Origin of the sequence: Xanthomonas sp. NCPPB 1067 (assembly GCF_020783795.1) — a bacterium.
Taxonomy (GTDB): Bacteria; Pseudomonadota; Gammaproteobacteria; order Xanthomonadales; family Xanthomonadaceae; genus Xanthomonas; species Xanthomonas melonis.
The window spans coordinates 1-51,220 of record NZ_JAJGQG010000031.1; the positions used below are offsets into that span (position 1 = coordinate 1).

General features: G+C 66.9%; 40 protein-coding genes. 11 read left to right on the plus strand and 29 right to left on the minus strand.

The window, feature by feature from the left end; genetic code table 11:
- Positions 1-51: 51 nt before the first annotated feature.
- From LL962_RS17865 to ubiE, 6 genes are all read right to left on the minus strand, one after another.
- A complete protein-coding gene (locus tag LL962_RS17865; RefSeq protein WP_329957097.1) occupies positions 52-2,070 on the minus strand; it encodes a methanol/ethanol family PQQ-dependent dehydrogenase in 2,019 nt (672 codons plus the stop codon).
- Between the two features lie 649 nt (positions 2,071-2,719).
- Positions 2,720-3,346: an HAD family hydrolase gene (locus tag LL962_RS17870; RefSeq protein ID WP_228317883.1), complete on the minus strand. Its 627-nt coding sequence runs from the start codon at positions 3,344-3,346 to the stop codon at positions 2,720-2,722.
- A 4-nt stretch (positions 3,347-3,350) separates the two neighbouring features.
- Entirely contained in the window at positions 3,351-4,070 is a 720-nt protein-coding gene (locus LL962_RS17875) for a hypothetical protein (RefSeq protein ID WP_228317884.1), read from the minus strand.
- Positions 4,071-4,319: 249 nt separating this feature from the next.
- On the minus strand, positions 4,320-6,269 hold the full coding sequence (locus LL962_RS17880) for a M1 family metallopeptidase (protein WP_228317885.1): 1,950 nt from the start codon (positions 6,267-6,269) through the stop codon (positions 4,320-4,322).
- Between the two features lie 338 nt (positions 6,270-6,607).
- Entirely contained in the window at positions 6,608-7,498 is an 891-nt protein-coding gene (locus tag LL962_RS17885; protein ID WP_167395211.1) for a GGDEF domain-containing protein, read from the minus strand.
- Between the two features lie 184 nt (positions 7,499-7,682).
- The gene (gene ubiE / locus LL962_RS17890) at positions 7,683-8,444 is read right to left on the minus strand and encodes a bifunctional demethylmenaquinone methyltransferase/2-methoxy-6-polyprenyl-1,4-benzoquinol methylase UbiE (RefSeq protein WP_228317886.1); all 762 of its coding nucleotides are present in this window, start codon (positions 8,442-8,444) and stop codon (positions 7,683-7,685) included.
- Between the two features lie 88 nt (positions 8,445-8,532).
- Here ubiE and LL962_RS17895 point away from each other — a divergent pair, with 88 nt between their 5' ends.
- The 5 genes from LL962_RS17895 (at position 8,533) to LL962_RS17915 (ending at position 13,036) form a co-directional block, all read left to right on the plus strand.
- A complete protein-coding gene (locus LL962_RS17895) occupies positions 8,533-10,182 on the plus strand; it encodes an MFS transporter (RefSeq protein ID WP_228317887.1) in 1,650 nt (549 codons plus the stop codon).
- A complete protein-coding gene (locus LL962_RS17900) occupies positions 10,179-11,267 on the plus strand; it encodes an HlyD family secretion protein (protein ID WP_228317888.1) in 1,089 nt (362 codons plus the stop codon). Before LL962_RS17895 ends, LL962_RS17900 begins: the two co-directional genes overlap by 4 nt.
- A 63-nt stretch (positions 11,268-11,330) precedes the next feature.
- A complete protein-coding gene (locus LL962_RS17905) occupies positions 11,331-11,831 on the plus strand; it encodes a GNAT family N-acetyltransferase (protein ID WP_228317889.1) in 501 nt (166 codons plus the stop codon).
- Positions 11,828-12,283 (plus strand): nucleoside deaminase, encoded by a 456-nt coding sequence (locus tag LL962_RS17910; protein ID WP_228317890.1) that lies wholly within the window; start codon positions 11,828-11,830, stop codon positions 12,281-12,283. The genes LL962_RS17905 and LL962_RS17910 overlap by 4 nt, the downstream gene beginning before the upstream one ends.
- A gap of 147 nt (positions 12,284-12,430) precedes the next feature.
- Positions 12,431-13,036 carry a hypothetical protein gene (locus LL962_RS17915; RefSeq protein ID WP_228317891.1) on the plus strand — a complete coding sequence of 202 codons (606 nt, stop codon included), beginning with the start codon at positions 12,431-12,433 and terminating at the stop codon, positions 13,034-13,036.
- A gap of 95 nt (positions 13,037-13,131) precedes the next feature.
- Here the strand turns inward: LL962_RS17915 and hslU are convergent, their stop codons facing one another.
- The 8 genes from hslU to LL962_RS17955 form a co-directional block, all read right to left on the minus strand.
- Complete coding sequence (hslU, locus tag LL962_RS17920) at positions 13,132-14,499, minus strand: ATP-dependent protease ATPase subunit HslU (RefSeq protein ID WP_228317892.1); 1,368 nt, start codon at positions 14,497-14,499, stop codon at positions 13,132-13,134.
- Between the two features lie 107 nt (positions 14,500-14,606).
- Positions 14,607-15,158 carry an ATP-dependent protease subunit HslV gene (gene hslV / locus LL962_RS17925; protein ID WP_026112384.1) on the minus strand — a complete coding sequence of 184 codons (552 nt, stop codon included), beginning with the start codon at positions 15,156-15,158 and terminating at the stop codon, positions 14,607-14,609.
- A gap of 457 nt (positions 15,159-15,615) precedes the next feature.
- Entirely contained in the window at positions 15,616-16,518 is a 903-nt protein-coding gene (gene xerC, locus LL962_RS17930; RefSeq protein ID WP_104585830.1) for a tyrosine recombinase XerC, read from the minus strand.
- Positions 16,519-16,598: 80 nt separating this feature from the next.
- Positions 16,599-17,270: a DUF484 family protein gene (locus LL962_RS17935; RefSeq protein ID WP_228317893.1), complete on the minus strand. Its 672-nt coding sequence runs from the start codon at positions 17,268-17,270 to the stop codon at positions 16,599-16,601.
- Positions 17,270-18,121, minus strand: coding sequence for a diaminopimelate epimerase (gene dapF / locus LL962_RS17940; RefSeq protein ID WP_228317894.1), 852 nt, complete (start codon positions 18,119-18,121; stop codon positions 17,270-17,272). The genes LL962_RS17935 and dapF overlap by 1 nt, the downstream gene beginning before the upstream one ends.
- Positions 18,111-18,350, minus strand: coding sequence for an LPS translocon maturation chaperone LptM (gene lptM, locus LL962_RS17945; protein ID WP_104585836.1), 240 nt, complete (start codon positions 18,348-18,350; stop codon positions 18,111-18,113). The genes dapF and lptM overlap by 11 nt, the downstream gene beginning before the upstream one ends.
- 38 nt (positions 18,351-18,388) lie before the next feature.
- Entirely contained in the window at positions 18,389-18,787 is a 399-nt protein-coding gene (locus LL962_RS17950; protein ID WP_228317895.1) for a YbaN family protein, read from the minus strand.
- A 153-nt stretch (positions 18,788-18,940) separates the two neighbouring features.
- Positions 18,941-21,049 carry a S9 family peptidase gene (locus tag LL962_RS17955; protein ID WP_228317896.1) on the minus strand — a complete coding sequence of 703 codons (2,109 nt, stop codon included), beginning with the start codon at positions 21,047-21,049 and terminating at the stop codon, positions 18,941-18,943.
- 109 nt (positions 21,050-21,158) lie between these two features.
- Between LL962_RS17955 and LL962_RS17960 the strand changes: the two genes are divergently transcribed.
- Complete coding sequence (locus tag LL962_RS17960) at positions 21,159-22,379, plus strand: pyridoxal phosphate-dependent aminotransferase (protein ID WP_228317897.1); 1,221 nt, start codon at positions 21,159-21,161, stop codon at positions 22,377-22,379.
- Between the two features lie 17 nt (positions 22,380-22,396).
- Here LL962_RS17960 and LL962_RS17965 read toward each other — a convergent pair whose 3' ends face one another.
- From LL962_RS17965 to LL962_RS17980, 4 genes are all read right to left on the minus strand, one after another.
- Positions 22,397-23,437: a hypothetical protein gene (locus tag LL962_RS17965; protein ID WP_228317898.1), complete on the minus strand. Its 1,041-nt coding sequence runs from the start codon at positions 23,435-23,437 to the stop codon at positions 22,397-22,399.
- A 41-nt stretch (positions 23,438-23,478) separates the two neighbouring features.
- The gene (locus tag LL962_RS17970; protein ID WP_228317899.1) at positions 23,479-24,006 is read right to left on the minus strand and encodes a hypothetical protein; all 528 of its coding nucleotides are present in this window, start codon (positions 24,004-24,006) and stop codon (positions 23,479-23,481) included.
- Between the two features lie 327 nt (positions 24,007-24,333).
- Positions 24,334-26,427, minus strand: coding sequence for a prolyl oligopeptidase family serine peptidase (locus LL962_RS17975; RefSeq protein ID WP_228317900.1), 2,094 nt, complete (start codon positions 26,425-26,427; stop codon positions 24,334-24,336).
- A 68-nt stretch (positions 26,428-26,495) separates the two neighbouring features.
- Positions 26,496-26,813 (minus strand): hypothetical protein, encoded by a 318-nt coding sequence (locus LL962_RS17980; protein ID WP_228317901.1) that lies wholly within the window; start codon positions 26,811-26,813, stop codon positions 26,496-26,498.
- Positions 26,814-27,184: 371 nt separating this feature from the next.
- On the opposite strand from LL962_RS17980, the gene LL962_RS17985 reads away from it, so the two are divergent.
- Complete coding sequence (locus LL962_RS17985; RefSeq protein ID WP_228317902.1) at positions 27,185-27,754, plus strand: lipocalin family protein; 570 nt, start codon at positions 27,185-27,187, stop codon at positions 27,752-27,754.
- Between the two features lie 311 nt (positions 27,755-28,065).
- Here the strand turns inward: LL962_RS17985 and LL962_RS17990 are convergent, their stop codons facing one another.
- Positions 28,066-29,031, minus strand: a complete 966-nt coding sequence (locus LL962_RS17990; protein WP_228317903.1) for a helix-turn-helix transcriptional regulator — start codon at positions 29,029-29,031, stop codon at positions 28,066-28,068.
- Positions 29,032-29,327: 296 nt separating this feature from the next.
- On the opposite strand from LL962_RS17990, the gene LL962_RS17995 reads away from it, so the two are divergent.
- Complete coding sequence (locus LL962_RS17995) at positions 29,328-30,134, plus strand: DUF481 domain-containing protein (RefSeq protein WP_104585854.1); 807 nt, start codon at positions 29,328-29,330, stop codon at positions 30,132-30,134.
- 244 nt (positions 30,135-30,378) lie between these two features.
- Here LL962_RS17995 and hemC read toward each other — a convergent pair whose 3' ends face one another.
- The 8 genes from hemC to LL962_RS18035 all read right to left on the minus strand — a co-directional run bounded on the left by hemC (position 30,379) and on the right by LL962_RS18035 (position 41,385).
- Positions 30,379-31,293: a hydroxymethylbilane synthase gene (gene hemC / locus LL962_RS18000; RefSeq protein WP_228317904.1), complete on the minus strand. Its 915-nt coding sequence runs from the start codon at positions 31,291-31,293 to the stop codon at positions 30,379-30,381.
- Positions 31,294-31,323: 30 nt separating this feature from the next.
- Entirely contained in the window at positions 31,324-32,061 is a 738-nt protein-coding gene (locus tag LL962_RS18005) for a LytR/AlgR family response regulator transcription factor (protein ID WP_167395213.1), read from the minus strand.
- 30 nt (positions 32,062-32,091) lie between these two features.
- Positions 32,092-33,144: a sensor histidine kinase gene (locus LL962_RS18010; RefSeq protein ID WP_104585860.1), complete on the minus strand. Its 1,053-nt coding sequence runs from the start codon at positions 33,142-33,144 to the stop codon at positions 32,092-32,094.
- Between the two features lie 4 nt (positions 33,145-33,148).
- Entirely contained in the window at positions 33,149-33,817 is a 669-nt protein-coding gene (locus LL962_RS18015) for an alpha/beta hydrolase (protein WP_228317905.1), read from the minus strand.
- A 149-nt stretch (positions 33,818-33,966) separates the two neighbouring features.
- A complete protein-coding gene (gene mdoH, locus LL962_RS18020) occupies positions 33,967-35,904 on the minus strand; it encodes a glucans biosynthesis glucosyltransferase MdoH (protein ID WP_228317906.1) in 1,938 nt (645 codons plus the stop codon).
- 865 nt (positions 35,905-36,769) lie between these two features.
- Positions 36,770-38,419: a M28 family metallopeptidase gene (locus LL962_RS18025; RefSeq protein ID WP_228317912.1), complete on the minus strand. Its 1,650-nt coding sequence runs from the start codon at positions 38,417-38,419 to the stop codon at positions 36,770-36,772.
- Between the two features lie 271 nt (positions 38,420-38,690).
- Positions 38,691-39,671 carry a GGDEF domain-containing protein gene (locus LL962_RS18030; protein WP_167395214.1) on the minus strand — a complete coding sequence of 327 codons (981 nt, stop codon included), beginning with the start codon at positions 39,669-39,671 and terminating at the stop codon, positions 38,691-38,693.
- A 226-nt stretch (positions 39,672-39,897) separates the two neighbouring features.
- Positions 39,898-41,385 (minus strand): SulP family inorganic anion transporter, encoded by a 1,488-nt coding sequence (locus LL962_RS18035; protein WP_228317907.1) that lies wholly within the window; start codon positions 41,383-41,385, stop codon positions 39,898-39,900.
- A gap of 201 nt (positions 41,386-41,586) precedes the next feature.
- Here LL962_RS18035 and LL962_RS18040 point away from each other — a divergent pair, with 201 nt between their 5' ends.
- Entirely contained in the window at positions 41,587-43,062 is a 1,476-nt protein-coding gene (locus LL962_RS18040) for a cellulase family glycosylhydrolase (RefSeq protein WP_228317908.1), read from the plus strand.
- A 98-nt stretch (positions 43,063-43,160) separates the two neighbouring features.
- Here LL962_RS18040 and LL962_RS18045 read toward each other — a convergent pair whose 3' ends face one another.
- Positions 43,161-45,770, minus strand: coding sequence for a PAS domain S-box protein (locus LL962_RS18045; RefSeq protein ID WP_228317909.1), 2,610 nt, complete (start codon positions 45,768-45,770; stop codon positions 43,161-43,163).
- Positions 45,771-46,224: 454 nt separating this feature from the next.
- On the opposite strand from LL962_RS18045, the gene LL962_RS18050 reads away from it, so the two are divergent.
- Both LL962_RS18050 and LL962_RS18055 read left to right on the plus strand, forming a co-directional pair.
- Positions 46,225-49,104 (plus strand): M16 family metallopeptidase, encoded by a 2,880-nt coding sequence (locus LL962_RS18050; RefSeq protein WP_104585868.1) that lies wholly within the window; start codon positions 46,225-46,227, stop codon positions 49,102-49,104.
- Between the two features lie 272 nt (positions 49,105-49,376).
- The gene (locus LL962_RS18055; RefSeq protein ID WP_228317910.1) at positions 49,377-50,315 is read left to right on the plus strand and encodes a GAF domain-containing protein; all 939 of its coding nucleotides are present in this window, start codon (positions 49,377-49,379) and stop codon (positions 50,313-50,315) included.
- 135 nt (positions 50,316-50,450) lie between these two features.
- Here the strand turns inward: LL962_RS18055 and LL962_RS18060 are convergent.
- On the minus strand, positions 50,451-51,220 hold a 770-nt coding region (locus LL962_RS18060), incomplete at its 5' end, for a hypothetical protein (protein WP_228317911.1).

Here is a 51,220-nt window from a genome sequence, read left to right on the forward strand (position 1 = left end):
GCGCGCCGGCAGCCCGCTGCCGCCGCGCACGCCCCACGCCTTGCATCGACATCATCGCGCCGTTTTCGCTGCGGCATTGGCGGTACCGCCACCCGCGACGGACGCCGTAGCGGTCGCCGTGGTGGATATGGTCTTACCGGCGCCGTCGATGCGGAAGGTATGCACCATGCCGCCCAGCGGGATCTTGTCGAAACCGGCACCGAAGGCCAGTCCGGCCGCACCCAGCGCACCGTACGGATCGCTCGGGTCCAGGCCGCCGGTGACCGGCAGGCCGATCCAGCCGCCGATGCCGGAGAACACCGCGATGTACTGGTGACCATTGGCCTTGTAGGCGATCGGGTTGCCGATGATGCCGGAGGGCAACTTCATCTCCCACAATTTCTTGCCGGTGTCCTTGTCCACCGCGCGGAACCAGCCATCCAGCGTGCCGTAGAACACCAGCCCGCCGTCGGTGACCAGGGTGCCGCTCCATACCGGGAACTTCTCCTTGATCTCCCATTTGGACTTGCCTTCCACCACGTCGAAGGCCTTGACGATGCCCAGCGCGCCTGGCTCGTTGGGCTTCATCATCACGTTGGCGAACACATATGGCAGACCCATCATGGTGTTGCCGCGTTCCTGCGGTTCCAGCTCCATGTGCCAGTTGTTGGTGCCGCAGAAGAACACCGCCGCATTGGCCGGATCCACCGAGCAGGGCTGCTGGTCCTTGCCACCCATCGCCGAAGGGAACGCCTGCACCTTCTTGCCACGTTCCAGCGGCGAATGCGCGGCCACCTTCACCGGCCGGCCGGTCTTCATGTCGATGCGTTCGGCCCAGTTGGCCGGCACGAACTTGTGCGCGCGCAGCAGCGTTCCGTCACGGCGATCCAGCACGTAGGCAAAGCCGTTGCGATCGAATTGCACCACCGAGGGCACCTGCTTGCCGTCGATGCTCAGATCCACCAGGATCGGTTCGTTGATGCCGTCGTAATCCCACTGATCGAACGGGGTCTTCTGATAGCCCCACACCGCTTCGCCAGTATCGATCTTGCGCGCGAACAGCGTCATCGACCACTTGTTGTCGTGCTCCCCGTTGTTGCACTCCTCCTGCGTGGTCTTGCCGCAGCGATACGAGGGACTCCACAGACCGGGATTGCCGGTGCCGTAGTACACCAGCTTCAACTTGGGATCGTAGCTGTACCAACCCCAGGCCGCGCCGCCGCCGCGCTTCCATTCGTCGTTGGGGAAGGTCTTCACGCCCAGATCGCCGAGCTGGCCGTATTGCGGATTGGCCTTGTTGAAGTCCGGGCCCAGACAGATCGCCTTGTCGGTGCCGGCCGCATCGCAGGACCAGGCCTGCTTGCCATCGGACAGGTTGTAGGCCGCCACGCGACCGAGCACGCCGAACTCGTTTCCGCTGATGCCGGCCACCACCTTGCCGTCGGCGATGATCGGCGCCATGGTGATCGTCTCGCCCTTGTCCGGGTGTGCGAGCTTCTGCTTCCACACTTCCTTGCCGGTCTTGGCATCGAGCGCGATCACATCGCCGCTGAGGCTGCCGAACACCAGCTTGCCATCGGCATAGGATGCGCCGCGGTTGACGGTGTCGCAGCAGGCCACCGCCACCGAACGCTCGTCCTGTTGCGGGGTGTACTTCCACAGCACCTTGCCGCCATCGTCCTGCGCGGCCAGGTCGATCGCGAACACGTTGTTCGGGTATGCGCTGACCATGTACATGATGTTGCCGATCACCAGCGGCTGCCCTTCGTGACCGCGGGTGGCATCGGTCTTCATTTCCCACGACATCTTCAGATTCTTGACGTTGTCGCGGTTGATCTCGGCCAGCGGGCTGTGGCGGGTCAAGGCGAAGTCGCGGCCGATCCCGCCCCAGTTGTCCGGGTTGCCTGCATTGCTGGCGAATTCGCCATCGGTATCGACCACGGCGGCGGCCGGTGCAGCGGCGGGAGCCGCGCCAGGCGTGGGTGCTGCGGTCTGCGCCGGCGTGTCCTTCTTGCAACCGGACAACACGGCGCTCAGCGCAAGCATCAGCAGCGCGCCGCGGCGAAGGCTGCGGCAGGAAGATTGGTGCATATGCGTCTACCCCTCTCGGTGAAGAATCCAATCGAACGAAGCCACTGGCGTTTGATGCACGCGACGACGGCGCAAACGGGTGGGTACCGCCGGAAGACTCAGCACAGCGCGTGCCAGCGGGCTGTTGCGGCGCAGCACCTTGTCGTGCAAAGGCCTTGTCTTGGCTGCGTCTACATGGCGCGAAAGGTGTAACGGTTCTGGCACACTTTGCGCCGCACGCGCTGTCGCAGCGCCGGTACAGCGCTACCTGGCGGGGCTGCACGCTGCCGGACAGTGTTTTGATGGATACATGGCTCCACCCGGCGTGTCGGGCAGGCTTGCCGCAGGCACTGGCATGCTCAATCGTTGAGGAACCTGCGCGGCGCGACAGCTGCAGGGATCAGGGCACGCGATGCTTTCGTTGCGGCGGCATTGCGACGCCGCCGACCCGCTCGACGCTTACCGACCGAGGCGCTCGCACTGGCTGCGCGGACGCGGACGACACACGGCTGCGCGGGCGTGCACTGACCACGTGCGAGCCGGTGTCAGAGACCCGGCTGCCGGATCGCAGTCTTCCCGACCGGGCGCAAGTGGTAGTGGTGGATCCATCGATGGCTGCATCGGATGGCGCGCTGGAGCATGGCGTTCTCTTCGATGCGGATACGGCGCGCTAATCAGCCGGCGCGCGCCAGTGCTGCAGGAGCCCGGCGCAATCCTGCAGGCGCCAGTCGGCCAGGCCGGACCAGCGGTCGCCCACGACGTTGACCAGCACGGTGGCGGTGCCGGCGGCGCGGCCGCATGCCAGATCGTTGCGATGGTCGCCCACCATCACCAGTGCCGCCGCGGGCACGTTCCAGCGCCGCTGGAAGTAGTGCAGCCCATCCGGTGCCGGCTTGGGCGCGGCCTCGTCGCGACCGACGATATCGTCCCAGGCGAAGGCATCGCCGACGCCGATCGCGCGTAATGTCACCTGCGCCAGCTCGCGCGCGTTGCGCGTCAACAGCCCCAGGCGACAGCCATCGCCCTGCAGTGCACGGACCAGCTCCAGCGCACCCGCAGCGGGTTGCGCAGCCTCGGCCAGCGCACGTTCGTGTTCCAGCAGCCAGGCGTGTTTCGCACGCGACTGCGCAGCCGGCAGCGCGGCCAGGTGATGCAGGATGTCGTGTTCGGGCGGAATGTCCAGCTCGCGCCGGATCAGCGCGAAGTCGTGTACCGGCCGGGTCAGCGTGCCGTCCATGTCGAACACCCAATGCCGGTACGCCGACAACGGCAGGCGTGCGGCGATCGCGCCCTCCATGCGCTTACTTCCAGCCCGGCATCTGGGTGGTATCCAGGCCGCCGACCTCGAACTCCGCAGTGCGCGTACCGCCGGCCTTGACCGGAAACGCGATGCTGATGCGTTTGGCAGTGCGCACCAACTTCCACAAGGCCTTGTCGTCGTCGATGAACATCGCGATCGCCTCGTCGGTATCCGGGCGATGCGCCGCCATCGCGCGCGGTGCGCCGCCATCGACCGCCACCTGCACCTTGCAGCCGCGATAGCAATCGAAATCGCCGGCCTTGAGAACGAGATAGCTATGCCGCTTCCATTGCGGGTGGTCGCGAAACACCAGGCTGACCGGTTTCGGCCCGCTGCCATCCACGTCCACGCGCGATCTGGCCTCGATCATCGCCGAGCGCTGCGTACCGCCCTTGGCCGGCACCTGCGAGTACGCCCAGAGCGCCTGCATGCGCCGCAGTTCGCGGGCCTGCTCGCCCTTGGCCTTGATGTCGGCATAACCGGGTTCGATGCGTGTCGCGGCGGCGGTACCGGCATAGCCTTCGAGCAGGGCGGCCCCATGCGCACGCGCCATGTCCCAGTTCTGTGCCGCGACAGCCTCGTCGTATTGCTTGGCCAGCGCATCGGCCTCGCGTTGCTTGACCTGCGCCTGTGCAGCTTCCTGCGCCTGGCGCTGCGCCTGGCGATCGGTACAGGCGGTCAGGACGGCGACGCACAGGGCGGCGCTCAACAGATACTTCATCGTCGACTCCAGGGCAGATTCAACGACAACCATACCAGCCCACCGATGCGCGGTTGATCAACGGAAGGAGCTGTCTCGTCGCGACGCGGCATTCCCGCCGAAGCCGGCTGAGACACGACACGCATCATTATCAAACACCGTAGAACGCACCCGGGCGCGATGGGGGCGTGACCGATAAAGCCCCACCGCGCCCGGGTGCGTTCCTGCGCGGCGCGATGCGCGACGCAGGATACACGCCCTCCCAGGCTGTTACGGCTGCGCCGGCGGCGCTGCCTTGGCCTTGGCGATCATCTCGGCCACCGACGCGGTGGTGATCGGGTGATAGCTCGGCTTGGCCTTTTCGAAGGCCTGCTCGGCGAACGCGATGCCGTCGGGCGTCTTCAACAGTTCTGCATAGATCGGCAGCACCAGCTTGCGCCGCCCCACCCGCTCGATGAACTCGCCCGCGGCCGCGCGTGCCTCGGTATAGCCGCTGCGGATCGCCAGCGGATACCAGCGCATGGCGATCTCGCCATTCGGCGTGCCGGTGAAGTGGTAGGCCTCGTCCAGCTGCTTGAGCTGCTCCGGCTTGAGCGTGGCACCCATGCCGCTGAGGAAATGCACCCACTCCTGCGTGCCCCACTCGCCGGTGACCTGCTTGCTGGGCAGTGTGCCGCTGCCGCTCCAGGCGATGCGCGCGGTGTCGACGATGGAGAAGCTGCGCGAGCGCGCCTTGGCGGCGAAGGCCGGGATGCCCGGCTGCTTCAACCACGCATCCACTTCGGCCGCGGTGACCGTGGTGGGATGCTTGGCGAGCAGATTTTTCTGCAGGTAATCGACGAACTGGTCGGTGGTCGCGCTCTGGAAGGCGTGATCGTCGAACCAGCCACGCAGGAACGGGTCGAACACCTCACGGCCGAAGCGCTGCTCCAGGAACTGCAGGAACCAGGCGCCCTTGACGTAGGCCACCTGGCTCAGTGCCTCGTCCGGGTCACGTTGCGCCAGCGGCGGCAGTGCCAGGGTCTGGTCGGCCGGCGTCATGTCCTTCACTTCGGCCAGCAGATCGCCCTGGTCGATCTCGCGCTCCATCTCGGCCATCTCCGCGCCATACAGCGCCTCGGTGATGCGGCCCTGCACGTAGGTGGTAAAGCCCTCGTTGAGCCAGATGTCCTTCCAGCTGGCGTTGGTCACCAGGTTGCCGGACCAGCTATGTGCCAGCTCGTGCGCGACCAGCGACACCAGCGACTTGTCGCCGACGATGACGGTGGGCGTGGCGAACGTCAGGCGCGGGTTCTCCATGCCGCCGAACGGGAACGACGGCGGCAGCACCAGCATGTCGTAGCGACCCCAGCGATACGGGCCATACAGCTTTTCGGCCGCACCGATCATCTTCTCGGTGTCTTCGAACTCCTTGGCAGCCTTGTCCGCCATCGCCGGCTCGGCCCACACGCCGGAGCGCGCGGAGATCGGCTTGAACACCACATCGCCAGCCGCGATCGCCAGCAGGTACGACGGAATCGGCTCGGGCATCTTGAAGCTGTAATCGCCATCGCGCGCGGCCTGGGGGTCGTTGTCGGCGCTCATCAGCACCATCACGTCCGGGCGCGAGGTCACATGCGCGCTGTAGGTGAAGCGCACGCTCGGGGTGTCCTGCAACGGCACCCAGCTACGCGCGTGGATCGCCTGCGACTGGCTGAACATGAAGGGCAACTGCTTGCCTTCGGTCATCGACGGCTCCAGCCACTGCAGGCCCGAGGCGGTGGGTGCGGTGTGATAGGTGATGACCACCTTGGCGGGCTGGTTCGGCGCCTCGATGGTGAGCTTGCTGCCGAAGGTCTTGTCGGCCGGTGCCAGTGCGAATTGCAGCGGCGACAGGCCGCCCTTGCCATCGTCGGCCTGCACCTGGGCGATGCTCAGTTCGCGGGTGTCCAGCACCAGCTGCTTGGCGGCCTTGTCCTTCCACTCCAGGGTGTAGGTGGCGGTGCCGCCGATCTGCTTGCTGTCGAAATCCAGCTTCAGATCCAGCGCCAGATCCTTGATCACCACCAGCTGCGGCTGGGCATAGGAACTCTCGTCGTGGTTGCGGGCGTCTGCTTTCACGGGGGCCTTGGCAGTGGTGGCTGGCGCGGCGGTGGTGGACGCCGGCGGCGTGGAGTCATTGGAACAACCGGCCAGCGCGATGGACACGGCCAGGGACAGCGACAGGAGCGGAAAGCGCATCGACGGCACCACAACGAGGAAATCGGGCATTTTAGCGCTACGCGGCAGGGCCTGCCCGCGCCGTTGCCGGCTGAGCGCAGCCAGGCAAACACGGCAGCAGGAACGAAGGTCGCGCTCGCTTGCCGCAGGGCGATCGCTGCCGCTCGCCTGCAGCCCTGGCGGGAACTGGCGGATCCGCGGGACCGCGGTGCCGTATACGGTAGCGGCTCAGCCGCACTCGCCGAGCGGACCAACCCGCGGACGCACGCCAGGACCGTGTGCCACGCGATGCAGCCCACGCCCGGCGCATGCATCGGCCGCGTCTGCACCGACAGCGCGCCTGCCGGCGCAGCCGACCGTCAGGCCACCGGATGATCGCGCGGCATGTCGTGCCCGTCGCGGACCAGACGCCGGCCACCGGAGAACTTGGCGCGATACATCGCCGCATCCGCACGCCGATACAGCTCGGTGGCATCCAGACCCTGCGCACACACCGCGCTGCCGGCGCTCAGGTGCAGTGGCGCTTCCTCGCCATCTTCGCGTTCAAGCATGGACAGCCATTGATTGAGCTTGAGCGTGGCCTCGTCCTCGCTGGCATGCACGCCGATCAGGAATTCGTCGCCGCCCCAGCGGCCGATCCAGTCCTGCGCGCCCAGCCAGCCGTAGGCCGATTCCACCAACCGTACCAGCACGCGGTCGCCGGCCAGATGCCCGAAGCGGTCGTTGATCGGCTTGAGGTTGTCCATATCCAGCACGAACAGCACGAACGGCCAGCCTTCGCGCTGCGCGGCAGCCACCGAATCGCGCATCGCCTGTTCGCAGCCGCGCCGGTTCAGCGCTTCGGTGAGCGGGTCGAACAGGGCGTGCTTCTTCAGGTCGCGCATGCCCGCGTCGATACCGCGCAGGCTGCGGTTGATTCCGCGCAACAGGCGGCCAAGCTCGTCGTCGCCGTGCTCGGGCAGGCTGGGCAGGCGCTGATCGGCGTAATAGGTATCCAGTGCGTCGGCGGCAATGCGCAGCGGCGCCAGGAGTCGATACAGGGCCGACAGCGTCAGCGCGGTGCCCGCCAAGGTGGCCAGCAGCGCCACGATGACCACCGACCACAGCAAGCGCCCGCCCAACTCGCTCTGCGCGGCCAACCACGCGATCAACAGCAGCAACGGCAGATGGATGCCGACAAATGTCACCGCCAGCAGCTTGGCGCTGAAGGAACGGGGAAACACGCGCGAGAGCCCGGCGTACAAGCGCATCCAACTCTCCGACAGAAGTAGCGCCTAGTGTGGCCGACCGCCCGTGGAGCCAACGCGACGGAGTTCGCAGAACTCCGTCAGTGCGCACGCTCTTGCAAGGAAGCGATGGTGCGCCAAGCGAACGCAGCCGACCCGCGGTGGACGGCGCGCGTGGGCGCAGCGCATCGGCCCCGTCGGCGCCGCGTCAGATCTTGTAGCCGGAGTGGATGGCCACGATGCCGCCGGTGAGATTCTTGTAATGGCAACGCGCAAATCCGGCCTCGCCCATCATGCCCTTCAGCGACTCCTGCGGCGGATGCTTGCGGATGCTCTCGGCCAGGTACTGATAGCTGTCGGCATCGCGTGCGAACAGCTGGCCCAGCTTTGGCAGGATCTTGAAGGAATGGAAGTCGTAGATCGGCTTGAACCAGTCGGCGGTGACCTCGGAGAACTCCAGCACCCGCGCCTGGCCGCCGACCTTCAGCACGCGATACATCTCGCGCAGCGCGGCGTCCTTGTCGGTGACATTGCGCAAACCGAAGGAAATGGTCACCAGATCGAAACTCTGGTCGGGAAACGGCAGCGCTTCGGCATTGCACTGCACATAGTCGAATCCTGCCACCAGGCCGCGATTGGTCAGGCGGTCGCGGCCTACCGACAGCATGCCGGCATTGATGTCGCCCAGCACCACCGCGCCTTCCTCGCCCACGCGCTCCTTGAGCAGCACGGCGATGTCGCCGGTGCCGCCGGCCAGATCCAGGACCCGGTCGCCCGGCTTCACCTGCGCGGTGGCCACGAAGTAGCGTTTCCACGCGCGATGGATGCCCAGGCTCATCAGATCGTTCATCAGGTCGTAGTTGCGCGCGACCGAGGTGAAGACTTCGCCGACCAGCTTCTGCTTGTCCTTGGCAGCGACGTCGCGAAAGCCGAAATGGGTGGTACCGGAGGTATAGGGGGATTCGCTCATGGGGCGGATTATCGCACTGCTGACGCCACCATGACTGCAACCGGACCACAATCGCGAACTCTTCCACTACCGGCCCTGCGAGCATCGCGTGCGCGACAAGTACGCCCAACGCGACTGGCAGCCTCACGAGCGGCCCACCCTGCCGGGCTCGGCCTCCACGCCGTTGCACCCGACCAGGCGCCGTATTCAGTACGGGCTGGTGGGCGTGGTGGTGGCGCTGACCGGGGGGCTGAGCAATGCGCTGGTCACCGCCAACCTGCCATACCTGCAAGGCGTATTGGGCGCCTACAGCACCGAAATGGCCTGGCTGCCAGCCGCCTATGTGATGACCAACATCTCGGCCAACCTGCTGCTGGTGAAATTTCGCCAGCAGTTCGGGCTGCGCCGTTTCACCGAGATTTTCCTGGCGCTGTATGCGGCCATCGCCTTCGCGCACCTGTTCGTGCACAGCCTGAGTTCGGCGATCACCGTGCGTGCGGCGCATGGGCTGGTGGGCGCAGCGCTCAGCTCGCTGGGGCTGTACTACGTGATCCAGGCCTTCCCCAATGCATACCGTCTCAAGGCGGTGGTACTGGGGCTGGGCATCACCCAGCTGGCCTTGCCGCTGGCGCGGGTGTTTTCCACCGACCTGCTCGAATTCGGGCAATGGCAGGGGCTGTACCTGTTCGAGTTCGGCTTGGCGGTGTTTGCGCTGGCCTGCGTGCTCGCACTCAAACTGCCGCCCGGCGACCGCTACCGGGTGTTCGAACCCCTGGATTTCCTCACCTTCGGCCTGTTCGCCACCGGGGCGGCGGGCCTGGCCGCGGTACTGTCGCTGGGCCGGCTGCTGTGGTGGACCAGCACCCCGTGGCTGGGCGTGGTGCTGGCGTCCTCGATCGTGCTGCTGTGCGCGGCCACCTGGATCGAGCACAACCGCCGCAACCCGATGATCAACACGCGCTGGCTGGCCAGCGGCGACATGCTGCGGCTGGGCCTGGCGATCCTGCTGATCCGGCTGGTGCTGTCGGAGCAGAGCACCGGAGCGATCGGCTTCTTCCAGACCCTGGGCCTGGCCAACACCCAGCTGCAGACCCTGTTTGCGCTGATGCTGCTGGGCGCGGTGCTGGGCGTCGCCGCCAGTGCCTGGCTGATCAATCCGGCGCGCATCGCCGAACACCTGATCATCGCGGTGGCCGCCATCTGCATCGGCTGCTTCATGGACGCCGATGCCACCAGCCTCACCCGTCCCGAACAGATGTACGTCAGCCAGTTCCTGCTCGCCTTCGGCAGCACCTTCTTCATCGGCCCGGCGATGGTGGCCGGCATCGGCCGGGTGATTGCGCAACCCGGCAACCTGATCAGTTTCATCGTGCTGTTCGGCATGGCGCAGAACATGGGCGGACTGCTCGGCAGCGCGCTGCTGGGTACCGTGCAGGTAGTGCGCGAGAAATACCACTCCAGCCAGTTGGTGGAGCACCTGGTGCTGACCGACCCGCAGGTGGCCGCACGCGTGCAGGCCTATGCGAGCGCATACGGCCACACCATTGGCGATCCCGCTCTGCGCCAGGCGCAGGGAGTGCGTGCGCTGGGCAGCGTAGCCACCCGCGAAGCCAATGTACTGGCCTATAACGATGTGTTTCTGCTGATCGGCTGCATTGCCATCGCCACCGGGTTGTGGATCCTGTCCGTTCTGGTGTGGCGGCGCTACCTGCGTCCTGCCGTCTCGCCTCCCTCCCCTGCTTCCAGCGCACGCCCATGAATACACCCGCAGAGCCCTCTCCCGTCGCCGAGCGGCAACGCCGTCGTCGCCGTCGCATCACCGGCGCCATTGGATTCGGTGGCCTGGCACTGCTCGGCGTGGCGCTGGTGCTGTACGCATGGCGGCTGCCACCCTTCGTCAGCGCCATCGAACGTACCGAGAACGCCCTGGTGCATGGGCAGATCACCGTGATCGCACCGCAGGTCAGCGGCTATGTCACGCAGGTACTGGTGCAGGATTTCGCACATGTCAGACGCGGCCAGTTGCTGGCCACCATCGACGACCGCATCTACGCCCAACAGTTGGAACAGGCCAAGGCGCAGGTGCAGACCGCGCAGGCCAATCTCGCCAACTGGGAGCAGCAGCGGCATGGCGCACAGGCCACCATTGCCGAACAGCGCGCGGCATTGCGCAGTACGCAGGCCCAGCGCGAACGCACCCGTTCGGCCTATGCCCGCGCGCAGCAGCTGGCCAACCAGAAGCTGGTGTCCGAGCAGGACCGCGATACGGCCTTCGCTGCGCGTGCGCAGGCCGAGGCGGGCGTGACGCAGGCCCGCGCTGCAGTGCAGGCAGCTGAAGAAGACGCCCGCAGCGTCACCGTCAATCGCGCCGCGCTGGAGGCTGCGGTCGCCAATGCGCACGCCGCGCAGCAACTTGCGCAGATCAACCTGGACAACACCCGCATCCTGGCCCCGCGCGATGGCCAGCTTGGCCAGCTCGGCGTGCGCCAGGGCGCTTACGTCACCAACGGTACGCAGCTGATGTCGCTGGTGCCGGACACGCTATGGGTGGTGGCCAACTTCAAGGAAACCCAGATGGCGAAGATCCGTATCGGGCAGCGCGCCAGCTTCACCGTGGATGCGTTGAACGACGCGACCCTGCGCGGCCGCGTGCAGGAGATCTCGCCGGCCGCCGGCTCGGAATTCAGCGTCCTGCCGGCCGACAATGCCACCGGCAACTTCGTCAAGATCGCCCAGCGCATCCCGCTGCGGATCGATGTCGATCCCAACCAGCCTCTGGCGGCACGGCTGCGCCCGGGCATGTCGGTGGTGGTGGCCGTGGATACCGCCAGCGCCGCGGACTGAGCCCAGCATCGGCACGCCGCACCTCGCGTACTCGCGCGCCGATGCAGCCGCTATCATGCGGCAATGCCCTCTACCGCTCGCGTCCACCTGCAGTGGCACTCACTGCGCTTTTCCCAACTCGACAGCGCCCAGCTGTATGCGTTGCTCAAACTGCGCACCGACGTGTTCGTGGTGGAGCAGCAGTGCCCCTATCCCGAGCTGGATGGCAAGGACACCGAGCCGGATGTGCTGCATCTGCTTGGAACAACCGACACCGCCGAGCTGGCCGCCTATCTGCGCGTGTTGCCACCCGGACTGAGTTATCCCGAGCCCAGCATCGGGCGGGTGGTGATCGGCCCGCCATTTCGCGGCAGCGGGCTGGCGCACGCGCTGCTGCGCGAAGGCATACGCCTGGCCCACGCGCACTGGCCGGCCTGCGCCATTCAACTCGGCGCGCAGGCGCATCTGCAATCGTTTTACGCCACGCACGGATTCGCACCGGCGTCCGCGCCCTATCTGGAAGACGGCATTCCCCACCTCGACATGCTGCGCCCTGCCGGCGCAGCGCCCATGGAGCCTGCATGATCACGACCCCCGACTATCGCGCCCTGCTCGACACCGCCATCGCCGAAGCCCGCCAGGGGCTTGTCGAAGGCGGCATCCCGATCGGTGCGGCGCTGTATCACAACGATGGGCGCCTGCTGGGTTGCGGCCACAATCGCCGCGTGCAGGAAAACGACCCGTCCGTGCACGGCGAAACCGACGCCTTTCGCAAGGCCGGCCGCCAGCGGCGTTACAAGGACACCATCATGGTCACTACGCTGGCGCCGTGCTGGTACTGCAGCGGGCTGGTGCGCCAGTTCAACATCGGGACCGTGGTGGTGGGCGAGTCGGTGACCTTCCAGGGTGGTATCGCCTGGTTGCGCGAGCACGGCGTCAATGTGATCGACCTGCAAAGCCAGGAGTGCATCGACCTGCTCGGCGGCTACATCGCCGCCAATCCGGATGTATGGAACGAAGACATCGGCGAGGACTGAGACATCGGGCGGGCGCCAGCAGCTCCGACAGCAATTGCGAGGGCTGCTCGCGTCATGCCGCAGGCTGTCGATGCCGCCCACCGGGTGTCAACGCGCGTTGACGCGTACGGCGCTAGTCTCGCGCTTTGCCCAGGGGGGATCGCTTCAATGGCAGTGGTGGACATCGTGATACCCGGCCGCGCCACCGCGCCGCCGGTGATGGAAGCGGCAGGCGATGTACAGGACGCGGGTTCGCTGGCGCTGGAAGGAGCGCATTGCCCTCATCCGCCCTTCGGGCACCTTCTCCCGCTGGCGGGAGAAGGAGACATGCCGGTGGAATCGACTCCGCCCTTCGGACACCGTCTTGCGCTGGCCGGAGAAGGAGACATGCCGGTGGAATCGACTCCGCCCTTCGGACACCGTCTTGCGCTGGCCGGAGAAGGAGACCTGCCGGTGGAATCGACTCCGCCCTTCGGGCACCTTCTTGCGCTGGCCGGAGAAGGAGACCTGCCGGTGGAATCGACTCCGCCCTTCGGACACCGTCTTGCGCTGGCCGGAGAAGGAGACCTGCCGGTGGAATCGCCGGGGGCCACGAGCGTCGCTGGCCCGGAGACCGCATTGCCGACGCAGGCTCCTCGTTCGAACATGACCCCGAGCCGGCTGACACGGCCGCGGTGGCCGACACTCGCCGATACGGCCGCCAATGCGAACGCGCAACTGGGCGCGCTCCTGCTCCAACGCTATGGCGCCAGCCTTCGCGGTAGCCAGCGCTGATCCCGAGGCCTTCGTATCGGCGTGCGCGTGAGCTCGATGCAAGCGCTGCGCCCGCCCGGTGACGCAGCCCTTGCCTGGCCTTCCAACCTACGGCGTCAGAGAATGTAGCGGCTCAGGTCCGGATCCTGCACCAGCTCGCCGAGCTGCGCATCCACATAGGCCGCGTCCACCGTCACGCTCTGGCCATCGCGGTCGGGTGCCTCGTAGCTCAAACCGTCCAGCAGGCGCTCGAGTACCGTGTGCAGGCGGCGGGCGCCAATGTTTTCCTGGCGTTCGTTGACCTGTGCGGCGATCTCGGCCAGGCGTTCCACTGCATCGGCACCAAAGCTCAGCGACACACCTTCGGTCTGCAACAGCGCTTCGTACTGCTTGATCAATGCAGCCTTCGGCTCGGTGAGGATGCGCACGAAATCGGCCTTGGTCAGTGCGGTCAGCTCCACCCGGATCGGGAACCGGCCCTGCAGCTCGGGAATCAGGTCACTGGGCTTGGCGAGGTGGAAGGCGCCAGAGGCGATGAACAGGATGTGGTCGGTCTTGACCGTGCCGTACTTGGTCGACACGTTGGAGCCTTCCACCAGCGGCAGCAGATCGCGCTGCACGCCTTCGCGGCTGACATCGCCTCCGCTGGAGCCGGCCTCGCCGCGCTTGGCCACCTTGTCGATCTCGTCGATGAACACGATGCCGTGCTGCTCGCAGGCATCGATCGCTGCCGCGCGCACATCGTCCTCGTTGACCAGCTTGCCAGCTTCTTCCTCGATCAACAGCGGGCGCGCCGCCTTGATGGTGAGCTTGCGCTTCTGCGACTTGCCTCCACCGATGTTGGCGAACATCTGCCGCAATTGCTGGCCCATTTCTTCCATGCCCGGCGGGGTCATGATGTCCATGCTGGCATTGACCGCGACCTCCAGTTCGATCTCGCGTTCGTCCAGCTCGCCATTGCGCAACATGCGGCGGAACTTGATGCGGGTCTCGTTGTCCTGCGACGACGGCTCGTTGCGCGCGGCTTCGGGGTCAAAACCGATCCCGGCGGTACGGCGCGGCAGCAGTGCATCCAGGATGCGGTCTTCGGCGCGCTCTTCGGCCTGGTTGCGCACTCGTACCTTGGCCTGTTCGCGGTACAGCTTGACCGAGGTGTCGGCCAGGTCGCGGATGATCTGCTCCACGTCCTTGCCGACATAACCCACCTCGGTGAAGCGCGTGGCTTCCACCTTGACGAACGGCGCATTGGCCAGGGTGGCCAGGCGCCGCGCGATCTCGGTCTTGCCGACGCCGGTGGGACCGATCATCAGGATGTTCTTGGGCATCACCTCGTTGCGCAGCTCTTCGGGCAGCTGCATGCGTCGCCAGCGGTTGCGCAACGCGATCGCCACTGCACGCTTGGCATCGTGCTGGCCAACGATATGACGGTCGAGTTCCTGCACGATTTCGCGCGGAGTCATGGTTGAAGTATCGGGATTTGGCATTGGGGATTGGGGATTGGGGATTCGTAAAAGCGGAGTAGGAACGATCGATGCATGTCCGGGCGCAGGGAAAGGAGTGCGGTTGCCAATCTCCAATCCCACATCCCGAATCACAGTTCTTCGACCACCACGTTGCGATTGGTGTAGATGCAGATGTCGCCGGCGATGTTGATCGCTTCGGTGGCGATGGTCCTGGCGTCCAGCTCGGTGTGCGCCAGCAGTGCGCGTGCGGCAGACAGGGCGTACGAACCACCCGAACCGATGGCGATGATGCCGTCTTCGGGTTCGATCACATCGCCGGTGCCGCTGATGATCAGCGAGGTTTCCTTGTCGGCCACCGCCAGCAAGGCTTCGAGCTTGCCCAGACGACGCTCGGTGCGCCAATCCTTGGCCAGTTCCACCGCCGCACGCGTCAGCTGACCGTGCTTGTCGAGCTTGGCTTCGAACAGCTCGAACAGAGTGAATGCATCGGCCGCAGCACCTGCGAATCCGGCCAGCACCTGACCCTCGCGACCGAGCCGGCGCACCTTGCGCGCATTGCCCTTCATGACCGTATGGCCCAGGGTGACCTGGCCATCGCCGGCGACGGCGACGTGTCCACCACGCCGCACCGAAATGATGGTGGTGGCGTGAACGATGTTGGGGTTCTGGCTGGGGTCCATGGATCCTCCGGGGGTTTCCAAGGAGGTGGGGACGGCCCCGCCGGGTTCAAGCGCGCTGCGATGAAGCGACGCGGGGACGCGACGCAAGGCCCCGCTGACGCGCCAGCCATCTGGCGCCTCTCTCCCACCGGGAGAGGGGTTGGGGTGAGGGTCCCTGTGCCGACATTGAATCCAACGCCCGTAGACACTCTCTAGACTGCAATTTTTTTTTGGAAATGTAAGGGCAGGAGACGCTGTGCTGATCACAGTCTTTGACCATGACATTGGCGCATGCGCGTTTCAGCCTCACAGCGTTCGAAACAAATTAGCCGTAGAAATCGAGGCTACTAGCGCACGTACCCTCGCCCCAATCCCTCTCCCGAGGGGAGAGGGGGCTTTGAGCACCTCCACAGAACGCGCCCATCGCTGCATCAGTTGCATCATGCGGCGATATCGCTGACATCACGCACACGCGAGCTCACTCGGTCGATTTCTTGCGCCTGGCGCGTGGATGCGCGGCGTCGTAGACCTTGGCCAGATGCTGGAAGTCCAGATGCGTGTAGATCTGGGTGGTGGCGATATCGGAATGACCGAGCAACTCCTGTACGCCGCGCAGATCGCCGGACGACTCGAGGATATGGCTGGCAAAACTGTGTCGCAGCATATGCGGATGTACGTCCTTGAACATGCCCTGCCGCACGCCGAGCTGCTTGATGCGGATCTGCACGGCGCGCTGCGAGATCGCGCCGCCGTCGCGGCCCGGGAATACATGCGCCTCGGCATGTCCGCCACTGTCGCGCTGCCACGCACGCAAGGCCGCGATCGCATGCGAACCCACCGGCACCAACCGCTGCTTGCCGCCCTTGCCCAGCACCGTCACCAGGCCGCTGGCCAGATCAAGGTCGCGCCAGCGCAGGGCGCACAACTCGCTCAGGCGCAGGCCGGATGAATACACCAGTTCCAGCAAGGCGCGGTCACGCAGGCCCAGCGGGGCATCGGTGGGCACTTCGACCAGGCGCACGGCCTCATCGGCATCGAGCACCTGCGGCAGCTTGCGCGGCGCCTTGGGCGCACGCAACGCCGCCGCGGGGCTGACCGCGATATGACCGTGCTTGAGCAACCAGGCGTAGTAGCTGCGGCACGCAGACAGGCGCCGCTGCAGGCTCTTGGCCGACAGCCCGCGCCGGTGTTCGTCAGCGACGAACTGGCGCAGCCGTGCACTCTCCAGTTGCGCCACCTGCAGCGGCGCGCCGTCGCGCGTCGCCTGTGCGCCCACCCAGCTCGACAGCGCGGCAAGATCGCGCCGATACGCATCCAGGGTGTGCGCCGACACCTGACGTTCGACCTGCAGATAGGCCAGGAAGTCATCGACCGACGACATCGACATCGCGCGCGCCTACGCTTGCGCCGCTGCCGGACGCAGGCATCGCAACCGGGCCGGCAGCGGTTGCGTTGTTTGCATCACGTGTCGAAGCGCTGCAGCGCCACGCTCAGCGATTCGCCCATCATGCGCAGAAACAAGGTGCCCATGCCCGGATAGAAACGGTTGGCGTCACCGCTGCCCACCGCGATCAGGCCGATGCCGGGCAGCGGCAGCAGTGCGGTGGATTGCACCTCACCCGCGCGCTCGGCGTACAGCAGTGCATGCTTGTCGGCCTGCAGGCGGCCGCAGATCGGCTCGCCATCGCTCAGGCAATCGCGAAACGGCGCCAGCCGCGCATCGTCGGCAGGCAGGGTCTGCAGCCAGTCCGCGTCCAGACCGGGCACGGGCGCCAGCAGCACCAGGCGCACCAGATCGCCATTGAAATCTTCCGCCAGCGAAGCCGCCATGGCCTTGAGCGTGTCGGCTGCGGTGCGTTGGCGCATCAACGCCAGCGTCAGCTGATGCGTACGCACCGCCAGGCGCTCGTTGACCTGGGCGTTGCTGCCCAGGTCGTGCAGTCGCCGCGACAGCTCGCGATTCTTGTCGCGCAACACTTCCAGTTGGTAGGTCGCCAGCGACGCGGTGGGGCCGTCGTCGCGCGGCACCAGCAGGCTGACCGCCAGATCCGGGAACTGCTTGAGGAAGGTGGGATGGCGGCGCAACCATGTCGCCACATCGTGCGCGCCCAGTTTGTCGGCGGTGTCGCTCATCAGATCCATTCTCCATCGAAGACGAACACGGCCGGGCCGGACATCACCACGTCCTGCCCGTCGCCGGGCCAGCGAATACGCAACTCGCCACCCGGCAGCGACACGCGCACGTCGCGCTCGACGCGGCCACGCTGCATCAACACCACCGCCGCCGCGCAGGCGCCGCTGCCGCACGCCAGGGTCTCGCCGACACCGCGCTCGAACACGCGCAACTGCACATGCGCAGCATCCACCACCTGGGCAAAGCCGACGTTGACCGAATCGGGAAATGCGGCGTTCTGCTGCAACAGGCTGCCGACACGTTCCACCGGCGCGGCGTCCACACGCCCCACCTCGACCACTGCGTGCGGGTTGCCCATCGACACCGCGCCGAAACGCACCGTCTCGCCGTGCACGGGCAAGGCGTATTCCTCGCGTGCATGCGCAAAGCCGGCCAGCGGGATCTGCGCCGGCTCGAAGCGCGGCACGCCCATGGCGACCGCATAGGTTCCGGCATCCACCTGCTCCACCGCATGCGCGCCAACCGGGCTGTCGATGACGAAGCGCTCGGCGTGCGCGACACCCTCGCGCACCAGCCAGGCCGCCACACAACGCGCGCCATTGCCGCACTGGCGCGCGGCCGAACCGTCGGAATTCCAGATGCCGTAAGCGGCCACCGCAGCATCGCTGCGTGGGGCTTCGATGGTCAGGATCTGATCGCAGCCCACCCCGAAATGCCGGTCGGCCAGCCGGGCCGCCAGGGCGGCGTCCGGCGGCGGCGCGCCGTTGCGCAGGTCCAGCACCACGAAATCGTTGCCGGCACCGTGCATCTTGGTGAAACGCAGGCGCTCGGCGCGGCCGTCAGCGCTCATTGCCGCTGCTGGCGGGCTGGTCGTCGGTGGTGGAGGCAGGCGGGCCATCGGTCTGCTCCGGCTCGGTCTGCGGTTGCGCCGCATCCGGCGCCGGCGGCACCGGCTGGGCTTCCACCGGCACCGGCTTCTGCGGCATCACCAGCGGGCCTTTGTTGCCGCAGGCGGCAAGCAGGACAAGGGTCGCACCAACCAGTGCGAGACGAACGGAAGGTCGGGACATGAGGCTCATGACCCGAGTATAGCCAGAACGTCCTGACTGCCGTGCGCTCAGTGCGGCATGGGCAACGAGCGCGGTGGCGGCTCGGGACGCAGCCACAGCCAGATCGCCACCACCGCCATGCTGCCGATCGACAGACACTTCACCCACAGGATCGGCACGCACCACAGCATGATGCCGGCGCACACGCTCATGGTGAGCGTGGCCATCCACTTGGCCTTGCGGCTGACCGCCCGGTAGGTCTGCCATTCCACGATGGCCGGGCCAAAGCGCGGATGCGACAGCAGCCAGCGATGCAGGCGCTCGGACCCGCGCGAGGCGGCCCAGGCCGAGATCAGGATGAACACGGTGGTCGGCAAGCCGGGGACGAAGATTCCGACAATGCCGGTCGCCAGGCTGGCATAGGCCAGCAACCACCAGGCCCAGCGGAATCGGTTCGGTCGCGTCATGGACGAATGATACGGCCAGCGGGCGTCGAGATGATCCGGGCATCCCCTTCTCGCACCGCGACAAGGGGCCCGAAGGGCGGAGGGAGACGTCTGCACGCAGGGAAGGGAGATCTTGCCTTTCCCAATCCCGACTCCCCAATCCCCGCCCCTCAGCTACTTGATCCCAAGCTGATCCAGCACAAACGCATACGACTCGGCCAGTTCGCGGTAGCGACGGAACCGGCCGGATTTGCCGCCATGGCCGGCTTCCATGTTGGTGCGGAACACGATCGGCAATTCACCCGTATTGTCGTCGCGCAACTTGGCCACCCACTTGGCCGGCTCCCAGTACTGCACCTGCGAATCCCACAGGCCGGTACCGACGAACATCGCCGGATACGCCTGCTTGCGCACGTTGTCGTACGGCGAGTACGACAGCATGTAGTCGTAATATTCCTTGTTTTCCGGGTTACCCCACTCGTCGTATTCGTTGGTGGTCAGCGGAATACTGGCATCGAGCATGGTGGTGACCACATCCACGAACGGCACCTGCGCCACCAGCACGCGGTAGTCCTGCGGCGCCATGTTGGCTACCGCGCCCATCAACAGCCCCCCGGCGCTGCCGCCGGATCCTGCCACGCGCTCCCTGGATGCATAGCCCTGCGCCACCAGCCCGCGGGTGACATCGACAAAATCGTTGAAGGTGTTCTTCTTGTGCAGCAGCTTGCCGTCGTCATACCACTGGCGTCCCATCTCCTGGCCGCCGCGGATGTGTGCGATGGCATACACCACGCCACGATCGAGCAGGCTGATGGCGGGCAGGTTGAACGCCGGATCCATCGACATGCCGTAGCTGCCGTAGGCGTACTGGAACAGCGCTGCCGCGCCATCTTTCTTGAAGCCCCGCTTGTACACCAGCGACACCGGCACCTTGACCCCATCGCGCGCGGTCACCCAGACCCGCTCGGTCACGTACTTGGTGGGGTCGTAGCCGATCACCGGCTGCTGCTTGAGCGTTTTGCGTTCGCCGGTCTGGGTATTGAGTTCGTACGTGGTGGCCGGCGTGGTCAGCGAGGTGTAGCCATAGCGCAGCCACGCGGTGTCCGGCTCCGAGTTGACCGACAGGCCCATCGAATAGGCGGGTTCATCGGCCTTGACGTACTCATGGCTGCCATCGCGCTTGAGCAGACGCACGCGGTCCAGCCCGCCGGAGCGTTCTTCGATGGCGGTGAATCCATCGAACAGCTCGAAATTCTCGATGTATACGCCTTCGTCGTGCGCCACCCAATCGGTCCACTGCTTGCGGGTGGTCGCATCCGTCGGGGCGGTCACCAGCTTGAAATTCCTGGCGCCATCGGCATTGGTGCGAATCACCCAGCGGCCATCGAAATGCTCGGCGTGGTATTCCAGGTCGCGTTCCCGCGTGGCCAGCACCGTGAATTTCTCCGGTTTGGCGGCGGAGGCATAGCGCGTTTCCGACGAGACCGTGCTTTCCACGTCGATGGTGATGTACTTGTCGTCGCGGGTACGCCCCACGCCCATGTAGAAGCTGTCGTCCTTCTCTTCGTAGACCAGCACGTCGTCCTTGGAAGGGGTGCCGAGCACGTGCTTTTTCACGCGCACGGTGAGCAGCGTTTCCGGATCGTTTTCGACATAGAACAGCGTCTTGTTGTCGTCGGCCCAGACCATGTTCGGAGACACGCCTTCGACGGTGTCTGGATAGATTTCGCCGGTCTCCAGATTCTTGAACCGAATCGTGTACTGGCGGCGGCCGATCGCATCGTCGGCCCAGGCCAGAATGCGGTTGTCCTGACTGACCTCGGCCTCGCCCACGCTGAAATAGCCCTTGCCCTGCGCCATCTGGTTGACGTCCAGCAGGATCTCTTCCGGCGCCTCCATGCTGCCCTTACGGCGCGCCTGGATCGGGTAGTCCTTGCCGGCTTCGAAGCGCGTGTAATACCAGTAGCCGCGCTCGCGGTACGGCACGCTGGCGTCGTCCTGCTTGATGCGCCCCACGATCTCGGAGTAGAGCGTGTCCTCCAACGGCTTGAGGGGCGCCATCACCGCGTCGGTGTAGGCATTCTCGGCGTTGAGATAGGCCAGCATCGCCTTGTCTTCGCGTTTGTCGTCGCGCAGCCAGTAATAGGCGTCGTTGCGGTTGGCACCGAAGGGCGCCTTGACCACGTGCGGGCGCTTGGCGACCTCTGGCGGCTTGGGAGATGCGGCGAAGGCGGGGGATGTGGTCATCAGGCTGGCGATCAATAAGGTCAGGGCGGACTTCATCAGATTGGGATCCGTTGGATGAACGCAATGCCATCGCGGCGCCCGAGTGTGGAAGAGCCCGTCGTGCAGCGTCATGTGTCCTAGGTCATGCTGGTCTATCATCTTCGCAATGGACTCATCGATTTCGCCCGCGTCCGGCTATAGCCGCCGCAGCCAGGACATCGCCCCATTCCATGTGATGTCGCTGCTGGCCCGTGCCAATGCGCTCGAGCAGGCCGGTCACGACGTGATCCACCTGGAGATCGGCGAGCCCGATTTCACCACCGCCGCGCCGATCGTGGCGGCCGGGCAAGCCGCCCTGGCCGCCGGCCACACCCGCTATACCGCTGCGCGCGGGCTGCCCGCGCTACGCGAGGCGATCGCCGGCTTCTATGCGCAGCGTTACCGCTGCACCGTGGATCCGGAGCGGATCCTGATCACGCCGGGCGGCTCGGGCGCGCTGCTCTTGGCCAGCAGTTTGCTGGTGGACCCCGGCAGGCACTGGCTGCTGGCCGACCCCGGCTATCCGTGCAACCGCCACTTCCTGCGCCTGGTCGAGGGCGCCGCGCAATTGGTGCCGGTCGGGCCCGACAGCGATTACCAACTCACCCCAACGCTGGTGGAAACGCACTGGAATGCCGACAGCGTTGGCGCGCTGGTCGCCTCGCCCGCCAATCCCACCGGCAGCGTGCTATCGCGCGATCAGCTGGCCGGGCTGTCCCACGCGCTGCATGCCCACGGCGGGCATCTGGTGGTGGACGAGATCTATCACGGCCTGACCTATGGCCTGGACGCGCACAGCGTGCTGGAAGTGGACGACAGCGCCTTCGTGCTGAACAGTTTCTCCAAGTACTTCGGCATGACCGGCTGGCGTCTTGGCTGGCTGATCGCCCCGCCCGCGGCGGTGCCGGAGCTGGAAAAGCTGGCGCAGAATCTCTATATCAGCGCCTCGAGCATTGCGCAGCATGCCGCACTGGCTTGCTTCACGTCCGAGAGCATGGCCATCTTCGAAGCCCGTCGCGGCGAGTTCCAGCAACGCCGCGACTATCTGCTGCCGGCACTGCGCCAGCTCGGTTTCACTATCGCCGTCGAACCGCAGGGCGCGTTCTACCTCTACGCCGACATCAGCGCGTTCTCCAACGATGCCCAGGCGTTCTGCGCGCATTTCCTGGAAACCGAACATGTCGCATTCACCCCCGGCATCGACTTCGGCCACCACCGCGCCAACCAGCACGTGCGTATCGCGTACACGCAAAGTCTGCCGCGCCTGGAGCAGGCGGTGGAGCGGATTGCGCGAGGGCTGAAGACCATCGGAGCGGCGGCAAGACGCCCGCCCCCGCCATCCCTCTGACACCACCACGTGCCGGCCTAGTCGGTCGACCCGCCTTCGCCTGCGCCGCGGCGCTCCCCCGCCGCAGGCCCGATGTGGCCAACGGCACGCTTTGCGAGCAGCGCCCGCAACTGCGCCCAGTTTCCCTCCTGCGGCCAGCCGGAGAATCGGTCAACCACGTTGCCATCGTGCATCAGATAGAAGGTCGGTGTACTCCAGCCATCGATCATCGGCCAGTCTGCCGCATGACGTGCCAGCACGATGGATTGGTCCGCATGCGCCTTGTTCCATGTTCGAAGGACCTCGTCATCCAGATGCAATCCGACAGGCGCCAGCCAGACGAGGGTGATGCCGCGCAGCAGCGGATGATGCCTCAGATCGCCCATGGCGCTCGCCGAAAATCTGCAGTGCGGGTGCACGATCGCCACCAGCGTGTCTGCGCGCAGAGGCACCTGGATTTCGCGCAGCCGCCGCTTGCCCTGATCGATGGCATAGGCATTGGGCCGCACAGTGGGCTCGGCGCTGACCACATCGGGGACCGATTCGAATGCGATGCCGGGATGGTGCCGCGCCAAGTGACGTGCGTCGGCGAAACGGCGAAACTGCAGCAGCGTCTGATGATAACGCTGCAGCGCATCAGGCCCTGCGGAGGAACCCAGTGCATCCATGACCTTGATCAGTTGCTGCAGATAGCGCGCATCGTCGGTGTAATAGGCAAGGCGCTGACTCGCCCGCAACAAGGTTTCCAGGCCTGCCGGCGGGACATCGGCAAGGCGAGGCGAATCGACCACCGGCGCAAACTCGGCATCGTAGGCATCCGCCAGGCGCTGCAGCCGCTGCTCGCGGGGCAGGCTCAGGGTCGCATCGTCCAGCGCCACCAGACGATCGTAAGCGGCGTTCAGCGACTCGACCTGGGGATGCGCCCCTGCCCCACAAGCAGCGACGAACACCAACACGGCGAGAACCCAGCGCCATCGTTCAAGGCCAATCGACATGGCATCGCCCTCCAGAGCGATGGAGCGGGACCGCAAGCTACTTTCCCGTTGATTTCTTTTACAAAAGAGACCAGGCCTCGGCATACAACTTCGACGAAGCCTGGCAAGCACTCACCTTTAAATCACTAACAATTTGCGCCAATACAAATCTTACCCATCGACTGGCCGCAAGTCGCCTTGGCAACACAAGCATAATCGGGATAGTCAGGTTCTTTACTAGCAGTCGGGCCGTACCCTCTACTAATTAGATGTGTTGAGTCGGCGGGCGCCATAATAGCCTGACTGAACCCATCGGTTTGCCTCAGCCCGGGGATGAGCTTGACCGTCGCCTGTTGACCGAATAACGAAAGAACCTTGTACGCATCTAACGCATTCAATTGTGCAACCAGATCTTCATATGAATAACTGGCCAGACCATTTTCCGAGAAAACCAAACTATTCAAGAATCGCTCTCTACTCGAATAAGACAACAGCAGCAGGGGTGATTGGGCAGGCATGACCCGCAGGTATTCCCGTAATTCCGCTCGCGAGCGTATGGGAGCAACTTCTTGATCCAATAGCCGCTGGTCAATAGAAGCATCCACATTATTACCAGAAACACCTGCATCTCGAGCAATGACGACCGAAGTTGCGAAAAATAAGCAGGTACTCACTACGGCTCTCAGGATTATCATAATATGACCTATGATGATATCTGCATTGTTTCGTTGTGAGATCAGGTTCGGGACACCACTTATCGGCCCCCTTGTTTTGTACTCGCATTTACTCGATCAAGCAATTCCCGTTCAATTTCCGCACGTGTCCAATGACTTCGTGTTTGCCGAGGCCAAACCGCTGAGCGCAAACACCACCGTCAAGGCCGACATCGCCCGCGCCCCGTTGCGTCAGTTCCGAATTTTCGACCCCAAACGACACGAGGCCGCTGCATCGTGCCGGCGGCCTCGCGTGGGTGGTGCCTCATGCCGCATGCGGCCTGCGCATCAGTCGGCCAACCGCTCCCACAGGAAGCTGTAGGCCAGGGCCGCCATATGCGCGGCCTGTGCGTTGTTGGCCGCGCCGCCGTGGCCGCCTTCGATGTTTTCGTAGTAGGTCACGTCCTTGCCGGCGTCGATCATCCTGGCGGCCATCTTGCGGGCGTGGCCCGGATGCACGCGGTCGTCGCGCGTGGAGGTGAGGAAGATCGTCGGCGGGTAGGTCTTGTTCGGATCGAACAGGTGGTACGGCGAGAAGGTCTGGATGAAGTTCCAGTCGTCGGTGTCCGGGTTGCCATACTCGGCCATCCACGAGGCGCCGGCCAGCAAATGGCTGTAGCGCTTCATGTCCAGCAGCGGCACCTGCACCACCACCGCACCGAACAGCTCCGGGTACTGGGTGAGCATGTTGCCCGTCATCAGGCCGCCATTACTGCCACCCTGCACGCCCAGATGTCTGGCCGAGGTGATCTTGCGCGCGACCAGATCCTTGGCTACGGAGGCCATGTCTTCGTAGGCCTTGTGGCGATTCTGCTTGAGCGCGGCCTGATGCCAGCGCGGACCATACTCGCCGCCGCCGCGGATGTTGGCCACGGCATAGACACCGCCCTTCTGCAGCCAGGCACGCCCCAGGCCACCGGAATAGTTCGGCGTCATCGAGATCTCGAACCCGCCATAGCCGTACAGCAGCGTCGGCGCGCTGCCATCGAGCTTCAGGTCCTTCGGACGCACCAGGAAGTACGGCACGCGGGTACCGTCCTTGCTGGTGGCGAAGTGCTGCTCGATGCTGTCCTGGCCGGCATCGAAGAACGCTGGCATCGTCTTGAGCGGCTGCGGCGCGCTGCCGACATCCACCCACGACAGCGTGGTCGGGGTCAGGTAATCGGTGACGGTCAGCCACAGCGCGTCGCTATCGTTGCTGTCCACCGCCTCCACGCCCACGGTACCGAAGGCCGGCGCCCCAACGAAGGCGCTCTTCTTCCAGCCAGCCTGCGACGGCGTCAGCACGCTCAGCCGGTTCTTGACGTCGTCCAGCACGTTCAGCACCAGATGCGACTTGGTCCACGCCATTCCTGCCAGCGAGGTGGTTGCGGTGGGTTCGAACAACACCTCGAAACTGCGCTTGCCGGCCGTGAAGTCGTCCAGGCGCGTGGCCAGCAGCGAGCCGGCCTTGTAGCTCTTGCCGCCCACCGTCCACGGCTCGCGCAGCTCCAGCGTCAGCCACTGGCGCTTGACCGACTTGCTGGCCGAGTTGGGCACATCCACCTTGGCCAGCGTGCCGTCGGCGCCCTTCAGGTACAGCTCGTCGTTGTAGAAGGCCAGCGTGCGGCTGACGTAATCGCGTTCGAAGCCGGGCGTGTCGTCGTGCACCGCGGCGATGTACATGTCGGTCGGCTTGCCTTCGTAGACCACCGTGGCGGCACTGAGCGGCGTACCCCGCTTCCATTGCTTGGCGATGCGCGGATAACCGGAAGTGGTCATCGTTCCGGGGCCGAAATCGCTGAACACATACACCGTGTCCTCATCGATCCAGCCCAGCCCACCCTTGGCTTCCGGGCGGAAGAAGCCGTCCTTGACCCACTGCTTGCTGGTCAAGTCGAACTCGCGCGTGACATCGGCATCGGCACCGCCGCGCGACAATGCGATCAGGCAGCGCTTGTAGTCCGGACGCAGGCAGTCGGCGCCGTGCCAGACCCAGTTCTCGCCTTCCGCCTTGTTGAGCGCATCCAGGTCCAGCACCGTTTCCCACTTGGGCGCCGGCTTGCGGTACTCGTCCAGGGTGGTGCGCCGCCACAGGCCGCGCTCGTGCTGCTTGTCCTTCCAGAAGTTGTAGTAGAACGCGCCGATCTTCTGCACGGCGGGAATCTTGGCATCCGAATCCAGCACTTCGCGGATGCTGGTTTCCATCTGCTTGAACGCCGGGGTGGACGCCAGGCGGGCTTCGGTCCGGGCGTTCTGGGTCTTGACCCAGTCCAGCGACTTGGCGCCGGTGACTTCCTCCAGCCAGGCGTACGGATCGTTGGACACGGCAGTTTCCTCTGCGCAGACGGCGCCAGCGGTGATCAAGCCTGCAGCCAGGCAGACGGAGGCGAACTTGGACATGGAGTTTCCGGGAGTAAACCAACCCCGGAAACTACCACGACGCTTCGCCGGCCCCACCCTGCCAAAGGTCAGGCCGCACTGGCCCGCGCTGGTGCCGTCAGTCGTGCGCTGGCGCGGCGACGCTGCGCCTGCGGCCGGCGCCGACGCGCCACGGCGCGCCGCGTGCCTGGCCATCGCAACACAGGCAAGGCAAACCGGTACAGGCTCCACCAGGCCAGCATCGGCATGCCGACCAGCCACAGCGGCAGCCAGCCGATCCATTCGCTGTCCCCGCGTGCGGCCGGCCATACCAGCACCAGCGCAAGTCCAGCCAGGGCGATCTGTCGAACCGGGCGCAGCACGCGGGGATCGGGACGTTCGGAACGACGGTTGGGGCGATGCGACATGACGGCACTCCGTGGCGGGAAGATCGGGACAGGCCGCCAGGATTGCCTGCGCGCATCTCACCGACTGCGACCCATGCGACACAGACCGATACCTGCGCTTCGGCGACTGCCAGCGCGGGCCGCACGGCGGGCCCTGCCCGGTTCGCGCCGTCCCCGCCAGGTGTGCCGACCGGGCGCATGCGGCTATCGACAGGCCTTCAGCGCGGCGACTGCACGCGCGCAGCAGGTCGATCAGCGCTGCTGCGCCCAAGGCCCACACCGCGGCCGCGACGTCGCGTACCCGGCAACGCCCTCCCAAACCCGACCGTTGACGCAAACTTGCCCCCCGCATGCGGTAGTGTGCTGAACCTCTTGCCCTTTGTGATGTTGCGATGCGCCTGACCGTTACGATCGCCCTCGCCGTCCTGCTCGTGCTCGGCCTGCCCGCCGCGCATGCCAAGGATCCGCCCAGCACCGCGCCGGCGATCGATCTGTCCAAGATCATGGGCACCTGGTACGTGATCGCACGCATGCCCAACCCGGTCGAGCGCGGGCATGTGACCAGCCGTGACGAATACACCCTGGTCGAAGACGGCAAGGTGGCCGTGCGCTATCTGTATCGCGATGGCTTCGACGCGCCGGAAAAGGAAGTCAAGGCGCGCGCCTCGGTGGATGCGGACAGCGGCAATCGCGACTGGCGGGTATGGTTCTACAAGGTGATCCCGACCAAACAGCGCATCCTGGAGATCGCCCCGGATGGCTCGTGGATGCTGATCTCCTATCCGGGCCGGGATCTGGCGTGGATCTTTTCGCGCAAGCAGGACATGAGCCGCGACCAGTACCGCACCCTGGTCAACAAGATGCGCGACGATTACGGCATCTACACCGACAAGCTCAAGCGCGTGCCGCAGCTGCGCGAGCAGGTGGACCGGCTGGGGTTCGAAGTACCGAACGAGCGTTGATCCCCGCACCGCGATGACCCCAAGGTCGCCGCCTGGCGGCCCGAAAGGCAGATGCCGGTGCCGATCACGAGCACGCGTTGGGCCGCGAAGCACAGGCCGACCCGCTGCGCAGGCGGCTGACACCACCGCTGCAATACGCCCCACGCAGTGGCGATGACCTCGCCCGCTGGCGATGGACGTGGGCGGCTCCAGGCGAGCCTACGGACGTCGGGCCCGCCTCATGGCGCTCACGGGGGCGCGAGCATCCGCGGCGCCCGCACGGCCGGCAAGATCCCGCCAGAGGCGGCCGCCCGAGACTGCGGCAACCTGGCTCAGTCGTAATTGCTCAACGCCAGCGAGAGCAGGGCCTTGGCCTGCTCGCGCAACGACATCGGCTCGACGATCTCCGCATCCGAACCGTAATGCAGTACGTCCATCAGCAGCTCGCGCGAATTGCTGTAGGGCAGTTTGAGCTCGTAGCGGCCGTCGGCGAGAAAACGGCCCTGCTGCTTGGAATGCCAATGTTCGTCGGCCACCCAGCGCGCGGCCTTGGCGCTGAAGACGATGGTCGCCCAGCCCTTGGGCGCACCGGAAAAAATGCCGTAGCTGGCGGCGAGCTGTTCGTCCAGCTCGCTGTCGGGCACATCACGTGGTGCTGCCTCGAGCAGGCGTGCGTGGTTGATGCGGTCCACCGCGAAACTGCGCACGCCATCGCGGCCGTGGTCCCAGGCGTCCAGGTACCAGTTGTCGCGGTAGTGGGTGATGCGCTGCGGCGAGACGGTGCGCTTGGTCGATTCGTCGGTGGAGCGGGCGCGGTAATCGAAGCTCAGCTGCTTGCGCTCCAGCACGCCGGAGGCCACGGTGCGGAAACTGGCTTCGTCCAGCTTGCGGCCGCGATGTGGAATCACCCGCACCCGGTCCACCGGCCACTGCGAGACGCCGGCCTGGGCGGCCAGCAGGCCTTCGATGCGCTGCTGCAGCGGCGCCAGCATCGACGACAACACCCCGCCGCCGGTGCGTGCCAGCAACTGTTGGGAGGCCAGCAACGCATGCAGCTCTTCCGAACTCAGCCACAACCCGGGGAGCTCGAAACGGTCGCTTTCGCCGGACAGATAGCGAAAGCCGGATTCGCCATCGCCTTCCACCGGCGCCATCAGCGCATCGCGCAGAAACGCCAGGTCGCGGTACACGGTGGCGCGGGAACAGCTCAGCTCATCCTGCAGCCGCGCCACCGTGACCGGGTAGCGTGCCGACTTGAGCAAGCGATGCAGTGCATTGATGCGTTCATAGCGGTCCATGCGCCGATTATGTCCGGTTATTCGTGCCGCGGGGTGAGCGTGGCGTGCGCCGTTCCTTTGCGAGGGTACCGCCTGTCCGGCCGCGCTGCCGGCACTGCGGCAGCGATGGGGTGGAGGGTTTGGCGGCTGGCGGATTCAGCCTGCCTTTCCGGCTCGTCGGCGGCCGTCTTCGGGCACCGCAGCCGAACCGCCACTAAAGCAGGGCGTTCACCTGGTCATGACGGAGCGCACAGTCCGTTATCATGAAACCGCTTTCACCTCTCCCACTCCCGTTACGTCCTTCAAGCGAGCCGCCCATGTCCCGCCGTGCCCCGTTGTCTGCCCTGTTGCCACTGCTGTTGATCGCACCTGCCGCATGGGCTCAGTCGATCGCGGTTGCACCGACACCGGTCGACCCCGCGGCAGCGTTGGTGCCCTCGCCCTGGAGCGGCAGCAGCGGCGAGCTGGGTTACGCCTCGGCACACGGCAACAGCACCACCGACAGCCTCAACGGCCGCGTCCGCCTGCGTTACACCGACGGCGACTGGATCCACAGCCTGGACGCCACCGCGCTGCGCTCGAGCTCGGAATACACCAATACCAACGACGACGGCACCACCACGCGCGAGCGCCAGACCACCGCCGAGCGTTACACCGGCAGCGCCGGCAGCGCGCTGCAGTTGGGCGAGCATCGCCAGCTCACTGCCACGGGTCGTTACGAACACGACGATTTCGCTACCTACGATCGCCTGGCGACCTTCGGTATCGGTTATGGCACGCGCTTGATCGATGCGGATCGGTTCTATCTGGACGCGCAGGTGGGTCCGGGTATCCGCCGTGCGCACAACAGCGAGGACGACCGCAACGAGACCGGGCTGATCGGGCGCGGCCTGTTCGATCTGAAGTACACCGTGACCGACAACACCGATCTGATCAACACGCTGCTGGTGGAGTCGGGCGAATACAACACCTATGCGCAGAACGATTTCGGCGTGCAGGTCAGCATGAACTCGCACTTCGCGCTCAAGGCCGCCTGGCAGATGCGCCGCAATAGCGACGTCAGCGAAGGCGACAAGAAGACCGACACGCTGACCACGGTGAATCTGGTCTACACCTTCAAGTAAGCGCGCGCACTCGACCGCAGGCTTGGGAGACAGGCGATCCGATGCGCCGACCGGCGCTGCGCTGGTCGACAGGTCGCTCGCGTAGAAGCGCATCCGGGCGCGGCGGGTTCCGGGTAAGGCCCATCGCGGCCGGTTCCGTTCCTACGGGACGCGGGCATCGGGCGATTGTCCGGCAAGGCGCCGCCACCGGGTCGTTGCTGCCGCTGCAGCAGGATTTCTCGGGCCGGCGGGCCCGTGCGCAGCGCTACAGCTCGGCCAGCAGTTGCGCGGCGCCCTTGTCGAACAGCCCCTGCGCGACGCGGCGGCCGAGCGCTTCGGTATCGTCGGCACTGCCGTGCGCGTCGGCGTGGATCAGCCGGCCATCGCTGGCGCTGCCGACCATGCCTTGCAGGTACAGGCCCTGCCCCTCCCAACGCGCGAAGGCGGCCACCGGCACATGGCAGCTGCCGTGCAGCGCACGATTCATGGCGCGCTCGGCTTCCACGCAGGCGCGGGTGCTGGACGCATCCAGCACCGCCAGCAGCGCATGGATGCGCGCATCGTCGCCGCGGCACTCCACCGCCACCGCGCCCTGCGCCGGCGCCGGCAGCCATTCCGGCGCGTCCAATCGCGCGCTGATGCGTGCGTCCAGGCCCAGCCGCTGCAGGCCGGCGCAGGCCAGCACGATGGCGTCGTAGCCGCCGTTGTCGAGTTTGGCCAGGCGGGTGTTGACGTTGCCGCGCAGATCGATCAGTTCCAGATCCGGGCGCGCGGCACGCAGCTGCGCCTGACGTCGCAACGAAGAGGTGCCCACGCGCGCGCCCAGCGGCAGCGCCTGCAGGCTGGCATAGAGGTTGGAGACCAGCGCGTCGGCGGGATCGCCACGGGGCAGGATCGCCGGCAGCACGAACGGCGCATCCAGTTCCATCGGCACGTCCTTGAGCGAATGCACTGCGCAATCGGCCTCCCCGCGCAGCATCGCCAGCTCCAGTTCCTTCAGGAACAGGCCCTTGCCACCGATCGCCGCCAGCGAACGGTCCAGCACTTCGTCGCCACGCGTGCTCATCGGCACCAGCACGACTTCCAGGCCGGGGTGCTGCTGGCGCAACGCTGCGGCGACGTGTTCGCTCTGCCAGAGGGCAAGCGGGCTTTTACGGGTAGCGATGCGGAGCGTGGTCATCCCGCCATTATCGCGGAGCGGGCCGGTAACTCATACATGGCGGAGCTGGTCGCGCAGGCTGGCCACGCAGCGACGGCTCACTTCCAGGGTCTGCGGCACGTTGCGCAGCACCGCATGCACCTGGCCATCGCTGCCGCGACGCAGTTCCACCAGCTCGTCGCGGGCGACCAGGCAATTGCGGTGGATGCGCACCAGACGATCGGAAAATTCGTCTTCCAGCGATTTGAGCGACTCTTCGATCAGGTCCTCGCCACGGGTGTGGTGGACGATGACGTATTTCTCTTCGGCCTGCAGGTAGCGAATATCGCCGATGGCGATCAGCCGCAGGCTGCCGCGCAGGCGGGCGCACAGATGGGTACGCAGCGGGGTCGGCGCGGCGCTGGGCACGCGCCCGGCCAGAAAGGTCGCCACGCGCTCCAGCGCGGCGGCCAGACGCTCCGGGCGTACCGGCTTCATCAGGTAATCCAGCGCGGCCGCATCGAACGCCGACAGCGCATGCTGGTCGTAGGCGGTGCAGAACACCACCGCCGGTTGCGGCTGGCACTGGCGCAGCAGCCGCGCGGTCTCCAGCCCGTCCACGCCGGGCATGGCGATATCCAGCAGCACCAGGTCCGGGTGCCACTGCTCGCACTGCTGCAGCACCTGCTGGCCGTTTTCGGCCTCGCCGATCACCTGTACCTGCGGATGTTCGCCCAACAGCATGCGCAGGCGCTCGCGCGCCAGGGGCTCGTCATCGGCGATCAACACCCGCACTCGCATGGCCGTCATGGACATCCCCCTCGCTGCGGCGACTCTCCCTCACGGCAGCGGCAATGTGATCTCGCAGGCATAGTAGCCTTCGGCCCAGCTGGCCGCCATCCGTGCCCCGGCGCCGAACTGGAACGCCAGCCGGTGCGAGATGCTGGCCTGGGCGTGCCCTGCACCGGCCAGCAGTGGCGCCAGGGTCCCCGGCTGCGGAGCCGGATTGACGATGCGGATCTGCAACTGGTTGCCGCGCTGGCGCAGCGACAGGTACAGCGTGCCGCCCTCGGGCATGCGCGAGACCCCGTGCAGCACCGCGTTTTCCACCAGCGGCTGCAGCACGAGGCGCGGCATCGGCAAGTCCCAGGGCAAGGGCTCCTGGCGATGCCAGCGCACCTGCAAACGCTCGCCCAGGCGCAGCGATTCGATCGCCAGATAGCGCTCGGCCAGCTCGCATTCGGCACGCAGGGTGGAGCCACCTTCGCCGGCGCCCAACGCGGCGCGGAACAGGTCCGACAGGTCCAGCACCGCCTGCTCGGCGACCACCGGGTCGCGCCGCAGCAGGCTGGCGATCAGGTTCATGCTGTTGAACAGGAAGTGCGGGCGGATGCGCGCCTGCAGTGCATCGGCCTCGGCGCGGGCATTGGCCTGCACCTGCGCCTCCCAGCGGTCGCTGACATAGAAATAGCGCAGCGCCAGCGCGGTGATCAGCACCACCGTGGCCGCGCTGCCCAGGGTGAAGCGCCAGAAGCCGACCAGGGGCCCCAGCGGTGCCTGCCCGAGCACGGCGTACAGCCCATGCACGATGCCGGCGCCCAGCATCGCCACCACCGCGGCGATCAGCAGCGCGCTCAGCCCGCCCAATCGGGGCGGCAGCCGCGACAGCGCGGGCCGCAGCACGCACAGCAACACGCTGACCGCCAACGCCAGCCACAGCGCCAGGCCGCTGGCCGAGACGAAGCGCGACAGGGTGATGCTGCGCGCCGCGCCGGCGTCGGGCACCAGGGTCACCACCAGCACCACCAGTTCGGCCAGCCCCAGCATCGCTCCCAGCCGCGGCAGCCGGCACAGGTCCGGCATCCAGGCGATCTGGGAGGAGCTGGCGGCCATCGGCTCAGGCGGCGGTGAAGCGCGCCTGCATCCAGTCGCGCAGGGCGTCGATCTCTTCCAGACAGACCTGGTGCCCCATCGGATAGGTGTGCCAGTCCAGCGCGAAGCCGAGCGTGCGCAGCGCCTGCATGCTGGCCTGGCCGGCTGCGAACGGCACCACCGGGTCGGCCGTGCCGTGGGCCATGAACAGCGGTTGGACGGTGGCGGCCGACTGCAGCTGGCTGGCGGCAGCGGCCGGGTCCGGCAGATAGGTCGACAGCGCGATCAGCCCGGCCAGCGGCACGCTGCGCTGCAGACCCACCGCCAGGGTCACCGCCCCGCCCTGCGAAAACCCCGCCAGCAGGATGCGCTCGGGCGCGATGCCGCGACGCTGCTCCTGGGCGATCAGGGCTTCGACCTGGGCCACCGACGCGGCGATCCCGGCCTTGTCGGCGCGCTGGGAGAAGTCCATGCCGACGATGTCGTACCACCCGCGCATGCGCACGCCGTTGTTGATGGTGATCGGACGGATCGGCGCATGCGGGAACACGAAGCGCAGCGCCGGCCACTGCGGGCGCACCAGCTCCGGCACCAGCGGGGCGAAGTCGCTGCCGTCGGCGCCCAGGCCATGCAGCCACAGCACGGTCCACTGCGGGTTCGGTCCAGTCTCGCGTTCGATCACGTCCAGCATCATCCAGCTCCGCTTGCGGGCTGGGCATTATGCCCTGCGCGACAGGCAGGGCCGATCACCTGGCACCGGATGCGGCGATCCGTCGCTGCCGTGGCGGCCGGCAGCCGTCAGCCGAAGACGCATCGGCCGGCAAGGCTAGCGCCGCCGCGCACTCAGACCAACGGCGGTTCCTGCGCGGCGGCGCGGCGCAGTTCGGAGGCGCGCACCAGCACCTTGGGCGGGTCGAGTTCTTCGGGGATGCAGAAGATGCCGGCGCGGCGCAGCGCCAGGCCGGAGCGCCGCAGCGAGGTCAGCGCCACCACCGGAATCGACAACGCCATGCCGACGACCACCGGCGCCATCCAGGCGGCCAGCGACGGCGACACCAGATAGGCCAGCGTCCCCATGAACACGCCGAACAGGGTCAGCCCGCCGTAGCTGCGCAGCAGCGCCGGCCACGACAGCTTGCCGTCGTCGCGCACCTGCGCGTCCCAGCCCGAATCCTTGCCGGCCAGCACTTCGAACACGCCGCGCGACTGCAGGTACATCACCACTGGCGCCATCAGCGCAGCCAGCACGGTCTCCAGCAGGATGCTCAGTGCCGCACGGACAGCGCCGCCGCAGGCGCGCAGTTCGCGCGGATTGAGCAACAGGGCGATGTAGCCGAGCAGCTTGGGCGCCAGCAGCACGAACATGGTGCAGATGAAGATCCAGATCGCATTGCCCTGGCTGCTGCCATGCCAGTAACGCGCGGGAGAGAACGGCAGGTCGCCGGCCAGATCGATACCGCCGCCAGCCAGCGGGATGCCGATGCCGATCAGCATCAGCAGGCCCCACATCGGCGCGGTGAAGTAATGCCCGATGCCGATCAGCATGTGCATGCGGCTGATCCAGTGCAGCCCCTTGGCGCTCACCACCTTGGCGTGCTGCAGGTTGCCCTGGCACCAGCGGCGGTCGCGGATCAGCAGGTCGGTCAGCGTGGGCGGGCCTTCCTCATAGCTGCCCTGCAGGTAGGGCACCATGTGCATGGCCCAGCCGCCGCGCCGCATCAGCGCCGCTTCCACGAAGTCGTGGCTGAGCACATGCCCGCCGAACGGCTTGCGTCCGCGCAGCGACGGCAGGCCGGCGTGATCGGCGAAGGCCTGGGTGCGGATGATGGCGTTGTGGCCCCAGTAATTGCTCTCGGCGCCGTGCCACCAGGCCACGCCGAAGGCGATGATCGGCCCATACACGCGCCCGCCGAACTGCTGCATGCGGGCGAACAGGGTCTGCCCGTTGACCACCGCCGGCAGGGTCTGGATCAGGCCCACGTCCGGATTGCTTTCCATGCCGGCAACCAGCCGCACGATGGTGTCGCCGGTCATCACGCTGTCGGCGTCCAGGATCAGCATCTGCGGGTAGCTGCCGCCGAAACGGCGCACCCAGTCGGCCACGTTGCCGGCCTTGCGCGCGGCATTGTCGGCGCGGCGGCGGTAGAAGATGCGCCCATGCCCGCCGACGCGGTCGCACAGCTCCTGGTAGACCAGCTCTTCGGCGCGGCCGATATGCTCGCGGGTGGTGTCGCTGAGTACGAAGAAGTCGAAGTGCTCCAGTTGCCCGGTCTCGGCCACCGACTCGTAGATGGCCTGCAGGCCGGCCAGCAGCCGGCGCGGGTCTTCGTTGTAGGTCGGCATCAGCAGCGCGGTCCGCGAGCGCAGCGTGGGCAGCGGCTGTTCCGGGTCGATGCCGAGCTTGCGCCCGGCACGCGCCACCACGGTAACGAAACCGGCCACCGCGCTGGCGAAGGACATCGCGATCCAGGCGAACAGCAGCACGAACAGGCCGAGCAGGCAGCCCTCCAGCACGCTGACGCCATCGGGCCACAGCACGCTGAGCATCACCCACACCGCGACCGCGGTGGTGGCCAGGGTGCCGCCGATCAGATAGAAGCGGCGCAGGCCGATGCCGGGCGGCGAGGTCCGTTGATGCGGCACCTGCAAGCGACCCTCGCGCAGCGACTGTTCGGGCATCGCCAACGGCGCTTCCGGTGGCAGCGTGGGCTGGCCGGCATCCAGCGGGGAGACGCGAGGCACGTCGGTTGGTGCGGGGGAAAGGGTCACGGTACCGTCCATCAGGGCTGCCCGTCGCATTGGCGCGAGAGTGTGGGCGGAAACGAAAGATGCCTGCCAGCGCTGCGACGCGGCGGCGCCACGCCTGCGGCGACAGCAACGGGGCCGGCGCGATGCGGACACGACGCGGGATTGGCAGGTGTTGAACCACTCCGATGCACAAACTCTCCTGGCGGCGACGCGACGTCGCGGCTCATCCTAAAGAATCGACCGTTAAAGGAAGCGAAGGCCCTGCTGCAGTCGTTGCCCCTCCCGACAAGGACCGCGCGGCAGACTACGCCGTGACAACCGAACGCAACCCCAACAGATTGCAGGCTGCCACACGCGTTGTCACGGACCGCTGGCCGGGCTGTCGTGCGTAACGGGTGCAAGTGGTGTGCCATAAGGTGCATTCGGCTGCGTTGGTTTGTTAGGTCTTTTGATGCAGCCAAGGCCCGGAGCTACAGCCTGGCTGGTCGAGGGCGCGATGCCCTCACCGCTCGCGGGACACGCCGTTAACCCGTCCATGGGGGCTCGATGGCGGCATCCATGCCGCCAACGGTCCCGCAATCGGTGAGGACACCGCGCCAGCCAGTTGGCTGGTGGCTTCATTAAGAACGGAATCTGCGCACCAGACCGTTTGCTGGCTGTTTATTGCAGGCTCTGCACACCGACCAACTCCACTGGTCCTTGCCCGCTCACCGTCGCGGGACCTTACGCGGCATGGATGCCGCGTAAGAGCTTACAAGGACGTACTTGCAGCGTGTCCCGCGATGGTGGGCGGGCAAGGGCCCTGCAGCAAACGCAAAGAAGCCAAGGGCGCGGTGCTCTGCGCAGCGAACACCGCAACGCGCGCCCGACAGTGGCGCAAAAACGTTGCCAGACGTTGTTACTTGCGCGCCGCCTCGCTGGCATCGCGGGTGGCGCGGAACTCCGAATCTTGGCTCCAGTTCGGCCACTGCTGCGAATCGGCCAGCTGGCGGCCCAGTGCGTACAGCACGCCCAGATCGCGCGCGGCACCGGCAAAGCTCCAGTCCGGCTTCCACTCGTCGCCCTGCTGGTGATAGCGCTTGGCGGTGTAGTCGTCGGCCGCGGCCTTGCCGGCGGCCACGCCGCCCACTTCCCAGTCCTGTCCGGCCGCATACGACAGCGCCGGCACGCCACGCTTGGCGAAGGAGAAATGATCGGAACGGAAGAAGTAGCCGGCCTGCGGCTTGGGATCGGGCGTGTAGCGCAGCTTTGATTGCGCGGCCACGGTCTTGAGCTGGTCGAGCAGTTCGAGCTTGGCGGTGCCGTAGATGCCGAAGTCGCGCGAGGGCACGAACGGATTCATGCCGTCCATGTTGATCACCGCCACCGTGGTGTCCAGCGGATACAGCGGCTTGGAGGCGTAGAACTCCGAACCCAGCAAACCTTTCTCTTCGGCGGTCACCGCCAGGAACACCACCGAGCGCTCCGGCCTGGGCGCCTTGGCGAAGCCGCGCGCCAGCTCCAGCAATGCGGCCGTGCCGCTGGCGTTGTCCAGCGCGCCGTTGAAGATGGTGTCGCCACGCGCATCCGGCTTGCCCACGCCGATGTGGTCCCAGTGCGCGCTGTAGATCAGCGTCTGGTTCGGGCGTTTGCTGCCTTCCAGCCGCGCCACCACGTTGTGCGAGGTGATCACGTCGGAGGCGACCTGATAGCTGGCGCTCAACCGCTGGCCCTCGAGTTCGACCGGCCTGAACGCGCGCGTCTGCGCCTGCTTCTTCAAGGTGTCGAAATCCAGCCCGGCGCGTTTGAACAGATCGGCGGCCAGATCGCGCTGGATCCAGCCCTCCACCGTGGGATGCGCGCTGCGCGGGTTGTCGCGCACCACGTCGAACATGGTGTTGGTATTGGAGCTGGCCACGGTGTCCCAGCCGTAGGAGGCCGGCGCGGTTTCATGCACTACCAGCACGCAAAGCGCACCCTGGCGCGCGCCTTCTTCGTACTTGTAGGTCCAACGGCCGTAGTAGGTCATGCCGGCGCCGTCGAAGGCGCCCTTGCCGGTTTCGAAGTCCGGGTCGTTGATCAGCACCACCGCGATCTTGCCCTTCAGGTCCACGCCCTTGAAGTCGTCCCAGTCGCGCTCGGGCGCCTTGACGCCGTAGCCGACGAACACCAGCGGCGCGTTGGCGATCTCCACCTTGGACGAGCCGTCGAGCGCGGCGCGGATGGCGATCTGCTTGCCCTGGGTCAGCGGCTGCGACTTGCCGGCATCGGCCAGCGCGATGGTCGGCGTACCGACGATATCGGCGCGCCGCAGCGGCACCGCCTGGGTCCACAGGCGCTTGCCATCCTTCAGGTCGCCGCCAGGCTGCAGGCCGGCGGCGGCGAACTGCTGGCTCAGGTAGGCCACGGTCTTGTCTTCGCCTGCGGTGGCAGGGCCTCGGCCCTCATAGGCGTCCGAAGCCAGCTCCTTGACGTCGCGCGAGATGCGCGCACCGTCGAACGTCGGCGTCTGCGCCATCACCACGGTCGAGATCGCCGTCGCCAGCAGCCCCACCGCACCTCGCTTCATCAGCGCACGCTTGATCACAACTCGCTTCACCGCAGCCCCCAGGGGTCGTCCGAACAGCCCCCGAGTGTAGCCACTGCCGCCGGGACCTGCTGACGCTAAGGCGCGGACGCGGGCTGCGGACACCGTTCGCTGCGACGCGGGCTGGCCGGCGGCGCGTTGCCCGCAGCGCGCAGGCCAGCGCGCAGGCAGGAAGAACACCTTGTGCCCGGCGATTTTGCGAGGCGGAACACGGGCGCGACGGCCGGGCCGCACACTCGCCCGATCGCCGTGCTCAGAACAGATCGACGCTGCCCACCTGCTGGGGCTGCTGCTGCAGCTGCCCGCTGGCGATCAGTTCGGCATACACCGCGGCGCGGTTGCGGCCGTGCTGCTTGGCCCAGTACAGCGCCTTATCGGCTTCGTCGAGCATCTGGCTGATCAACCGACCGTGGGTCAGTTCCACGATGCCGGCACTGAGGGTGACCTGACCCACCTGCGGGAAATCATGCCCGGCCACCGCCGTACGGAAGCGTTCGAACAGGCCGACGGCGATATCGCGATCCACGCCGCGCAGCACGATCACGAATTCCTCGCCGCCGAAACGGAACAGCAGGTCGTCCTGGCGGAACGCGCGCTGCATCAGCTGCGCCACCAGCAGCAACACCTCGTCGCCATACAGGTGGCCGAAGGTGTCGTTGACGCGCTTGAAGTGATCGATGTCCACGATCCCCAGCCACACGCCCTGGCTCTCCGCCGCCGCAGGATCGCCACCGAACAGCCGCAGAATCACGTCGTCGAAGGTCTTGCGGTTGCGCAGGCCGGTCAACGCATCGCGCTGGGCATCGTCGAGCAGGCTGCGGTAATTCTGGAAGAATCGCGCAAAGCCCTGCAGCATCGCCTGCTCGGCCGCTCCGGGCGCACGTGCCCCGCCCACCCGCAGGCAGGTGCGGATGCCGCGCGTCTCCATCATCGGGTAGACCAGCAGGGCGCGCCCGTCCTGGTGCAGCTGCAGCACCTCGCCCGGACCGTGCAGCTCGGCCAGTTGTGCGCGCATCTGCGCATCGTGCAGCTCGGCCACGGTCAACGACAGGCGCCCGTCCTCGCGCAGCCGGCTTTCGGCCATGGTGCGGCCGTCCGGGGCGATGCGCAGCAGCGACAGCTCCTCGGCGGCGCAGACCTCGCGCATGGTACGCAGCAGGCTCAGATCGAGCAGCTCCGCATCGCGGATGGCGCTCATGTCCACCATGCGTTCGAGCAACGGCGACACGCTCATCGGCGCTTCCGTATGACGCATGCGGGCCGGCCGCCGGAGAGGCGGCCTGCGGGCAGACAACTGGGACGGCAACGCAAAGGCTTCACGACGGCGACCGGCAATCAGGTTGCCGGTTCATCGGCGCTGCGGCCGCAAACTTGAGACCGCTCGCTGCCCCGCGCCCGGCACGGGGCAGGCCTGGTGCGGCCGGCGGGCCCGCGCCCGATGGCCGTCCCGGCCACGGGGTTCAGGGCAATGCGGACTCCAGGGCATCTTCGCCCAGCGCGTGCCGTTGCATCAGCCGCCGGCTGCCGGCATTCAGGCCGCGCACCTGCACCTGCAGGTCGTGATGGCGCAGCCGCTGCACCACCTTGTCCAGCGCCGCCACGGCGGTGATGTCCCAGAAATGTGCACGGCTGACATCGATCACCACGCTGCGGCCGGGGACCTCGCGCGCATCGAACGCGTCGATGAACACATCGGCCGAGGCGAAGAACACCTGTCCGCGCACGCGGTAGGTGCGCACGCCGTCTGCGCCATCGACATGCGCGATCTGCAGCAGCCCGGCCACCTTGAAGGTGAAGAACACCCCGCTCAGCACCACGCCCACCGCGACCCCGGCCGCCAGGTTGTGCGTTGCCAGCGTCACCGCCACGGTGGCCAGCATCACCACGCTGGAGGTGCGCGGATGGGTGACCACGGTCCGCAACGAGCGCCAATCGAAGGTCTCCACCGACACCATCACCATGATGGCCACCAGCGCCACCACCGGTACCTGCGACACCCAGGGCTTGAGCAACACCATCAGCACCAGCAGGAACACGCCGGCGAACAGGGTCGACAGCCGGCCGCGGCCGCCATACTTCACGTTGCCCACGGTCTGCCCGATCATCCCGCACCCGGCGATGCCGCCGAACAGGCTGGCTGCCGCGTTGGCGATGCCCAGCCCGGTGCACTCGCGGTTCTTGTCGCTGGGAGTGTCGGTGAGCTCGTCGACCACGCGTGCGGTCATCAACGATTCGAGCAGGCCGACCATGGCGATGGCCAGCGCCGGCAACGCGATGATGCGCAGAGTCTCCAGCGTCATCGGCACCGCCGGCCAGTGCAGCACCGGCAGCGCGTTGGGCAGTCTGCCCAGATCGGCCACGGTCTTCAGCGGTAGCTGCAGCGCGCTGCCGGCCACGGTCAGCAGCAGGATGCACAGCAACGGCGAGGGAATCGCCGCCAGCCCCGGGATGCGCAGGCGCGGCAGCCCGTAGATGATCGCCAGGCCTGCGCCCAGCATCGCCCAGGTGGCCAGGTTGGCACCCAGCAGATGCGGCAGCTGCGCGGCGAAGATCAGCACCGCCAAGGCGTTGACGAAGCCGGTGCGCACCGAGCTGCTGACGAACCGCATCAGCACGCCCAGCCGCAACAGCCCGAACAGGATCTGCACGGCACCGGCCAGCAACCCGGCGGCCAGCAGGTACGGCAAGCCGTGCGCTGCGACCAGGGGCGCGGCCACCAGGGCCACCGAACCGGCGGCCGCCGAAATCATGGCCGGCCGCCCACCGCAGAAGGCGATGACGATGCCGATCACGAAGGATGCGAACAGCCCCACCTGCGGGTCCACGCCCGCCACGAAGGCGAATGCGATCACTTCGGGAATCAGGGCGAACGTGGCGACCGCGCCGGCCATCACTTCGCGCGCGGGCGACGCGCGCCATTGCGCCAGTTCGGCGCGCAACAGGGACATTTATGGACACTCCAGGGACAAAAAGGACAGCAAGTGGCCATCCGTTACGCAAATAGTGTGGTGCAAACGAACGCTTCGGGTGTGACTGGTGCGGCAATGCATTCTTTTGTGGAAGCGATCACGTCCCGTTCTGAGGCCTGGGACCAAGATGCCCCCCTCACCGGGCTCGGGTGTCGAGCTCGGTCATCCAGGGAGATCCTCATGTCCATCTTCAGGACCGCAAGTACCCTTGCGCTGGCCACCGCGCTGGCCTTGGCCGCCGCACCGGCGCACAGCTATTCCATCAGCAACAACCGCGTCGTCGACGACAGCGGCAAGGTCGTGCAGCTCAAGGGCGTCAACGTGTTCGGCTTCGAGACCGGCAACCATGTCATGCACGGTCTGTGGGCACGCAACTGGAAAGACATGATCAACCAGATGCAGGGCCTGGGCTTCAACGCCGTGCGCCTGCCGTTCTGCCCGGCCACGCTGCGCAGCACCACCATGCCGACCAGCATCGACTACAGCCGCAACGCCGACCTGCAGGGCCTGACCTCGCTGCAGATCCTGGACAAGGTGATCAACGAGTTCAATGCGCGCGGCATGTATGTGCTGCTGGATCACCACACTCCCGACTGCGCGGCCATCTCCGAACTCTGGTACACCGGCTCCTACTCCGAAGCGCAGTGGCTGACCGACCTGCGTTTCGTGGCCAACCGCTACAAGAACGTGCCGTACGTGATCGGCGTGGACCTGAAGAACGAACCGCATGGCGCCGCGACCTGGGGCACCGGCAACGCCGCCACCGATTGGAACAAGGCCGCCGAACGCGCCTCGGCCGCGGTGCTGGCAGTGGCGCCGAAGTGGATCATTGCGGTGGAAGGCATCGGCGACAACCCGGTGTGCTCGATCAACGGCGGCATCTTCTGGGGCGGCAACCTGCAGCCGCTGGCCTGCACCCCGCTGAACATCCCCGCCAACCGCCTGCTGCTGGCGCCGCATGTCTATGGCCCGGACGTGTACGTGCAGTCGTATTTCAACGACAGCAACTTCCCCAACAACATGCCGGCCATCTGGGACCGCCACTTCGGCCAGTTCATCGGCAAGTACGCCCTGCTGCTGGGCGAGTTCGGCGGCAAGTACGGCGAAGGCGATGCGCGCGACAAGACTTGGCAGGACGCGCTGGTGCGCTACCTGCGCAGCAAGGGGATCAACGAGGGCTTCTACTGGTCCTGGAATCCCAACAGCGGCGACACCGGCGGCATCCTGCGCGACGACTGGACCACGGTCCGCCAGGACAAGATGACGCTGCTGCGCACCCTGTGGGGCACTGCCGGCGGCACGACGCCGACGCCGGCTCCAACGCCCACTCCGACACCCACTCCGACACCCACGCCAACGCCCACACCGACTCCGACACCCACTCCGACGCCGACGCCCGGAGCCGGCAGCTTCAGCACCAGGGTGATCGTGGACAGCAGCTGGGCCGGCGGATCGTGCAGCCGCGTGCAGGTCACCAATACCGGCACCGCCAGCGGCGCCTGGACCGTTTCGGTGCCCGTGACAGGCAGGGTCAACAATGCCTGGAACGCGACCTGGTCGCAGAGCGGCAGCACGCTCAAGGCCAGCGGCGTGGACTTCAACCGCACGCTGGCGGCCGGTGCGACCGCCGAATTCGGCTTCTGCGCGGCGAGCTGATCATCGTACTGGCGGGTACGCCCGCCATGCCGCATGAGGCGATCGGCCGATCGCCTCATGCAACCGGGTAACGCCGTGGGCCGCCGCCCGGCGTCCCGTCACCCCTTCTCTCGCCGCGAGGCCGGCCGCGACGTCTCGCTACCCGCGTCTGCGCGCCGCGCATTCTTCGCTGCATACATCGCTTCGTCCGCTGCGTGCATCAGGCTGGCGGCGTCGGCATCGTCGCCCCGCAGCCAGGCGACGCCGATGCTGGGCTGGATCGGCAGCCACTGCTCGCCGAACATGGTCCCCGCCGCCACCGCCTGGCGGATGCGCTCGGCGACACCGTGAAACGCCGCCTCCGGCGCCTGCAGGTTGTCCAGCAACACCACGAACTCATCGCCGGCCAGACGTGCCACCAGGTAGCGCCCTTCCACCGCGCGCTGCAGGCAGCGCCCGAACTCCACCAGCACCGCGTCGCCCGCGCGGTGGCCGTAGGTGTCGTTGATGCGCTTGAATCCGTCCAGATCCAGGAACATCACCGCCACGGCGCGCTGCAGCTGCTGCGCCTGCGCGATCGCCGCATGCAGTGCGTCGGTCCAGGCATGCCGATTGGGCAGGCCGGTGAGGGCATCGCGCGTGGCGCGCTCGTGCATCAGCCGGTGCAGCGTCTTGTGCGCGGTGACGTCCTGCGCCATCAAGAAGAATCCCTGCGCTCCTGCCGCCGTGCGCCGCGCCTCGGGCACCAGGGTGATCTCCACATCGCGCGTGGTGTCGCCCATCCGCAGCACATGCTCGAAGCTGACGCGTTGCCCGACGATCACTTGCGCCAGCGCCGCACGTGCCGCCGCGCTCAGCGGCGCGCCAAGCAGGCGGGTGATGGGCAGGCCGACCAGGCTGGCCGGCTCCATGCCCAGCCAATCGCGGTGAGCCTGGTTGGCGAACAGGCAGCGCTGGGCGGCATCGAACTGGCTGACCAGCGCTGGCGTGGCGTCGCTGATCGCGCGCAGGCGCGCCTCGCTCTCGGCCAGACGTTCGGCGGCCACGTGCCGCTCGGTGACGTCCTGGATCTGCGAGACGAAATGCGCCGGCGCGCCACTGCCGTCGCGTACCAGCGAGACCGATAGCTGTGCCCAGATCACCGCCCCCTGCTGGCTGATGTAGCGCTTGGCCAGACTGTAGCTGCCGCGCTTGCCATCGATCAGTTCCTGCACCAGTTGCAGGTCCATCTGCAGATCGTCGGGGTGGGTGATCTGCTGAAAGGTGGTTCGCAACAACTGTTCGCGTGGATAGCCCAGGATGCTGCACAGCGAAGGATTGACGTCGCGCCAGGCCCCGTCCAGCGAGACGATCGCCATGCCCTGCGGCGCGGTCTCGAAGGCGCCGGCGAACCGTTCGGCGGCCAGTTGCGCAGCCGCCTGCGCCTGCAGCTCGGCGGTCACGTCGATGGCCATCGCCAGATAGCCCGCCAGCCCCTGCCGCGCGTCGTGGATGATGTTGAAGCACAGCCGTACCCGCCGCAGCTCGCCGTTCTTGCGCACCAGCGTCCACAGCTCGACGCCCAGCAGATCGCCAGCCGCGGCGGCGGCGAGCTTCGCGTACGAGGGTGGCGACAGCGCCAGCGTAGCCATGTGGCGCTCGAGCTCGGAATGCAGATGGAACTGGGTCGGGCAGCCGCCCAGCACCTCGGCGGCGGCATACCCCAACAGCCGTTCGGCGCCCGGATTGAACAACTCGATGCGTCCCTGCGGATCGAAGGCGATGATCGCCACGTCCTGCGACGCATCCACCAGCGCCTGCAGCCGCGCGCGCTCGGCAGACAGTGCCGCCGAGGCATCCTTGAGCTGGGTGATGTCATGCATCACGCACACGGCGCCCAGCGCAGACCCGTTATCGGCGGCCACCGGATCGGCATTGCACAACACGCTGCGCGCAGGCTGCCCGTTCGCGCGGATCACCAGCTCGGCATTGCGGACGTGTTCGCCGCGCCAGGCGCGTACCAGCGGAATCGCCTCGGTCGACAGCAGCGTGTTGCCGTCGGCGGCGTACAGATCGAAATGCTGCGCCCACTGCGCAGGTGGCAGCAGGCGTGGGTCGGCGCCATGCCAGCGCCGTGCGGCGTGATTGAATTCGCGCAGCAGGCCATCGGTATCGCAGGCCACCACGCCGTCGGGCATGGCCTCCAGCAGCATGCTCAGCGTCTGCCGCTGCGCCTGCGCGTCCAGCCGGTCGCGGCGCGATTCCAGCAGGTTGGCCGCCTGGCGCGCCAGCCGGATCAGCGCCTGCTTCTGTTCTTCGCCGAGCACGCGCGACCGCGTGCTGAGCGTGCACAGGGTGCCGTAGGCGTATCCCTCGCGGCCGATCAACGGCACCCCGACATACGAGCGCACACCCGGCACGGCGGTGACCAGCGGGTTGGCGGCGAAGCGCGGGTCGGCCTCGGCGTCGGGCACCTCCATCAGCTCGGTGCCCATCACCGTATACGAACAGAAGGACACGCTACGCGGGGTGCCTTCCAGGTCGGTGCCGCAGCGCGCCTTGAACCATTGCCGGTCGGCATCCAGCAGCGACACCAGCGCCATCGGCGCGCCGGTGACATGCGCGGCCAGCCAGGCGATATCGTCGAATTCGGCCTCGTACTCGGTGTCCAGTACGCCCAACCGGCGCACCGCGTCCACGCGCAGCGCGTCGTTGTCGGGAATCGGCACGGGCGGCAGCGTGGCGGTCATGGCGAAGTCGGAGGCGGCGTCTGGTCAAGGTAGATCGCTCGAGGTAACGGCGAGGCGATGGTCAACTTAAGCGCTCCTGGTCGCGTCCGTTCATGCGGCGCGGCCCATCGGGCCCGGCACCGTGGCAGTGGCGGCAACACCGCCGGCCGCGCATGCATGGATGCAGGACCAAGCGAGGACGACATCGCGGTGGCGGCTGCATCGGGCGTGGCTCGGTACGTGGTGGCCGGCCGCGCCCCACCCGCTGCGGCCCTGGGTCGGCACCTGCACCATGCAATGCGTGCGGCGCGATCGACCGTGCACCGGCGGGTCCGGCGCCCCACCGCCGCGCTCGGCCAGGCCGCCCCGACGGCGAGGCCGGCTTCGCCGCCGTCGCACCCCATGCCGCCCTGCATTTGCGGCGCCGCCAGGCAGCCACTACCCTCGGCCGATTGTCCGTTTCCAGGAGTGTCACATGCTGCGTCCGCTGTCCCTGTTGATCGCCGGTGTCCTGGGCATGGCTGCCGGTACCGTCGCCCCCGCCGTCGCGGCCGCCCCGGCCAGCCTGTCCAAGGCCGCGACCAGCAGCGCCATCCCCGACATCGCCTACACGCGCTTCACCCTGCCCAACGGCCTAACCGTGATCGTGCACGAAGACCACAAGGCCCCGGTGGTGGCGGTCAGCATCTGGTACCACATCGGCTCCGGCGACGAGCCGGCCGGCAAGACCGGCTTTGCGCATCTGTTCGAGCACCTGATGTTCTCCGGCTCGGAGAACAACAAGGGCAGCTTCTTCGCGCCGCTGGAGAAGGTCGGCACCACCGACATGAACGGCACCACCTGGTTCGACCGCACCAATTACTTCGAAACCGTGCCGACCACCGCGCTGGATACCGCGCTGTGGCTGGAATCGGACCGCATGGGCCATCTGCTCGGCGCGATCGGCCAGGAGGAACTCGATACCCAGCGCGGCGTGGTGCAGAACGAGAAACGCCAGGGCGAGAACCGCCCCTACGGCCGCGTGGACCAGAACATCCTGTCCAACCTGTTCCCGGCCAACCATCCCTACCAGCACGACACCATCGGCTCGATGGAAGACCTGGATGCGGCCTCGCTGGCCGATGTCAAACAGTGGTTCAACGCCAACTACGGCGCAGCCAATACCACCCTGGTACTGGCCGGCGACATCACCGTGGCGCAGGCGCGCGCCAAGGCCGCGCAGTACTTCGGCGACATTCCTTCCGGCAAGCCGGTGCCGCGTCAGCAGCCGTGGATCACCCCGCTGCCGGCGCAGAAGCGCGGCGTGCAGCACGACCACGTGGCGCAGCCGCGCATCTACCGCACCTGGGCCGCGCCGCAGCTGGGCACCGATGACGTGATCCAGCTGGACCTGGCCACCACCGTGCTGGGCGGCGGCAAGACCTCGCGGCTGTACCAGCGCCTGGTGTATCAGGACAATCTGGTCGACGACGTGTCGGCCTCGATCCAGCCCTTCGCGCTGTCCAGCCAGATGCAGATCCAGGCGGACGTGAAGGACGGCGTGGACCCGGCCAGGGTCGAAGCCATCATCGACGAGGAATTGAAGAAGTTCATCGCCCAGGGCCCCACCGCCGACGAGCTGCAGCGCGCGCAGGTGGCCTACCGCGCCGGCTTCGTGCGTGGACTGGAAAAGGTGGGTGGGTTCAGCGGCAAGGCAGCGATCCTGGCCGAGGGCCAGGTCTATCGCGGCGATCCGGGCGCCTACAAGCAGGACCTGCAGCGCGGCCAGGCCGCCACCGTGGACAGCGTCAGGCAAGCCGCCGCCACCTGGTTCGGCAAGGGCGACTACCTGCTGACGGTGTTGCCGGCCGACAAGGGCTTCGACCCGGACGCCGAAGACAAGGCGGTGGTCGCACGCGCCGCCGAACCGGGCAAGCCGGCTCCCAAGCTGCCGGCCGCCGGCAAGTACACCGTCACCGCCTCCACACTGGATCGCAGCAAGGGCGTGCCGGACACCAACCAGTTCCCGGACCTGAGCTTTCCGACACTGCAGCGTGGCAAGTTGAAGAACGGCATCGAGGTGGTGCTGGCCGAGCGCCACACCATCCCGGTCACCCAGATCGAGCTGCTGTTCGATGCCGGGTATGCCGCCGACCAGGGCAACAAGCTCGGTACCGCCAGCTTCAGCGCCGCACTGATGAACGAGAGCACCACCGCGCTGGATTCGGTGGAAGTGGCGCAACGCCGCCAGCGCCTGGGCGCCATCACCGCGGTGGGCTGCGATCTGGACAGCTGCAGTGCGTCGCTGGACGCGCTCAACGACCAGTTGCAGCCATCGCTGCAGTTGTTCTCCGACATCGTGCGCAACCCGGCCTTCAAGGGCAGCGATATCGAGCGCGTGCGCGGGCAGTGGCTGTCCGGCATCGCGCAGGAAAAGACCCAGCCCAATAGCCTGGCGCTGCGCGCGTTGCCGCCGTTGCTGTTCGGCAAGCAGCATCCGTACGGCATCCCGCTCACCGGCAGCGGCACCGAGGCGGCGATCAGGAGCCTCAATGCGCAGGACCTGCAGGCCTTCCACAGCCAGTGGCTGCGTCCGGACAACCTGCGCATCCTGGTGGCCGGCGACACCACGCTGGCGCAGATCATTCCGCAGCTGGACGCGGCATTCGGCGACTGGAAGGCACCAGCCACCCCGCTGCCGAAGAAGAACCTGGTCCAGGTGGCCGCGCAGCCCAAGCCGCGCGTCTACCTGATCAACCGCCCGGACGCACCGCAGTCGGTGATCCTGGCCGGCCTGCTGGCCCCGTCCACCAAGACCCCGGACAACCTGGCGATCGGCGTGGCCAACGGCGCCTTCGGCGGCACCTTCACCTCACGCCTGAACATGAACCTGCGTGAGAGCAAGCGCTGGGCCTACGGCGCCAGCACCCGCATGCTGGACGCGCAGGGCCAACGTCCCTACATGTTCTCCGCGCCGGTGCAGACCGACAAGACCGCCGAGTCGGCCAACGAGATCTTCAAGGAAGCCACCGCGGTGATCGGCGCCAAGCCGTTGACCGGCGAGGAGATCGCCAAGATCAAGAACCAGCGCATCCGCGCCCTGCCCGGTAGCTTCGAAACCACCGGCGCGGTGCTGGGCGCGATCGAAGGCATCGTGCAATTCGACCGCCCGGACGATTACGTGCAAACCCTCAAGCCGCGCCTGGAGGCGATCGATCAAGCGGCAGCACAGAAGGCCATCGCCGGGATCATCAAGCCCGACGCCATGACCTGGGTGATCGTGGGTGACCTGAAGAAGATCGAAGCCCCGGTGCGCGCGCTCAAGCTGGGCGACGTGCAGGTGCTGGACGTGGACGGCAAGCCGGTCAAGCGCTGACGTCCTCATGCCCGCCTGGCTGCACGCAGCCCAGGCGGGTAGGCAGGATGCGTGGTGGGGCTGCATGCAGCGGCCCTGTCGCATGGGTGGGCCGCCGCCTGGTGAACACCTCCCGGCATTCGATGGGACCAGCCAGACCGATGATCGGCGATGCGGCGGCACTGCCCGGCAGCAAGGCGTTCCAGTGAACGTCGATGGTGTTGTCGACACCGCGTTATCGGCCAGCCCGGTTAAGCTTGGGTCTTCTCCTTTACAGGCGCTTGGCTTATCCGATGAAAGAGATGCCGAAGGCAGACGAAGCATCCCGCCAGCAGGTGCTCGACGGTTATCGCATCGTCGACAGCCTGCCCGAAGACACCTATCAGGACATCGTGCAGGTGGCGGCTTCGCTGTGCGAGACCCCGATCGCGCTGATGTCGCTGGTGGATCGCGATCGCCAGTGGTTCAAGGCACGGCTTGGCGTGGCCCTGCAGCAGACCGACCGTAGCCAGGCGGTATGCGACCACGCCATCCGTGAGCCAAACGCCTTGATGGAAGTGCCCGACCTGACCCAGGACCCGCGCTTTCGGGATATTTCCGTGGTCACCGGCGATACCGGCGCACGCTTCTACGCCGGCATGCCGCTGGTGACCTCCGATGGCGTGGCGCTGGGGACCGTCTGCGTACTGGATACCGAGCCGCGCCATCTCAACGACATCCAGCGTAACGGTCTGCGGGCGCTGGCGCGGGTCACGATGCGTCTGCTGGATGCGCGCCAGCAAGCGCTGCAACAGGAGCGCGACGCCATCCTGCAGCCGGCCGCCGAGACCGCCGCAACGACCGCCCAGGCCGCTGCGGACGAGCCGTACCGCCTGGTGATCCTGGAGGTGCAGGAACTGGCCGCGCTGGCCGAGCGCCAGAGCGAACGCCTGCTCGGCCGTACCCTGCAACAGCTCGACCAGGCATTCGCCGCGCTGGTACAGGGCCCCGGCAACAGTATCGATCGGGTCACCGACAGCGCCGAGTTCATCGCCGTGCTGCGCGGCCCCGACAGCGAAAACACCTTGCAGGCGCTACGCGAGGTGGCCAAACAACAGCAGGCCTTGGGCCTGACCGTGTTGCTGGGCGAGGCACGCGCCAGCCGCGCGGACGAGCCGATCGGGCAGGTCTTCCTGCGCGCAGAGAGCGCCTTGAGCGCGGAAAAGAACAGTTTCCGCCAGCGCCCGAGCTGAGGCTCGCACCGGGAACCTGTTGTGGGCATGGCGATGGCGCGCAGCAACCGGCCGTCGCAGGAGGTCGCGGCGCTGCGCAGCAGTGCTCCTGTGCAGCCCCGATAAGCCGCAGCGGCGCCGCCCCGCAGTTCCCGCTTACCCCAACGCGCACTGCCTCAACTGCTTGTCGGCATACCACAGCGCGCGACGCGCCAAGTCGTAGGCGCTGTCCGCCTGGCGCGGCAGCAGCTGTGCTGCCATCACCGGATCGGCGCCGTTGTTCAGTGCATGCTCGGCGCGCTCCAGATCCGACAGATGCATGCGTACCGGCGATAGCAGCACCTTGCGTCTGGACGCTTCGCAACGCGCACTGCGTTGCTCCAGCGCCGCCAGGGCCTGGCGGATGCGGCGGCTGGCTTCGCCCTTCAGGTCCGGCGGCGTCTCGTGCGCGATGGGTGCGGCCTTGTATGCATCGCCGGTGGCCTCGCTGCCGAGCTCGGCCTGGTTTGCGGCCAGTGCCGGATTGAAGCGCACGTCCGGCGGTGGCCGCGCCCTGGCCGTCTGCGTCTGCGGCCCGTTGAGCATGTCGTTGAACTTCTTCATGCCGCGCCCGGCTTCCTGCATCGCCACGTCGCCCAGCGTGCCGTCGCTCTTCCAGTCCTTGGCGAAGCGCGTCTGCCGGTACTGCACCGGATTGACCCGCTCCATCACATTGCGCGTGCCCGCCTGCGCGCGCGCATCGTCCATGCCAGGAGGAACCGCAGCGCCCTGCGGCGCCATCGGGTCCACCTTCGCCTCGGGCGGCAGGCGCAGGTTGCCGTCCCGGGTGTACAACTGGGCCGCCATCGGGTCGTCGGCAGCGGCATCGGCCGCTGCCACCTGGCGCTGCGGCGGCGGGGTGCGCGTCGGCGGCGGCGCGCGACGCG

Excerpts from the sequence above, each read along its gene's own strand:
- LL962_RS17950 (WP_228317895.1), bottom strand. The coding sequence starts at position 18,787 with ATGACGCGACCGAACCGATTCCGCTGGGCCTGGTGGTTGCTGGCCTAT.
- LL962_RS17870 (WP_228317883.1), bottom strand. The coding sequence starts at position 3,346 with ATGGAGGGCGCGATCGCCGCACGCCTGCCGTTGTCGGCGTACCGGCAT.
- LL962_RS17915 (WP_228317891.1), top strand. The coding sequence starts at position 12,431 with ATGGCAGTGGTGGACATCGTGATACCCGGCCGCGCCACCGCGCCGCCG.
- LL962_RS18025 (WP_228317912.1), bottom strand. The coding sequence starts at position 38,419 with ATGAAGCGAGGTGCGGTGGGGCTGCTGGCGACGGCGATCTCGACCGTG.
- LL962_RS18030 (WP_167395214.1), bottom strand. The coding sequence starts at position 39,671 with ATGAGCGTGTCGCCGTTGCTCGAACGCATGGTGGACATGAGCGCCATC.
- ubiE (WP_228317886.1), bottom strand. The coding sequence starts at position 8,444 with ATGAGCGAATCCCCCTATACCTCCGGTACCACCCATTTCGGCTTTCGC.
- hslV (WP_026112384.1), bottom strand. The coding sequence starts at position 15,158 with ATGGACCCCAGCCAGAACCCCAACATCGTTCACGCCACCACCATCATT.
- LL962_RS18010 (WP_104585860.1), bottom strand. The coding sequence starts at position 33,144 with ATGGCCGCCAGCTCCTCCCAGATCGCCTGGATGCCGGACCTGTGCCGG.
- LL962_RS17995 (WP_104585854.1), top strand. The coding sequence starts at position 29,328 with ATGTCCCGCCGTGCCCCGTTGTCTGCCCTGTTGCCACTGCTGTTGATC.
- LL962_RS17905 (WP_228317889.1), top strand. The coding sequence starts at position 11,331 with ATGCCCTCTACCGCTCGCGTCCACCTGCAGTGGCACTCACTGCGCTTT.
- LL962_RS17885 (WP_167395211.1), bottom strand. The coding sequence starts at position 7,498 with ATGCGCTTGTACGCCGGGCTCTCGCGCGTGTTTCCCCGTTCCTTCAGC.
- LL962_RS17935 (WP_228317893.1), bottom strand. The coding sequence starts at position 17,270 with ATGAGCGACACCGCCGACAAACTGGGCGCGCACGATGTGGCGACATGG.
- LL962_RS17865 (WP_329957097.1), bottom strand. The coding sequence starts at position 2,070 with ATGCACCAATCTTCCTGCCGCAGCCTTCGCCGCGGCGCGCTGCTGATG.
- LL962_RS17955 (WP_228317896.1), bottom strand. The coding sequence starts at position 21,049 with ATGAAGTCCGCCCTGACCTTATTGATCGCCAGCCTGATGACCACATCC.
- LL962_RS17980 (WP_228317901.1), bottom strand. The coding sequence starts at position 26,813 with ATGTCGCATCGCCCCAACCGTCGTTCCGAACGTCCCGATCCCCGCGTG.
- LL962_RS17965 (WP_228317898.1), bottom strand. The coding sequence starts at position 23,437 with ATGCCGAGGCCTGGTCTCTTTTGTAAAAGAAATCAACGGGAAAGTAGC.
- LL962_RS17985 (WP_228317902.1), top strand. The coding sequence starts at position 27,185 with ATGCGCCTGACCGTTACGATCGCCCTCGCCGTCCTGCTCGTGCTCGGC.
- LL962_RS17990 (WP_228317903.1), bottom strand. The coding sequence starts at position 29,031 with ATGGACCGCTATGAACGCATCAATGCACTGCATCGCTTGCTCAAGTCG.
- LL962_RS18055 (WP_228317910.1), top strand. The coding sequence starts at position 49,377 with ATGAAAGAGATGCCGAAGGCAGACGAAGCATCCCGCCAGCAGGTGCTC.
- lptM (WP_104585836.1), bottom strand. The coding sequence starts at position 18,350 with ATGAGCCTCATGTCCCGACCTTCCGTTCGTCTCGCACTGGTTGGTGCG.
- hemC (WP_228317904.1), bottom strand. The coding sequence starts at position 31,293 with ATGACCACGCTCCGCATCGCTACCCGTAAAAGCCCGCTTGCCCTCTGG.
- hslU (WP_228317892.1), bottom strand. The coding sequence starts at position 14,499 with ATGCCAAATCCCGATACTTCAACCATGACTCCGCGCGAAATCGTGCAG.
- LL962_RS18045 (WP_228317909.1), bottom strand. The coding sequence starts at position 45,770 with ATGACCGCCACGCTGCCGCCCGTGCCGATTCCCGACAACGACGCGCTG.
- LL962_RS17960 (WP_228317897.1), top strand. The coding sequence starts at position 21,159 with ATGGACTCATCGATTTCGCCCGCGTCCGGCTATAGCCGCCGCAGCCAG.
- LL962_RS18040 (WP_228317908.1), top strand. The coding sequence starts at position 41,587 with ATGTCCATCTTCAGGACCGCAAGTACCCTTGCGCTGGCCACCGCGCTG.
- LL962_RS18050 (WP_104585868.1), top strand. The coding sequence starts at position 46,225 with ATGCTGCGTCCGCTGTCCCTGTTGATCGCCGGTGTCCTGGGCATGGCT.
- mdoH (WP_228317906.1), bottom strand. The coding sequence starts at position 35,904 with ATGGACGGTACCGTGACCCTTTCCCCCGCACCAACCGACGTGCCTCGC.
- LL962_RS17910 (WP_228317890.1), top strand. The coding sequence starts at position 11,828 with ATGATCACGACCCCCGACTATCGCGCCCTGCTCGACACCGCCATCGCC.
- xerC (WP_104585830.1), bottom strand. The coding sequence starts at position 16,518 with ATGTCGTCGGTCGATGACTTCCTGGCCTATCTGCAGGTCGAACGTCAG.
- dapF (WP_228317894.1), bottom strand. The coding sequence starts at position 18,121 with ATGAGCGCTGACGGCCGCGCCGAGCGCCTGCGTTTCACCAAGATGCAC.
- LL962_RS18005 (WP_167395213.1), bottom strand. The coding sequence starts at position 32,061 with ATGACGGCCATGCGAGTGCGGGTGTTGATCGCCGATGACGAGCCCCTG.
- LL962_RS17875 (WP_228317884.1), bottom strand. The coding sequence starts at position 4,070 with ATGAAGTATCTGTTGAGCGCCGCCCTGTGCGTCGCCGTCCTGACCGCC.
- LL962_RS17975 (WP_228317900.1), bottom strand. The coding sequence starts at position 26,427 with ATGTCCAAGTTCGCCTCCGTCTGCCTGGCTGCAGGCTTGATCACCGCT.
- LL962_RS18035 (WP_228317907.1), bottom strand. The coding sequence starts at position 41,385 with ATGTCCCTGTTGCGCGCCGAACTGGCGCAATGGCGCGCGTCGCCCGCG.
- LL962_RS17880 (WP_228317885.1), bottom strand. The coding sequence starts at position 6,269 with ATGCGCTTTCCGCTCCTGTCGCTGTCCCTGGCCGTGTCCATCGCGCTG.
- LL962_RS17900 (WP_228317888.1), top strand. The coding sequence starts at position 10,179 with ATGAATACACCCGCAGAGCCCTCTCCCGTCGCCGAGCGGCAACGCCGT.
- LL962_RS18015 (WP_228317905.1), bottom strand. The coding sequence starts at position 33,817 with ATGATGCTGGACGTGATCGAACGCGAGACTGGACCGAACCCGCAGTGG.